The 56716-nt window shown below is 42.7% G+C and carries 61 protein-coding genes and 2 pseudogenes (1 of these 63 running past the window's edge); 30 read left to right on the forward strand and 33 right to left on the reverse strand.

Annotation, left to right across the window (positions count from 1 at the left end; all coding sequences use genetic code 11):
- Positions 1 to 371 precede the first annotated feature (371 nt).
- The 4 genes from ACJ9PY_RS24320 to ACJ9PY_RS24335 all read left to right on the forward strand — a co-directional run bounded on the left by ACJ9PY_RS24320 (position 372) and on the right by ACJ9PY_RS24335 (position 4484).
- Complete coding sequence (locus tag ACJ9PY_RS24320; protein WP_057278002.1) at positions 372 to 1262, forward strand: TetR/AcrR family transcriptional regulator; 891 nt, start codon at positions 372 to 374, stop codon at positions 1260 to 1262.
- Between the two features lie 882 nt (positions 1263 to 2144).
- Positions 2145 to 2492 carry a phage holin family protein gene (locus tag ACJ9PY_RS24325; RefSeq protein WP_411739184.1) on the forward strand — a complete coding sequence of 116 codons (348 nt, stop codon included), beginning with the start codon at positions 2145 to 2147 and terminating at the stop codon, positions 2490 to 2492.
- Positions 2493 to 2692: 200 nt separating this feature from the next.
- The gene (locus ACJ9PY_RS24330) at positions 2693 to 2851 is read left to right on the forward strand and encodes a hypothetical protein (protein ID WP_411739185.1); all 159 of its coding nucleotides are present in this window, start codon (positions 2693 to 2695) and stop codon (positions 2849 to 2851) included.
- 265 nt (positions 2852 to 3116) lie between these two features.
- Entirely contained in the window at positions 3117 to 4484 is a 1368-nt protein-coding gene (locus ACJ9PY_RS24335; protein ID WP_057278004.1) for an amino acid permease, read from the forward strand.
- A 46-nt stretch (positions 4485 to 4530) separates the two neighbouring features.
- Here ACJ9PY_RS24335 and ACJ9PY_RS24340 read toward each other — a convergent pair whose 3' ends face one another.
- A complete protein-coding gene (locus ACJ9PY_RS24340) occupies positions 4531 to 5394 on the reverse strand; it encodes a DUF4349 domain-containing protein (protein ID WP_411739186.1) in 864 nt (287 codons plus the stop codon).
- A gap of 110 nt (positions 5395 to 5504) precedes the next feature.
- Between ACJ9PY_RS24340 and ACJ9PY_RS24345 the strand changes: the two genes are divergently transcribed.
- Positions 5505 to 5840 (forward strand): TspO/MBR family protein, encoded by a 336-nt coding sequence (locus ACJ9PY_RS24345; protein ID WP_411739187.1) that lies wholly within the window; start codon positions 5505 to 5507, stop codon positions 5838 to 5840.
- Between the two features lie 149 nt (positions 5841 to 5989).
- Here ACJ9PY_RS24345 and ACJ9PY_RS24350 read toward each other — a convergent pair whose 3' ends face one another.
- The 4 genes from ACJ9PY_RS24350 to ACJ9PY_RS24365 form a co-directional block, all read right to left on the reverse strand.
- Positions 5990 to 9808 (reverse strand): bifunctional 2',3'-cyclic-nucleotide 2'-phosphodiesterase/3'-nucleotidase, encoded by a 3819-nt coding sequence (locus ACJ9PY_RS24350; protein WP_411739188.1) that lies wholly within the window; start codon positions 9806 to 9808, stop codon positions 5990 to 5992.
- A gap of 315 nt (positions 9809 to 10123) precedes the next feature.
- Positions 10124 to 10582, reverse strand: a complete 459-nt coding sequence (locus ACJ9PY_RS24355; protein ID WP_268936148.1) for a DinB family protein — start codon at positions 10580 to 10582, stop codon at positions 10124 to 10126.
- Positions 10583 to 10623: 41 nt separating this feature from the next.
- Complete coding sequence (locus tag ACJ9PY_RS24360) at positions 10624 to 11442, reverse strand: GNAT family N-acetyltransferase (RefSeq protein WP_106027099.1); 819 nt, start codon at positions 11440 to 11442, stop codon at positions 10624 to 10626.
- A gap of 410 nt (positions 11443 to 11852) precedes the next feature.
- Positions 11853 to 12017: a YvrJ family protein gene (locus ACJ9PY_RS24365; RefSeq protein WP_081088496.1), complete on the reverse strand. Its 165-nt coding sequence runs from the start codon at positions 12015 to 12017 to the stop codon at positions 11853 to 11855.
- Positions 12018 to 12173: 156 nt separating this feature from the next.
- Here ACJ9PY_RS24365 and ACJ9PY_RS24370 point away from each other — a divergent pair, with 156 nt between their 5' ends.
- Entirely contained in the window at positions 12174 to 12797 is a 624-nt protein-coding gene (locus ACJ9PY_RS24370; RefSeq protein WP_048678006.1) for a sigma-70 family RNA polymerase sigma factor, read from the forward strand.
- Entirely contained in the window at positions 12790 to 13005 is a 216-nt protein-coding gene (locus tag ACJ9PY_RS24375) for a hypothetical protein (RefSeq protein WP_082196631.1), read from the forward strand. The genes ACJ9PY_RS24370 and ACJ9PY_RS24375 overlap by 8 nt, the downstream gene beginning before the upstream one ends.
- Before the next feature lie 55 nt (positions 13006 to 13060).
- Here ACJ9PY_RS24375 and ACJ9PY_RS24380 read toward each other — a convergent pair whose 3' ends face one another.
- The 3 genes from ACJ9PY_RS24380 to ACJ9PY_RS24390 form a co-directional block, all read right to left on the reverse strand.
- Positions 13061 to 15427, reverse strand: coding sequence for a penicillin acylase family protein (locus tag ACJ9PY_RS24380; protein WP_411739189.1), 2367 nt, complete (start codon positions 15425 to 15427; stop codon positions 13061 to 13063).
- A gap of 263 nt (positions 15428 to 15690) precedes the next feature.
- Complete coding sequence (locus ACJ9PY_RS24385; RefSeq protein ID WP_411739190.1) at positions 15691 to 16128, reverse strand: hypothetical protein; 438 nt, start codon at positions 16126 to 16128, stop codon at positions 15691 to 15693.
- A gap of 179 nt (positions 16129 to 16307) precedes the next feature.
- Positions 16308 to 17171, reverse strand: a complete 864-nt coding sequence (locus tag ACJ9PY_RS24390) for an STAS domain-containing protein (RefSeq protein ID WP_127777743.1) — start codon at positions 17169 to 17171, stop codon at positions 16308 to 16310.
- A 145-nt stretch (positions 17172 to 17316) separates the two neighbouring features.
- Between ACJ9PY_RS24390 and ACJ9PY_RS24395 the strand changes: the two genes are divergently transcribed.
- Positions 17317 to 17460, forward strand: coding sequence for a hypothetical protein (locus ACJ9PY_RS24395; RefSeq protein WP_153246076.1), 144 nt, complete (start codon positions 17317 to 17319; stop codon positions 17458 to 17460).
- 107 nt (positions 17461 to 17567) lie between these two features.
- Here the strand turns inward: ACJ9PY_RS24395 and ACJ9PY_RS24400 are convergent, their stop codons facing one another.
- The 4 genes from ACJ9PY_RS24400 to ACJ9PY_RS24415 form a co-directional block, all read right to left on the reverse strand.
- Positions 17568 to 17897 carry a hypothetical protein gene (locus ACJ9PY_RS24400; RefSeq protein ID WP_034310337.1) on the reverse strand — a complete coding sequence of 110 codons (330 nt, stop codon included), beginning with the start codon at positions 17895 to 17897 and terminating at the stop codon, positions 17568 to 17570.
- Between the two features lie 99 nt (positions 17898 to 17996).
- Positions 17997 to 19190, reverse strand: coding sequence for an MFS transporter (locus ACJ9PY_RS24405; RefSeq protein WP_411739191.1), 1194 nt, complete (start codon positions 19188 to 19190; stop codon positions 17997 to 17999).
- Between the two features lie 144 nt (positions 19191 to 19334).
- Complete coding sequence (locus tag ACJ9PY_RS24410; protein ID WP_411739192.1) at positions 19335 to 20657, reverse strand: APC family permease; 1323 nt, start codon at positions 20655 to 20657, stop codon at positions 19335 to 19337.
- Between the two features lie 374 nt (positions 20658 to 21031).
- Positions 21032 to 21859 (reverse strand): undecaprenyl-diphosphate phosphatase, encoded by an 828-nt coding sequence (locus tag ACJ9PY_RS24415; protein ID WP_057278017.1) that lies wholly within the window; start codon positions 21857 to 21859, stop codon positions 21032 to 21034.
- A 153-nt stretch (positions 21860 to 22012) separates the two neighbouring features.
- Here ACJ9PY_RS24415 and ACJ9PY_RS24420 point away from each other — a divergent pair, with 153 nt between their 5' ends.
- Entirely contained in the window at positions 22013 to 22756 is a 744-nt protein-coding gene (locus ACJ9PY_RS24420) for a glycerophosphodiester phosphodiesterase (RefSeq protein WP_411739193.1), read from the forward strand.
- 60 nt (positions 22757 to 22816) lie between these two features.
- On the opposite strand, the gene ACJ9PY_RS24425 is transcribed toward ACJ9PY_RS24420, so the two are convergent.
- Complete coding sequence (locus ACJ9PY_RS24425; protein WP_034310322.1) at positions 22817 to 23026, reverse strand: alpha/beta-type small acid-soluble spore protein; 210 nt, start codon at positions 23024 to 23026, stop codon at positions 22817 to 22819.
- Positions 23027 to 23192: 166 nt separating this feature from the next.
- Between ACJ9PY_RS24425 and ACJ9PY_RS24430 the strand changes: the two genes are divergently transcribed.
- Together ACJ9PY_RS24430 and ACJ9PY_RS24435 are read left to right on the forward strand one after the other, a co-directional pair.
- Positions 23193 to 24479: a glycosyl hydrolase family 18 protein gene (locus tag ACJ9PY_RS24430; RefSeq protein WP_230135028.1), complete on the forward strand. Its 1287-nt coding sequence runs from the start codon at positions 23193 to 23195 to the stop codon at positions 24477 to 24479.
- Between the two features lie 245 nt (positions 24480 to 24724).
- Positions 24725 to 25717: a potassium channel family protein gene (locus ACJ9PY_RS24435; protein WP_176548590.1), complete on the forward strand. Its 993-nt coding sequence runs from the start codon at positions 24725 to 24727 to the stop codon at positions 25715 to 25717.
- Here ACJ9PY_RS24435 and ACJ9PY_RS24440 read toward each other — a convergent pair.
- A complete protein-coding gene (locus tag ACJ9PY_RS24440; RefSeq protein WP_098185576.1) occupies positions 25714 to 26118 on the reverse strand; it encodes a YugN-like family protein in 405 nt (134 codons plus the stop codon). The genes ACJ9PY_RS24435 and ACJ9PY_RS24440 overlap by 4 nt on opposite strands.
- Before the next feature lie 416 nt (positions 26119 to 26534).
- Here ACJ9PY_RS24440 and ACJ9PY_RS24445 point away from each other — a divergent pair, with 416 nt between their 5' ends.
- Positions 26535 to 27815 (forward strand): M20 family metallopeptidase, encoded by a 1281-nt coding sequence (locus ACJ9PY_RS24445; protein ID WP_411739194.1) that lies wholly within the window; start codon positions 26535 to 26537, stop codon positions 27813 to 27815.
- Between the two features lie 366 nt (positions 27816 to 28181).
- Here ACJ9PY_RS24445 and ACJ9PY_RS24450 read toward each other — a convergent pair.
- The 3 genes and pseudogenes from ACJ9PY_RS24450 to ACJ9PY_RS24460 all read right to left on the reverse strand — a co-directional run.
- A pseudogene (locus ACJ9PY_RS24450) lies at positions 28182 to 28531 on the reverse strand (cytochrome c biogenesis CcdA family protein); the annotation flags it as partial.
- Positions 28532 to 28765: 234 nt separating this feature from the next.
- Positions 28766 to 30112 carry a glucose-6-phosphate isomerase gene (locus ACJ9PY_RS24455; protein ID WP_411739195.1) on the reverse strand — a complete coding sequence of 449 codons (1347 nt, stop codon included), beginning with the start codon at positions 30110 to 30112 and terminating at the stop codon, positions 28766 to 28768.
- Between the two features lie 147 nt (positions 30113 to 30259).
- Positions 30260 to 31423, reverse strand: a complete 1164-nt coding sequence (locus ACJ9PY_RS24460; protein ID WP_057278024.1) for an iron-containing alcohol dehydrogenase — start codon at positions 31421 to 31423, stop codon at positions 30260 to 30262.
- A gap of 203 nt (positions 31424 to 31626) precedes the next feature.
- Between ACJ9PY_RS24460 and ACJ9PY_RS24465 the strand changes: the two genes are divergently transcribed.
- A complete protein-coding gene (locus ACJ9PY_RS24465; RefSeq protein ID WP_034310308.1) occupies positions 31627 to 31860 on the forward strand; it encodes a DUF378 domain-containing protein in 234 nt (77 codons plus the stop codon).
- A gap of 136 nt (positions 31861 to 31996) precedes the next feature.
- On the opposite strand, the gene yugI is transcribed toward ACJ9PY_RS24465, so the two are convergent.
- Positions 31997 to 32401: a S1 domain-containing post-transcriptional regulator GSP13 gene (yugI, locus tag ACJ9PY_RS24470; protein ID WP_034310304.1), complete on the reverse strand. Its 405-nt coding sequence runs from the start codon at positions 32399 to 32401 to the stop codon at positions 31997 to 31999.
- A gap of 343 nt (positions 32402 to 32744) precedes the next feature.
- Here yugI and ACJ9PY_RS24475 point away from each other — a divergent pair, with 343 nt between their 5' ends.
- Complete coding sequence (locus tag ACJ9PY_RS24475) at positions 32745 to 34088, forward strand: sodium-dependent transporter (RefSeq protein WP_411739196.1); 1344 nt, start codon at positions 32745 to 32747, stop codon at positions 34086 to 34088.
- Positions 34089 to 34228: 140 nt separating this feature from the next.
- A complete protein-coding gene (locus ACJ9PY_RS24480) occupies positions 34229 to 34582 on the forward strand; it encodes a helix-turn-helix domain-containing protein (RefSeq protein WP_057278025.1) in 354 nt (117 codons plus the stop codon).
- 158 nt (positions 34583 to 34740) lie between these two features.
- Here the strand turns inward: ACJ9PY_RS24480 and ACJ9PY_RS24485 are convergent, their stop codons facing one another.
- Together ACJ9PY_RS24485 and ACJ9PY_RS24490 are read right to left on the reverse strand one after the other, a co-directional pair.
- Positions 34741 to 35910 (reverse strand): aminotransferase, encoded by a 1170-nt coding sequence (locus ACJ9PY_RS24485; protein WP_063574780.1) that lies wholly within the window; start codon positions 35908 to 35910, stop codon positions 34741 to 34743.
- Positions 35907 to 36407, reverse strand: a complete 501-nt coding sequence (locus tag ACJ9PY_RS24490) for an Lrp/AsnC family transcriptional regulator (RefSeq protein WP_034310292.1) — start codon at positions 36405 to 36407, stop codon at positions 35907 to 35909. Before ACJ9PY_RS24490 ends, ACJ9PY_RS24485 begins: the two co-directional genes overlap by 4 nt.
- Before the next feature lie 304 nt (positions 36408 to 36711).
- Between ACJ9PY_RS24490 and ACJ9PY_RS24495 the strand changes: the two genes are divergently transcribed.
- A complete protein-coding gene (locus ACJ9PY_RS24495) occupies positions 36712 to 37554 on the forward strand; it encodes an alpha/beta fold hydrolase (protein WP_411739197.1) in 843 nt (280 codons plus the stop codon).
- Here ACJ9PY_RS24495 and ACJ9PY_RS24500 read toward each other — a convergent pair.
- Both ACJ9PY_RS24500 and ACJ9PY_RS24505 read right to left on the reverse strand, forming a co-directional pair.
- Positions 37529 to 37810, reverse strand: a complete 282-nt coding sequence (locus tag ACJ9PY_RS24500) for a hypothetical protein (RefSeq protein ID WP_411739198.1) — start codon at positions 37808 to 37810, stop codon at positions 37529 to 37531. The genes ACJ9PY_RS24495 and ACJ9PY_RS24500 overlap by 26 nt on opposite strands.
- Before the next feature lie 106 nt (positions 37811 to 37916).
- The gene (locus ACJ9PY_RS24505) at positions 37917 to 38177 is read right to left on the reverse strand and encodes a DUF1871 family protein (RefSeq protein ID WP_411739199.1); all 261 of its coding nucleotides are present in this window, start codon (positions 38175 to 38177) and stop codon (positions 37917 to 37919) included.
- Positions 38178 to 38271: 94 nt separating this feature from the next.
- On the opposite strand from ACJ9PY_RS24505, the gene ACJ9PY_RS24510 reads away from it, so the two are divergent.
- Positions 38272 to 39456 (forward strand): MalY/PatB family protein, encoded by a 1185-nt coding sequence (locus tag ACJ9PY_RS24510; protein WP_411740329.1) that lies wholly within the window; start codon positions 38272 to 38274, stop codon positions 39454 to 39456.
- Between the two features lie 34 nt (positions 39457 to 39490).
- On the opposite strand, the gene ACJ9PY_RS24515 is transcribed toward ACJ9PY_RS24510, so the two are convergent.
- Positions 39491 to 40246, reverse strand: coding sequence for a TraR/DksA C4-type zinc finger protein (locus ACJ9PY_RS24515; RefSeq protein WP_095679249.1), 756 nt, complete (start codon positions 40244 to 40246; stop codon positions 39491 to 39493).
- Between the two features lie 142 nt (positions 40247 to 40388).
- On the opposite strand from ACJ9PY_RS24515, the gene ACJ9PY_RS24520 reads away from it, so the two are divergent.
- Positions 40389 to 41246, forward strand: a complete 858-nt coding sequence (locus ACJ9PY_RS24520) for a manganese catalase family protein (protein WP_411739200.1) — start codon at positions 40389 to 40391, stop codon at positions 41244 to 41246.
- 40 nt (positions 41247 to 41286) lie between these two features.
- Here ACJ9PY_RS24520 and ACJ9PY_RS24525 read toward each other — a convergent pair whose 3' ends face one another.
- The 4 genes from ACJ9PY_RS24525 to ACJ9PY_RS24540 form a co-directional block, all read right to left on the reverse strand.
- Complete coding sequence (locus tag ACJ9PY_RS24525; RefSeq protein ID WP_034310278.1) at positions 41287 to 41901, reverse strand: PH domain-containing protein; 615 nt, start codon at positions 41899 to 41901, stop codon at positions 41287 to 41289.
- 40 nt (positions 41902 to 41941) lie between these two features.
- Entirely contained in the window at positions 41942 to 42418 is a 477-nt protein-coding gene (locus tag ACJ9PY_RS24530; protein WP_034310275.1) for a GNAT family N-acetyltransferase, read from the reverse strand.
- Between the two features lie 168 nt (positions 42419 to 42586).
- Positions 42587 to 42811, reverse strand: a complete 225-nt coding sequence (locus tag ACJ9PY_RS24535; RefSeq protein WP_034310272.1) for a hypothetical protein — start codon at positions 42809 to 42811, stop codon at positions 42587 to 42589.
- Between the two features lie 360 nt (positions 42812 to 43171).
- The gene (locus ACJ9PY_RS24540) at positions 43172 to 43762 is read right to left on the reverse strand and encodes a peptidylprolyl isomerase (protein WP_034310270.1); all 591 of its coding nucleotides are present in this window, start codon (positions 43760 to 43762) and stop codon (positions 43172 to 43174) included.
- Positions 43763 to 43940: 178 nt separating this feature from the next.
- On the opposite strand from ACJ9PY_RS24540, the gene ACJ9PY_RS24545 reads away from it, so the two are divergent.
- Complete coding sequence (locus tag ACJ9PY_RS24545) at positions 43941 to 44327, forward strand: kinase-associated lipoprotein B (RefSeq protein WP_057278031.1); 387 nt, start codon at positions 43941 to 43943, stop codon at positions 44325 to 44327.
- A gap of 37 nt (positions 44328 to 44364) precedes the next feature.
- Here ACJ9PY_RS24545 and kapD read toward each other — a convergent pair whose 3' ends face one another.
- Positions 44365 to 44988 (reverse strand): 3'-5' exonuclease KapD, encoded by a 624-nt coding sequence (gene kapD, locus ACJ9PY_RS24550; protein ID WP_034310264.1) that lies wholly within the window; start codon positions 44986 to 44988, stop codon positions 44365 to 44367.
- A 502-nt stretch (positions 44989 to 45490) separates the two neighbouring features.
- On the opposite strand from kapD, the gene ACJ9PY_RS24555 reads away from it, so the two are divergent.
- The 4 genes and pseudogenes from ACJ9PY_RS24555 to ACJ9PY_RS24570 form a co-directional block, all read left to right on the forward strand.
- Positions 45491 to 45802 (forward strand): transglycosylase domain-containing protein, encoded by a 312-nt coding sequence (locus ACJ9PY_RS24555; RefSeq protein WP_255294629.1) that lies wholly within the window; start codon positions 45491 to 45493, stop codon positions 45800 to 45802.
- Positions 45803 to 45848: 46 nt separating this feature from the next.
- On the forward strand, positions 45849 to 45980 hold the full coding sequence (locus ACJ9PY_RS24560) for a hypothetical protein (protein ID WP_411740330.1): 132 nt from the start codon (positions 45849 to 45851) through the stop codon (positions 45978 to 45980).
- Positions 45964 to 46329: a hypothetical protein gene (locus tag ACJ9PY_RS24565; protein ID WP_411739201.1), complete on the forward strand. Its 366-nt coding sequence runs from the start codon at positions 45964 to 45966 to the stop codon at positions 46327 to 46329. The genes ACJ9PY_RS24560 and ACJ9PY_RS24565 overlap by 17 nt, the downstream gene beginning before the upstream one ends.
- A 27-nt stretch (positions 46330 to 46356) precedes the next feature.
- Positions 46357 to 47088 (forward strand): annotated as a pseudogene (locus ACJ9PY_RS24570) (penicillin-binding transpeptidase domain-containing protein); the annotation flags it as partial.
- A 35-nt stretch (positions 47089 to 47123) separates the two neighbouring features.
- Here the strand turns inward: ACJ9PY_RS24570 and ACJ9PY_RS24575 are convergent.
- The gene (locus ACJ9PY_RS24575) at positions 47124 to 47543 is read right to left on the reverse strand and encodes a DUF5366 family protein (RefSeq protein WP_411739202.1); all 420 of its coding nucleotides are present in this window, start codon (positions 47541 to 47543) and stop codon (positions 47124 to 47126) included.
- 418 nt (positions 47544 to 47961) lie between these two features.
- On the opposite strand from ACJ9PY_RS24575, the gene ACJ9PY_RS24580 reads away from it, so the two are divergent.
- The 7 genes from ACJ9PY_RS24580 to mnhG are packed head-to-tail and all read left to right on the forward strand — an operon-like array spanning position 47962 to position 53690.
- Positions 47962 to 50367 (forward strand): Na+/H+ antiporter subunit A, encoded by a 2406-nt coding sequence (locus ACJ9PY_RS24580; protein ID WP_411739203.1) that lies wholly within the window; start codon positions 47962 to 47964, stop codon positions 50365 to 50367.
- Positions 50364 to 50786 (forward strand): Na(+)/H(+) antiporter subunit B, encoded by a 423-nt coding sequence (locus ACJ9PY_RS24585; protein ID WP_034310256.1) that lies wholly within the window; start codon positions 50364 to 50366, stop codon positions 50784 to 50786. The genes ACJ9PY_RS24580 and ACJ9PY_RS24585 overlap by 4 nt, the downstream gene beginning before the upstream one ends.
- Complete coding sequence (locus ACJ9PY_RS24590; RefSeq protein ID WP_054398868.1) at positions 50786 to 51127, forward strand: Na(+)/H(+) antiporter subunit C; 342 nt, start codon at positions 50786 to 50788, stop codon at positions 51125 to 51127. The genes ACJ9PY_RS24585 and ACJ9PY_RS24590 overlap by 1 nt, the downstream gene beginning before the upstream one ends.
- The gene (locus tag ACJ9PY_RS24595) at positions 51120 to 52601 is read left to right on the forward strand and encodes a Na+/H+ antiporter subunit D (protein ID WP_057278035.1); all 1482 of its coding nucleotides are present in this window, start codon (positions 51120 to 51122) and stop codon (positions 52599 to 52601) included. The genes ACJ9PY_RS24590 and ACJ9PY_RS24595 overlap by 8 nt, the downstream gene beginning before the upstream one ends.
- A 6-nt stretch (positions 52602 to 52607) precedes the next feature.
- Positions 52608 to 53084 (forward strand): Na+/H+ antiporter subunit E, encoded by a 477-nt coding sequence (locus tag ACJ9PY_RS24600; protein WP_057278036.1) that lies wholly within the window; start codon positions 52608 to 52610, stop codon positions 53082 to 53084.
- A gap of 11 nt (positions 53085 to 53095) precedes the next feature.
- Positions 53096 to 53368 carry a Na(+)/H(+) antiporter subunit F1 gene (locus tag ACJ9PY_RS24605; RefSeq protein WP_370023645.1) on the forward strand — a complete coding sequence of 91 codons (273 nt, stop codon included), beginning with the start codon at positions 53096 to 53098 and terminating at the stop codon, positions 53366 to 53368.
- Positions 53352 to 53690, forward strand: coding sequence for a monovalent cation/H(+) antiporter subunit G (gene mnhG, locus ACJ9PY_RS24610; protein ID WP_057278037.1), 339 nt, complete (start codon positions 53352 to 53354; stop codon positions 53688 to 53690). The genes ACJ9PY_RS24605 and mnhG overlap by 17 nt, the downstream gene beginning before the upstream one ends.
- A 53-nt stretch (positions 53691 to 53743) precedes the next feature.
- Here mnhG and ACJ9PY_RS24615 read toward each other — a convergent pair whose 3' ends face one another.
- The 4 genes from ACJ9PY_RS24615 to ACJ9PY_RS24630 form a co-directional block, all read right to left on the reverse strand.
- The gene (locus ACJ9PY_RS24615) at positions 53744 to 54463 is read right to left on the reverse strand and encodes an MOSC domain-containing protein (RefSeq protein ID WP_411739204.1); all 720 of its coding nucleotides are present in this window, start codon (positions 54461 to 54463) and stop codon (positions 53744 to 53746) included.
- Between the two features lie 90 nt (positions 54464 to 54553).
- Positions 54554 to 54952, reverse strand: coding sequence for a hotdog fold thioesterase (locus tag ACJ9PY_RS24620; RefSeq protein WP_034310237.1), 399 nt, complete (start codon positions 54950 to 54952; stop codon positions 54554 to 54556).
- 117 nt (positions 54953 to 55069) lie between these two features.
- Positions 55070 to 55633: a 5' nucleotidase, NT5C type gene (locus ACJ9PY_RS24625; RefSeq protein ID WP_034310235.1), complete on the reverse strand. Its 564-nt coding sequence runs from the start codon at positions 55631 to 55633 to the stop codon at positions 55070 to 55072.
- A gap of 15 nt (positions 55634 to 55648) precedes the next feature.
- Positions 55649 to 56716, reverse strand: the 3' portion of a protein-coding gene (locus ACJ9PY_RS24630) for an FAD-dependent monooxygenase (RefSeq protein WP_411739205.1). 30 nt of this gene lie beyond the right edge of the window; 1068 of the gene's 1098 nt are visible here — the last part of the coding sequence; the start codon falls outside the window, past its right edge; the stop codon is at positions 55649 to 55651.

Below are 56716 nucleotides of genomic sequence, written 5' to 3' on the forward strand. Positions count from 1 at the left end.
GTGATTTTATCATTTCCCCTACCAATGGGATAGCAATCGAGAATGGTTGACGAATAATCATAGATACTTTGAACTACTTTACCTCTTTCCTTCTATTCATCTTATAACAAACCGAATTGTTCTCCTGTGACTTTGTTCACTTCGTCAGACTTTATTTACAGAATGACGAATAGCCGGATGCATAGAAACTGAATTTTTCATTGTTTTTGTGAATCCTATCTTTCAACAGAGCCCTTCCTGAATCAGCTGAAACAAAAGGCCATCCCCCTTATTTTGCTAGGGAATTTGTAAACATACTGGTTTGTGTTCATATAGAAAATAAGATACTATTACGTTAAAATGACCGTCCAATAAGAGTAAGGGTGATATATATGAATGAGCGCAAACAAATGGTAGTTAAATATGCGCACCAATTATTTATTGAAAAGGGTTACCAAGCAACTTCCATTCAGGATATTTTAGATTATAGCGGCATTTCAAAAGGAACATTTTACAACTATTTTTCTTCTAAAAGCGAATTGCTTAAGGCAGTCTTCCTAACTTCGCAAGAAAAATTCGAAAAAGAGCGGAATGAATTGCTGATTGGGCAAAACCTTGCAGATATTGAAATATTCATCAAACAATCAGAATTACAAATGCACTCAAACAAAAACAACAAAATCTTTTTCTTATATGAAGAAGTAATGATTTCAAATGATAACGAACTTAAGAACTTCATAACTCATGCTAAATTCCAGCATATCCATTGGTTATCAAAACGGTTTCTGGATATTTTCGGTGCTGATAAAAAACCTTATATTTTGGACTGTGCCATTCTTTACTCGGGAATGATGCATCAAACGATTCATTTTAATGCCTTGGCTAAAGAGCCCGAGTTCAACCCTACTGAAATTATCCGTTATTGTGTCGATAGGATTAAATCAATTTTCGAAGATGTCAGCAAGTCAAATGCACAGCTTTTGGAACCCGATCTCATCAAGCAATGGCTGCCTGAGTGCTTCCATAACCAGCAGGATTTTCATACAGCACTCCTGCACTCTGCAAATGACCTAAAAAAGATGATCTTGAGGCTTTGCCAAGATGATGAAGCGGAACGGGTTAAAAACTTAAAATTGATTCACTTTATCCAAGAGGAATTATTACAAAACGTTGAACCGCGAACCTTTCTTATTGAAAGTGCCCTTCTTTCCTTAAACACCAATCCCAAATTAAAAAACACTTTGGAATTAAGTGAATTCGAAAAGATCATTGCCAACAACTAAAGAGAACCTAATGAATCCCATTTTGTAGACAAATAGGGTTCGGAATGGCCTTATCACCAACCATAATTTTTTCAAAAAACAAGTTATCCTTCATGGTTTTTTACTGTTTTATAAAATCCGCAACGGATTGAAGAAAACTAGCTGAAACGTCCTTTTTGAGGGTTTGTAAAAGGAAACGTTGATTTCCACTACAGGCACTCGCTTTCCGCGGGCGGTCCGGGAGCCTCCTCGGCGTCGCCTGCGGGGTCTCCCTTGGCCACGCTTTTCCCGCAGGAGTCTCGTACCTTCCGTTCCAATCAACTTTGTTTATTTAGATAGAACCCTTATGATTCAAGCTAGATAATATTTGTTTGCCGGCAGTCTTTTTTTTGTGGGTTTGTAAATGGGAACGTTAGTTGATTTCCACTACAGGCACTCGCTTTCCGCGGGCGGGCGGGAGCCTCCTCGGCGTCGCCTGCGGGGTCTCCCTTGGCCACGCTTTTCCCGCAGGAGTCTCGTACCTTCCGTTCCAATCAACCGAAATGTTTTTTAAAATAAAAACTGCAGGCAGATATCTATTCGGAACCAAGTTTAAAACTAGTTTATCCTTTAAGTTTTTTTCACCTGTAATCCTCATTGGATGGAAGAAAATTGCGACACTCCTGCCGAAATACTGGCTAGCCGAGACGCCACAGGCGCTTAGCCGAGGAGGCTTGGCAGACGGTCGGCGGAAAGGGAGCGGATTTCTGAAATCGACGGACCTTTTAAATAAAAAGCGTCTATTCCATTCTGGGAATGCTTATCGTATCCTCTTTTTTTGTGACAATTCTGCAAACATATAACTGAAATTCATTAAATTTTAGTATAATGACTTGTAGAAAGTGTCTTCAGGAGGAGTTTTTCATGAACATAATCATGCGTTTTCTTATCAACGGGCTGGTATTGCTCGTTATTGACTGGCTTCTCGACTCCATCACGATCAAATCTTACGGAACTGCCTTGCTGGCGGTTTTTATATTATCGATCATGAACTTGCTGGTTAGACCCATCCTCCAACTTATCACATTGCCGATCACCATCCTGACGTTCGGGTTGTTTTCTTTCATTATCAATGCCTTCACATTCCAAATCACTTCCTATATTGTCAGTGGCTTTGTAATAGATTCTTTTTGGGGGGCTTTAATCGGATCATTTTTATTGAGTTTCATTCAAAGTCTTCTTATAAAACAGAGTAAAAAAAACCGTCAGTAGCATGCTGACGGTTTTTCGTGTCATTTCCATGACAGCCTTCGATATTTCCCGGGCTATTTCACTAAATTCCGCTAAGCATCACTAGCTGTTTTCTCTCATTTTTGACAATCCAGAAGGAAAAAGCGGCTAATATCCATAACTTTACATATACATGCCAATTTCTCTGGAAATGGGTATGAATAGAATTATGGAGGAATCACATGTTCACAAAACATGAATCAAGATTTGCCCAGTCCATATTACTCGCGCCCGCTTTCTTTATTCCCTCTCTTTTCATTACTCCATCACTAGCAACGGCTGGCAATGATGAAACTAAACCAAGCTGTTCCTTATCTTTGGGACAGCTTTTTCACTTTTAAATGTCTAAATTTTTCGAAAAATCACATAATTATATTTTGTTTGTATAGCATTATAAATAGTTTCGAATCATTATTATACGAGAAAAAACATGGGATCACTCCTGTGGTAAGCGTTTTCATTTTTTACTTTACATTCATCCTATTAAAATATATTATTTAGTTGTAATATTATGTGAAAAATCAATAAATAATATGTATTCTCCTCTACTAGTGATAAAATGCTAGATAGAGAAAATTAAACTCCAACATAGAAAAGGGGAAAATTATGCAAAACTCCAAAGAATCTCAACTACATAGAGGTTTGGAAGAAAGACATATCGCATTAATGTCTCTTGGCGCAGCCATTGGAGTCGGTTTATTTCTCGGCTCGGCATCTGCGATTAAATTAGCCGGTCCAGCAATCATCATTTCTTATGCCATTGGCGGACTTATGATCTATCTTATCATGCGTGCACTAGGTGAAATGGCAATAAAAAATCCAGTCGCAGGCTCCTTCAGCCGCTACGCAAGCGAATTTGTCGGTCCTCTTGCCGGATATATTACCGGATGGAATTACTGGTTCGTTTGGATCGCCACCTGTATGGCTGAAATTACGGCAGTCGGAATCTACATGCAATTTTGGTTCCCTGATACTCCGCAATGGGCTTGGGCGTTAGCCGCACTTGCCATCATGACAACGATTAACTTTCTTGCTGTAAAAGCTTACGGTGAATTGGAGTTTTGGTTCGCCCTCATTAAAATCGTAACGATCATCCTGATGATTGTCCTTGGCTTCGGAATGATCATCTTTGGTTTGGGGAACGGCGGAATCGCGGTCGGTTTCGGCAACCTTGTTGAAAATGGCGGATTTTTCCCTAATGGGATTTCTGGAGTCATCCTCTCGTTCCAAATGGTCATGTTCGCCTATTTGGGAATTGAAATGCTCGGTGTAACCGCAGGTGAAGTTAAAAACCCTGAAAAATCTTTAAAAAGAGCCATCGATACCGTTTTTTATCGGATTTTACTTTTTTACGTTTTAGCTCTGACGGTCATTTTATCAATCACTCCATGGGATGAAATGAATGGAGAAAACAGTCCATTCGTTATGATGTTTGATAAAATCGGTATACCAGGCGCAGCAGGAATCATTCAGTTTGTCGTACTGACAGCAGCCCTTTCATCTTGTAACAGCGGGATCTTCAGTACAGGAAGAATGTTATTCAACCTGGCACAGCAAGGTGAATCACCAAAAAGTTTCGAACGTACAACAAAGTCAGGCGTTCCTGGCGTTGCCATTATCGTTTCGGCTATCGTACTTCTTTTCGGCGTTTACCTTAACTACATGGAAGCCGATAAAGTTTTCACTTACGTCACAAGTGTCGCTACATTCGGCGCCCTCTGGACATGGGGAACGATACTTGTCACACAGATTATGTCTAGACGAAAAATGAGTCAGGGAGAAAAACAAGGCTTATCTTACAAGATGCCTCTTTTCCCATTGACTTCTTATTTCACTTTAGCCTTTTTAGTATTCGTAATGATCGTACTCGGTTTTTCAGCAGATACAAGAATCGCTCTAATCGTTGGTCCGATTTGGATCTTACTGTTGGTAGTCCTGTATTATGTGACCGGCTTGCATAAACGGAAAAGATAAATGCCAGAGGGTGCCCAATCTAATTGGCACCCTCTATTTCATTCCTTCACCTTTTACCCCTTCTTTTGATCACCCAATGGACCACCGCACCAGCTCCGCCTAAAATAATGAGGATCGGCAAGTTTCCGATTATAAAAACAATGATTCCTGAACCCGCTTTAAGTAATAGATTCGCACTCGTTGCAAGTTGTTTCTTTGTCCTCTCCCATGTATTCAATTCCTTATTATCAATGCCCGGCACAACTATCCTGTCCTGTGATAACGTGATGGTGACCGTCGAATATGAGGTCTGGTTTTCAAGATACTTCATTTGCCCGGTCAGCTGCTCTATTTCTTCTTGCACCACGGCAAGATCGGATGATATTTTCAGCAAATCTTCCGTCTTCTCAGCATCCTTCATGAATGCAAGTAACCTTTCCTCCACTGCCCTCTTTGACTTCAATCTTGCTTTTAAATCCACATATTGCTCCGTTACATCCTGTCCTGTCACATTCCTTCCGACCACTTCTGAAGCCTCGCCCTCGCTATCGGTTAGAAAATCCTGAAAATGGGCTTCAGGGACCCGAACAGTGATCGTTCCTTCCACCAGTTCTTCATCTTCCCTGTATACATTGGACTCAACAACATATCCGCCATATCCTGCCGCCTTATTCTCAATCTTCATTTGTGCCTTTTCAAGGTTCTTCACCTTCAACTCAAGCTGGGCCTGATGGATGACCTTTCTTTCATCCGTCATCCCTTCCTTTTCCGCTGCTTCTTCCTGCACCTTATTCCCGTAAATGGAAGCGTCCATTTTACTTTCCGCCTTTTCATCCTGTGATTCCGATGCTGAATCATCTTTTTCGTTACTGCTGCATCCAGCAAGTAAAAGGAACAAACTGAACATTAGCATCATTGTTTTACGGTTCATCGGTATTCCCCCCTTTTCTTAATAGTACCGACGTAAAATTTGGAAGAAAGTTACACTTCTTGATTAAAGGGGATGTTTTATTTTCAGGTGTGAAAATAAAGGTATAAGAAATGAAGAAAGAAATGGATTGCATTATGAACTACGGAATATTGGCTAAAAGTGTATTGGTACCTGTCGTCGAAAGATCACTTGTAGGGATATTCGCCACAAGGAATTCAAAAGAAATTTATGACAAACTCAAGAAACCTGCTTTTGCTCCTCCTTCCTGGACTTTCCCCATTGCTTGGACCAGCCTTTATACGATTATGGGACTGCTGACCTTGATAACATTGACGGCATTCGAGTTTTATAAAATAGACCGTATATCAGGTTTAGCAATGATTCCCTATATAGCATGGGTCACCTTGCTATTTAGATTGAACTTTTCCATTTTCAGAAACTATTAATCACAAAAAAGAGCGCCCCTTCTATTAAGGAGCGCTCCCTTTAGAGTTTCACGAGTAAAAGTTGAAAACTCACGAGTAATTGCTCAATTTTCACGAGTAAACCCGCTAAACTCACAAGTAAATGTGCTATTTTTACGAGTAAACCACAACTAATTATTGATATTCGTAATTCTGCCTTCAATTCCTGCCGTGATCTTTCCGCCTTTAAAGGTCTCTTTCACATAGTTAACGAATGCTTCCAGGTCTGCATGTCCAAACACACGCTCTTTTCCTTTCAGGACGGTATAGTTATCACCGCCGCTTGCCATGAAATCATTGACGGCCACCGTGTATGTTTCAGTATCCTTGATCGGTGTTCCGTCCGCTTTCTTCAATAAGGTGACACGCTCCGTGACAGGTTTACTGAAGTCGGCTGTATAGCTCAGTCCAGAAATTTGCAAAGTTTTCGGAGATCCTTCCACGATCCATTGCTGTTGAAGCAACGTTTTCACTTCCGCTCCAGTCAGTTCCAGCTTAACCAATACGTTTCCGAACGGCTGGATTTTCGCTAAATCGGAAAAAGTGACTTCCCCCTTTGGAATATCTGCACGGATTCCGCCTGGATTCATGAAGGCAAAATCGGAGTTCAAATCGGCCTTCATTGAATCGGCAATTAAATTTCCAAGGCCCGTTTCCTGCGTATAGGCATTGGTTCTTAAAATTTTCTCGTCCGTTGTCCCAAGCGGAGCTTTCAGCTCGGGGAACATGTCCAGGTAGTCGTTGATGAATTTCGTCGTCCCGGCATCCGGTGTGATGCCATCTTGTGTAACCGTAACAATCTCCGCTGACTTTTTGACAATATCCTTTGTGCTTGGATCGATTTCCAAATCCACATCTTCAAAAGCCGTTCCATAAGAGTAAGCTTGTACGATCAATTTATTATCGACATAGTTATTGACCTTTGCATGATTATCTCCGGCTAAGATCACATCCACTTCATCATCCACGGCATTGGCAAGATCAGCCACTTCGCCTGTGATGACCCCTTCCTTTTCCGTGCCTGGGTCATGTGAGATGATCACGATCGATTTGACGCCTTTACCTTTTAACTCACTAACCGCCTTATTTACGGCAGATGCCTGTTCTATGAATTCCACATTCTTAATGCCATCCGGACTTACTTTTTGAGGTGTTGCATTCGTGACTACACCTATGAACCCAATATCAACCCCGCCGACCTTTTTTATGACGTAAGGGTCCAAAATCGGTTTTTTCGTGTCTTTATATACGACATTGGCCACTACATATGGAAAGTTCAATTTATCGAATACCACATCGGATGTTGGCGACTTTCCGCCATTGATCTGAGCCATCAAGGTTTCTACCCCTTTGTCGAACTCATGGTTCCCAACAGTTCCGACATCGAATTTCATATCATTCAAAAACTGAAGCGTCGGTTTATCCTGGATCAAAGAAGAAACGGGTGCACTTGCCCCAACGGCATCCCCTGCCGAAAGTAAAAGTGTATTTTCAGGGTTTTCAGCCTTACGCTGCTTCAAGTGAGCGGCTAAATAATCGGCACGCCCTTGTTTGATGCCGCCAAAATCGGAGGTCGTATCAAGCTGGCCGTGAAGATCATTGATCCCGAGCAGTTGCACCTTAACGTTTTCTTTCCCCAAATTGTATTTGTAAATGCCAAAGCCTTTATCATCCTTTTTGCCTGTATAGGAAATCGGGCTGTCTTCCTTTAAATATTCCGCACCTTTTGGCGATGAGGTGAAAGTAACGTTCACCTTGCCTGAAATCGGGGCTATCGACCAGTTATTATCAGCGGTTGGATTGATCTCACCCTCTTGTGTGATGTAATCCATCAAGATTTGGCGATTTTCATCCGCAGAGTCAACCACATATTCGCTGCCCTTGACTCCCGGGAAGTTCCCCCCGCCCGAAGCACGGTAATTATTCGTCACGACGATGAAATCTTGATTCGGGTCCACTGGTTCACCATTATATTTCAAATCTGCAATCCTGCTTGAATCCGACACTTTTATCCCTTTTTCATCATAGCGCGGAGCCTTGGTGACATCGATTTGGTACGTGACACCGTCAATCACATCAAAATTATAAACGGCGAACTTTCCATTAAGCAGCTCCTGTTCCTCAGACTTGGCAGGATCGATCGTATTATATTTCCCGGCAGACATCTCAAGCCACTCTTTAACCACTGACCCTTTGATCTTGATTGCCTTTAAGGTATTATCGTATAAATATAAATCACCGGCGCTGCGGATGGTCAGTCCGCCTTCCTTGATTTCCGTGAATTCCTCTACGCCATTGCGACCCGCTTTGAATGGTGCTCCTACAGAGAGGATGGGCAGGTCTTTGTATTCAGGGCGGTTGCTTTGAATGTATTTTTCTACATACCATTTCTGTGCGCTCGTCACGACCTGTACGGAAGGATCGTCTTGCACAAGGGCGAAATAACTATGAATTGGAGCTGTAGTCGTTCCGATTGGCGTGTTAACATACTTGATCGTTCCTTCGTGATCCTTCTTCACGGCTTTGACGACAGATGCATCTTCAGCCGCTTTTTTTCCTGTTATTTTGTCGTTGATTGCCCGTGTTGATGAATCGGAATTGACGACTTTCCATTTTCCCTTGATATTTTGGATATCAAGATCGATGATCCCGAGATGACTGCCGCCATATCCTGCTTGAACGGCTGGTACACCATTGATGGTACCCTTTTTATTATCCACGCCTTCAAGAACCTTTCCTTGGCTATCTTTGAATAGGCTGTCTAAAGAAGCCTCATCTTGTGCCGGGAAGACTTTATGCGTGTGGGAGAACGTGATGGCATCGATGCCGGAAACCTTGCTTAATGAATAGATGACATCCTCGGTATTCTTGGTATCGCCATTAAACCCGGAATGTGTGAGGGCCACGATGACATCCGCGCCTTTTTTCTTCATTTCAGGTACATATTTTTTTGCGGTGGTGACGATTTCCTTTGTCATGACCTTCCCGTCTAGATTCGCTTTATCCCAATCCATGATTTGCGGAGGGGCAAATCCAATGCATCCTATTTTTACTGATTTTTCCTTTCCATTGATGTCCTTCACTTTCTTCGTGACGATTTTATAAGGAGCATATTTATTTTTATCATTCTTTGGATTGTTGTCTTTATCCTTTTTATAAACATTGGCATTGACGTAAGGGAAGTTCGCATCGTTGATGGCCTCGTCCAAATAAGATAAACCATAATTGAATTCATGATTGCCAAATGTGGCCACATCATAATCAAGCAAGTTCATCGCTTTATAAACGGGATGAACTTCACCCTTTTTCAGAGGCGCTATTTTCGCTTTGTACGTACCAAGGGGAGTCCCTTGAATAAGGTCGCCGTTATCCACTAAAACGCTATTTTTCACTTCTTTTCGAGCCTGTTTGATTAAAGATGCCGTGCGGGAAAAGCCGACGGAGTCCGATATGGCATCCTTATAATAATCATAGCTCACCAGATTGGTGTGTATATCAGTCGTTTCCATGACCCTTAGTTCAAATGGTGCATCTGAAACGGAGGCTGCCAGGCTTTTGCCGAAGTCACTCGTCTGGCCGTTATAATTGGAGACAACCGATACGTTAACCCAATAACCCGATTTGTACGAGTTGAAGTACGCCGAAAACTTTTGGGCCGATTTAATATCCGCCTCAACGGCTGATTGTGAAATGACCTTCGTCCCATTCATTAGTTGAAAGACAACGGTTTCATTTCCTTTGTTCCCCTTTTTCGGTGTGACCGTTACAGTCGCTTTGGTGCCTTTTGAGTAATGAACAGTAGGAGCTGAAATGATAAATGGTTCAGTCGTGGCCGGTTTCTTATTAGACTCTTTGGCGGATGCCTCCCCCGGTACGGTAAATGGCGCTGCAATCAAACTCACAGCAAGAATCGGTGCGAGCATCTTCTTAACATGCAACTTGTACGACATACTTCACAACCCTTCTAGTTTTGTAAAATGCTAGAATAATATATCATGATTTTGTCGAATTATCGCCAAAATTTACCTTAATATTATGAATTTTGAATAAATGGTATTTTTTACCCATTTTCATCCAGAGCGCCTAGCTCGATATACCTTCAATCATGTATATAAATCATCATAGAAACCCTTTGTATCCTTAGGGAGAATCTCCCCTGATAGAGAAAGCTGGCCCATGAAAATGAACCAGCCTGCTAACATCGTATGGTTTTCAAATATGTTCCTTACGCTCTTTTTTCAGGGAAACCCTTTGAAACGGCAAACCTATAAATCCCGATCTATTAAACTGGCGGATACCGGTTCGATGCCCATCTCCCTCGACCAGATGGACAGCTGGCCTATATGGTGAATTTCGTGCGCTATGAGATGGCGCAATATCCTGCCTTTTTCATATGTCCCCTCCATCCAGGATGGCTGAACCATTCCATGCCCTTCTTCAATTGCATCCGAGTTCAAATAGTCCATGATCTCTGAGTGATATTGGTTAGATAAATCCTCCACTTTTCCGATCGTATCATAAGCGTCCAAATCGATCGCGACATCAGGCCTCCCTTGTATGGCCCTGATCCAGCTGCATTCGACATCGATAATATGGGCAAGTGTCCGCAATATATTGCCCATCCCTCCCGTACGCTGCCGTTTCAGCTCCTCATTCGGCAAGGATCGGCACCACTTGAACCATTCCCTTCTCACCTGCCAGTTATAATTGAATAATGTCAACATCCTTCCCATCCCCCCTAACACTCTTTGTCGTCAAATTCCCTTCAACCTTTGTATTGATAATAATCCTGTCTTTGAATCGTTTTGAAGCCACAAGATTCATAGAGTCTTAACGCATGCTCATTAGTCGCCTCGACCTCGAGAAAAATATCATATCCCAGCTGGCATTGTTCGGCTACAACCTTTTTCAATGCTTTTCTTCCAAGTCCTTTTCCCTGGTATTTTGGCAAAATGGAAAATCCATAAATCCACGCTTCCCCGCCTGAGTGATCAACACGGATCTTACCGACTGCGCGGCCGCCCTTTTCAATCATCATGGTTTTCAGAGTATCCTCATATAAGATGCGCCGATAATAATCCTTCGCCTCTCGTTCCGTAAATCGGAAACATTGAATATCCAGCTGAATTTCCGTTTCCTCATCATCTCTCCGTGAAGGGCGAACGACTGCATCATCATAATCATCAAGCTCCGTTTCGGACCACTTCATTTGAAACTCTGAAAAAGCAAACTCACATGGGAGCTGTTTCAAAAATTCTGTCCCAGAATGTGATTGAGCAGGTGAGTTCAAGAGAATCACCTTATAGTTGCGCTCCACGGCACTCCTTATCGCCTCTTCCAGCAGCTTAGTAAAAATGCCTTGCCTCCGGTAGTCGGGGTGCACCATCCCGCACATCTCCGCTTTGTTTCCAAAATCGTAAAGACCAAGAAAACCAACAAGCTTCAATCCATCATAGTGGAGAAAATCATTCTTATGAACACCATTTCGACTGCGAAGCGTTTCCCAATTCAGTTTTAACGTAAAACCTTCCCGTTCACATTCTTGCTGCAGGATCCGAATATCTTCCAGCTGTTCACTTTTCAAATTTGCCACCCCTTTTCCATATTATCAGTTTATTACCAAAAAATAAGAAAAGCAGCACCCTTTTACTTGGGTGCCGCAAACTATTCAGAAGTTTATTGATGAATGTTGTTTTTTTAAAAGTATTTTCACTTTAATCCATAAAACTAAAATCCTACGAGGGGAGGATTTCCTATCTAATTCCATTGACGGATGAATTATAGCAGTAAAATGATTCCAAATGACGATTATTTTTTACCTATTTTGTGCTATATTCCAAATAATGGTTTATCATTATTTTATTTTAGGTTAAGGGAGGGATTTAACAAAAGCTCGAATCAGTTAGTACCCATTTCTTTATACCCGAATTCCGGACCCTTTTTAGTATAGAATCCGAAATTCGGTGTTTACCATCCGGCACTTACGTCCTGAGGTTATCGTTTTTTCGTTTTATGAGCGGACTTTTTTAAGTTCTCTACGTCCGTTGTCAGTTCTTTTAATTGTTTACCGAAGCGGAAGAGCAAAAACATAGAAACGACGAATGGATAGCCAAATTCGCTAACTAATGAAACCCACATAGTAGCATCCTCAATCATCATCCTCTTCACCCCTTTTCTTGTATCTGATATCTAAAGTGAAACTTGTCAAAAAAAATCAATCTAGCACTATTGATTTATGGAAAAAAGAACGAATGTTCCTATATAATTGATTTATTCCCCTTGCCTATCACTTTATTAATAAAAGGAGGGATAACAATGAACCAATTAACTTCTCATTTTTTTTCTCATTCATTGGAGTTTCTGCAGCAACAGTACTCATCTTTCTTTGCACAACCGATCATTCAATTATTCTTACAGAACCCAGAGCATTTAAAGATTTTCACTGAAACTCTTGATTCCCCTTCTTCCCACAACATTGATCATCTCAACGAGACTTTCAAAATTTTCTATTACCGGGCTAAAGTATACAAATACATGTGCTCCTTAATTTACTTCTTCTCTGTTGATTTTGATAAAAGGGCACGGAAGCAGCGGGAACGTTATCGAATGGTACTTGATGCGACACCAAGGGATACTGGCGGATTGATCGATCGAATCGGCACCTTGGATGTTCAACTTGAAAAGATGGGGGAATCGAATGAACTCGCTTCACACATAAGTGATGAAGAGATGATAAAAGCCTTGAAGAAGTTAACAGCCAAACAAAGCCTGGTGCTGACCATGATCTTTTCCTACGGCCTATCCAACAAGGAAATCGCTGCCTATTTCCAGGAGTCGCCACAGAATATCTCAAGCATCCGTAAACAAGCTCTTAAAAAACTTCGAAAGCACTATATGGATGAGGTATATGTTAGAAAGGAGAAAAGCCATTGTGGATAAAAAACTGTCAAAAGAAGAATTGTTGGACCTGATCGACTCTTTGAATCCTAAAATAAAAAAATCATTAAAAAATACGAACTATCAAGATCGGAATGATCTGGAGCAAGAAATTAAACTCAAGATCATTGAATCATATGAAAAAATCGCAGCAATCGAAGCCCCTAATTTTGAGGAGTTCCTTGCAGAATTCCTGACTAAGCAAAGATAATGAAAAAGTACCAAGTCCAGAGAAAGCTGCTGGACTTGGTACTTTTTTTTGAATCTCAGTTTGATGGTTTCAATATCAGCTTATCCCCTTTTGGATCGTCCATCGTGGTTTTGTGATAAGTACCCTCTGCCCAATCATCAAGCTGATCGTGATACCACTCACTTTTAACGTTACCTGATTGACCCGGTCCAACAAGGTGATATCCTTGTTTCATGTCGGCTAGGTCGATGACGAATCGCCAGGAGCCACCGTGATTAACGGTTCCATCATCTAAAAATGCCGCGGCCTGTACGGTGACACTGCTGCCGCCTACCGGAATGCCGCCGCCGTTAAATAAATAATGTAACGGAGCGACACTTGATAGCGGGTGGTTAAACCTGACCTGATGATAGTCTCCCCATTCCCAATCAGCTATATCGTCACCTTGTGATTCTGCCAGTTCCGTTAACGTCACCTGTAACGACTTGGCAAGCACCTGCTCAAGTCCGCCTGCATCTTCAATCCAAGGGCCCGGCTTACCGTCCAGTGCCCGCCTTAGCAGTTCATCAATGGCCGAACGCCTTCCATTAAAAAGGTTGAGGGTTTCTTCCGGTATTTCTTCTTTAAGCAGGACATCCCCTATATTTCGCATCCAGACATTAAAAATCATAGGTGCCGCTTCATCAGCGGAATCGATATGATTCCATTTCTTCAGAATCGTCAGTGCCTGGGCTTCCTGTTTCCCAGATGGACCCTTCAATACCTCCACGAATCGAGGAACAAACTCCTTAGCTTGCAAATTCACTTTATCCATCTGCAGGCTTTGCATATCCTCGGTCGTAAGCTTTTTATTCGCCTTTAAAAACTCCTGTATCCTCATCTGGCGGTATGGCTGTGCCCAGTTATTGCTGATATGATAAGGGTAATCATCCGAGATGACTTTATTATTCGCTGTCGAAATGAATCCCTCTTTTGGATTCACCGTTTTTGGAAGTTGATCAAAGGGAATATAGCCTTTCCACTCAAATTCATCCGTCCAGCCAGGTACAGGCAGCATACTATCACCTTTTTTCCGGATTGGGATTTTCCCATTCGCCTTATAGGCAATGGTCCCATCGGCTGAGGCAAAGACGAAATTCTGTGCCGGCGTTTCGAATTTCAAAAGGGCCTTTTCGAATTCTTTCCAGCTTCCCGCCTTATTCATATTCAGTACCGCTTCAAGCTCGGCAGATGGATCAAGTGCCGTCCACCTTAAGGCAAGCACGGTATCTTTTCCGCTTTTCCCGGCAAACTCGGAGACAACGGGTCCGTGGCGGGTAACCGTCACTTGATAGTCAAGTGTTTCCCCATCCTTCACCTTGATGGGTTCGTCCAAGATTTCAGCTTTTTCCCATTTACCTTTGTAGGAGAATTCTTTCTCGTTTTCCGGGTTTCTCCTCTCAATATACAGATCCTGAACATCCGGACCGGTATTGGTCACACCCCAAGCGACCTCTTCGTTATGGCCTAATATGATTCCCGGAATCCCGGCAAAAATGACACCGCTCACATTGACTGACGGGGCCTCCAAATGCATTTGATACCAAACCGACGGTGTAGCCAATCCCAGGTGGGGATCATCCGCCAATAACGGCTGACCGGATTTCGTTTTCTTGCCTGAAACGACCCAGTTATTGCTGCCGTTGAATTCATAAGGAATAACGGCCCCTGCAAAACTTTTTTCAATATCCAGTTCTTCCTTGCTGATGATATATGGGGCGTTCTTTGGATAATCAGGAAATAAATCATATGCCTTTTCCTTGGGGAACGTTTGCAGCAAATACTGCCTAAACGCCTGATCTTCCCAGTTCCCGCCTAAATCAAAGGCCATATATTTACCGATGGTCAGCGAATCGACGGGTGTCCAAGGCTCCGGTTCGTATCCAAGCAGAGTGAACTCCGCCGGCCATTTCCCATTCTCCCTCAATTCATCGATATAAAGATTTACCCCCTCGGCAAACATATCCAATGCTTCTTTTCCGTCACTTGAATATGCAGCATAAGAAGCTTCGGCCGCCCGCCTCAAACCAAGTGTGCGGAAATACTTATCATTTTTGACGGTTTTCTCACCAATCACTTCACTTAATCTACCTGACGCCTGACGCCTGCTTAAATCCATTTGAAATAAACGGTCCTGGGCTTGGATATATCCTTGTGCTAAATACAAATCATGTTCATTCGCTGCGTTGATATGCGGGACCCCACTTGAATCCCTCACCACCGTAACCGGTTTCAAAAGACCTGGAAGTGATATTTCCCCCTTCGTTTCCGGCAAGGACCTTGAAAGGAATACATTTGCGGCAATCAAGACAGACAGCAAAAGTATGATCAGGATTCCAAAACTCCATAGCGCCCGCTTTCTCCACTTCCGTTTTGGCTTTTGCTGATGTACGGCAACTTCCATCGATTCATCTTCCTCTCCCCTTAAAACTCTCTTTCTTTCTATTTAAGATATTCCGCGTTTAACTCCATCTTTCCTACCACCCTCCCCACATTCTCTCTTTTTATTTCAAGGTGCAAGTACGGATTATTCCGAGCAACGTCGAATTATTACACACAAGGTCGAATCAACTCGCTCAAGGTCGAATTTTCACCGTGAAATTGCTCCGATAAACAGTAAATCAAATGCAAAAACACCGATACAATGTATCGATGTGGCAGGGAATGCTAGCTATTTGCAATAATGTATTCAATCACTTTATCTGCATCGTCTGTATAAAAGAGAGCTTTATCAAAGTCATGGGCCGCCTTCGTCTCGGCTTCCATATATTCAATCGGGGAAAGGAGACCAAAGATCCTCTTCCATTTATGAGTTTTCTCCAGAAGTTTTCTTTCCTTTTTTATATCCTCTCGTATGAATTCATTAATGATAAACCATGGGTCGGAAAGTGAGGGGTCCCCAAAACGTTCATTCAAGGCTTGCAATTTGTCCCGATCCCATTCCATCCTTACCAAGTCCGATATGACGGAGACATTTTGAACCGAGTCGAGGATGCGTTTGGACAAAACATCATATTCTTCATCCTCCAGCCCATTATCCGTCATGATTCCTACACAATACCATTTTTCGTAATGTTCAGGTTCTTCATTTTTCTTGAAAAACACTATTCAACCACCTTCCTTACACGCTTTACATGTCCTATTTAATTTAAATCAAAAACAACATGTCCGTCCACGTCACTTCACTATAACATGGAGAAATATCGATGGGCGATTAAATACGGGAGCAGCAGGAATGTTAGCCTGACATAGAAAAAAAGATACCCTAAAAAAGGATACCTCCATCATACTGGCTGAAGAGCCAGCCCTCTTTGGTTAAACAGATATTCCAGGGCCTGCCTGAACGATAGAAAGGCTTTTACCTGATTTGCAAAATCAAGTTTGACGATCTCTTTCACGACATCAGGGGTAAAACCGACAAACATCGTTTCCGTTCCCATCAAGGCCAATGCCCCCACTAATTGATCCAGCAGGGAGAGCATATCGCTTTCCTTCGTAAAGGTAATTCCCGAGAAATCCATGATCAATACTTCCGCATGCAGATCTGCACATTTTTGCAGCACCGTCGATTGCATCGACTCCATTCTCCAATCGTCAATGCGTCCGATCAACGGTAAGAGCAGCACATCCTTTAATACGGTCTGAACAATCGGGGTGGACAATTCTTCCATGACTTCTTGGTTTTCCTTTATCTTCTGCAAAGAATCGTTTGCCATTTTCGCCATTTCTTTATAATGATTCACGTAACTGATACTCACACAGTGTATGAACTGGTCCAGGATTGCATCAATTATCGAGCTTGCCTTTAACAGAATTTCAATGGAGTAATATCGGTTGCTCACCTCTTCTTCAATGAAACTCCAGAAAAGGTTACGCACAAGCTGAGCTTCCTCAATATTCTTATCTAAAGGAATGCCCATATCCACGACGCGCTTACCTATTTCCATACCCGTTATTTTCATGCTTTCCATCGCTTGTGCCTTTCCATGAATCAAGGCATCTGCATGAATTTGAATAAGTTTTGACCGAACCTCTTTACTGGTTTCTAAATCATAGAGCGGTTCCTCTTCTTCAAACAACTCGATATGCTCCACTAAGATATATTTAAATTTTTCAATTTTTTCGCCGATCATTCTTAATTCTTCCATATGGACCTCCCATACAGGGCTTTTATCATATTTTAGCAAATAAACGAGGGGTAAGGATATAAAATCCTTCTATTACCAATATGCTAATAGACGTTTACCCTTTTCTTGATAAGGGTATTATGATATATGACTTGGAGGGATGAACATGAAAAAAGATCAACAAGACTTCGAATCTGAAAACATGAGCGATTTAGTCGAGCTCATAAACAGTAAAAATAACAGCCGCAGAATCTTGAATGTACTCCGGCGTAATAAAAAGGATAAAAGTAAAGGCAAAGATAAAAAATGAAAAAGCCCAGTCCAAAATGGCCTGGGTTTTTGAATGGGATCAAATAAAAGAGCTGAGCTGTTCATTAAGCAAACCCAGCTCCTTTGTCATTAAAAATCGATAAGCCACTACCTTTTTCTCCGGATCTCTTCCACATGGTTCCCTTCAGTAGTAATATAGACTGTTTCATCAATTTTGTATGTTAAATAACGGTCACAATCAATTTCAAAGGTTTTCCCATTGTCGAATTTCATTGCGCAATTGGATCCCTCTTCGGTTTCCGTCACATCAATGACTTCGTTCGTCTTAAAACCGACTGCCTTGCCATCGGAGAAATGCGGATAGTATTTTTCAACAATCTGCACCTTATGCAATCTGCCCGGACTTGTTAAGTATACAACGAATAATATAATTAAAACGGCTATTAACCCAATGAGAATTACTGCTTTTCGTTTCACTCTATCTAATACCCTCTTCTCTTATCAATCTATTATTCAATATCCATTTTCACTAGATTATATTCAGGATTCCGGAAAAACATGATAGAAAAGATCATTTTATTTAACGATTTTCACTTTTTCAACCATCATCGCACAAGCGGCAGCAAGGAGGATCAGAATGGATACAGCCGAGATGACCCCTCCCCAGCCGAACTTCATCAGGAATAAACCGCCTGATGCCCCCACTATACTTGACCCTGCATAATAAAACAGGAGATATAATGCAGATGCTTGTGCCTTTTCACTCTTATCTGCCAAACTGCCGACCCAGCTGCTCGCAATGGAATGAGCTCCAAAAAAGCCAAATGTAAACAGGGCAAGCCCCATTATTTTCAGCAAAAGCGGGGCCAATAAAGTTAACAGGGCGCCCATCAGCATGATTGCGATTCCGATAAGAAGTACAACACTCCGACCATATTGATCGGCAAGCTTCCCCATCCATGTTGAACTAAACGTCCCCACAAGATAGATTATGAATATGAAGCCAATCAATGTCTGTGATAAATGATATGGCGGTCCCATTAAAGGTATACCCACAAAGTTATAAACGGTAACGAACGAGCCCATTAATAGGAAGGCCATGCCGAATAAGAGTACTAGTCTGTTATTCCTTAAGTTATTGATAAGGGAGGTTTTGATTCTCGATAATGAGACCCGTACGCGGACAGCATGCTGCGAAGACGGTAGCATCCACCAAAAAGCCAGACTGATGATCAAACTTAAAGCACCAAGGCTTCCAATCGCTATGTTCCATGAGAAATGGTCGGTCAGCACCCCGACAATCAGCCTGCCAGCCAATCCGCCGATACTCGAGCCGCTCACATAGATCCCCATCACATAGCCAAGGCTTTTCGGATGAAATTCTTCATTGATATAGGCCATCGCAATGGCCGGGAAACCTGCAAGCACCGCTCCTTGAATCGCCCGAATTGCGATCAGGATGTATAGATCATCCTGGATGAAGCTGACACATATGGATAACAATGCAGACAGAGTGAGCGCCGTCCCCATTATTTTTTTCCTATCGATATTTTCTGAGAAAAAAGAAACAAGCAATAAACAGAGTGCAAGCGTTCCAGTCGCGAAAGATAATGTAAGGCTTGCCATTGCAGGAGAGACTCCAAATTGCTTTGCGAATACCGGAATGACCGGTTGGGTACTATACAGATCCGCAAACGTTACAAAGCTACCGAGAAATAAAGCCAAGATCGTTTTCCTGAATGATTTACCAGCAGGCTCGATATAATTCACTTTTGTTCAGACCCTTCACTATTTAACTTTCCCCCTATGTTAATACGAACTTCCCGAGTTGTCTATTTCACTACTTCTATCCAACGGGAAAATTTCATTCCAGCAACAAAAAAACCTTCACTGCATGCAGTGAAGGTTTTTTCATTAATTTGAACGTTTACCATCCCGCTCGCTTTTCTTAAGGAGCCAGTACACTGGCATACCGATAATGAGGATGATCACTGAGTACAGGGCATTTAAAGGTGTTTGGATTAACGTGCTTAAAACAATGTATATTGCACCAGCAATCGCCACGATGGGGATGAATGGGTAAAACGGCACTTTATACGTTTTTGCATCCGGATCTTTTCTGCGTAAGATGAAGACCGCAAAGAAGGCTAATCCATAAAAACAGAAGACAGAGAAAACAGCCATATTGGTAAGTTTGTCAGGGTCTGTTGCTACCATCATGATGATTGCAATAAACACTTGCAATACCGTGGCATTTATAGGCGTTTTGAACTTGGGCGATATTTTTCCGATTTGTTTATGGCCTGGCATCATTTTATCAGTCGCCATCGCCAAGGTAATGCGAGGGAAGGTCAAAAGCTTTCCGTTCAAGCAACCGAAGATTGAAATCGCAATTCCAATCGATATCAATTTCCCGCCCAATTCACCGAATAGAAGCGTTGCTGCAACATTCGCTGCATTCGTACCATGGGCTATGACTCCCTCCGCCCCCAATACATGAAGCATGGCAAGATTCACACCCAAGTAAGCGACCATGACCACGACCAATCCCGTTATGATTGCCCGCGGCAACGTTTTCTGCGGATTTTTCATTTCCCCTGCCATGAAGCCGACATTCATCCAGCCATCATACGCCCAGAGCGTTGCCAAAATGGCACCGGCCATACTGATTTTCATTGAACTTTCGCTATCGATATTGAATACAGGCATATCACCTTGTGCGATACCGAATACCGCTATGAAAATGATCGGGATCAATTTAGCAACGGTCGATAAGGTTTGGATGATACCGCCGTATTTTGTCCCCAGCAAGTTCATGCCTGCTATGAATACAATCGTAAGAATCCCTATCGCCAAAGAGTAGCTTGAAGCGACCTTAAATATTCCTGCAACTAATAACCCGAAGTATAAACTGAGTGCGCCCATGACTGCAGGTCCGTATACCAATGTCTGAACCCAGCCGCATAGGAATCCCCATGCTTTACCGTACACTTCTTCCATATAGACATATAAGCCGCCCGTTTTAGGAATCCGTGTACTCACTTCCGCAATCGTCAACCCGCTTGCAAGGGTAATCAGACCGCCTATCAGCCAAGCTAACAAGGCCATGGTTGAATTACCGCTCAATTCAAGCACGTCACCAGGTCTCATGAAAATACCAGAACCGATAACTGTACCAACTACAATAGATGTTCCAACCCAAAAGCCAATCGTTTTCTTCAATTGGTCATTTCTCATGTTGTCCTCCCCAGGTGTACACATGTACTTTATTTATACTAAAATTATATCATATAAATTATATGGAAATAGTTTATGTAATCATTTGAATATTCCGGAAAATACTCAAACACGTTGGTATCATTACGCTCAGGCAGTTTTATTTTATTTATATTTTTTTTACTAATTATGACTGAAACTGCACTGAAAACCGAATATTTTTTTATTATAAAAAGATTTATTGAGTTTTTACTCAATAATGACGAATTAAAAACTTAAAAACTAAATTATCATTCGTTATTAATTTCATAGGAATCCTGCTCATTTTCGGACGCACAAAAAACCACCCCGAATCAACGGGGTGGTTCCTCTCCTCTTTCAAGCTTCATTTCGTATTACCAAATAATGAATAGAAGCACAACCGCCAAGACGATCCGGTAAATGGCAAAAGGAGTCAATTTAACTTTATTGATTAAAATCAAGAAAAAGCGGATACAGAATAATGCAAAGATAAATGCACTGATGAAACCTGCAATAAAGAATGGCAGAACTTCAGGCGTGAAGCTATCCCAGTATTTCACGATTTTCAAGAGACTGGCACCAGCCATGATCGGCACTGCCATGATGAACGTGAAATCGGAAGCAGCCCGATAGCTCATCCCTAATAGCACACCGCCTGATATCGTTGAACCTGAACGGGAAAATCCCGGCCATAGTGACAAACATTGAATTAATCCTACACCAAAGGCTTGTTTATAAGTGATTTGGTCAACCGTCTCTGCAGTCAGCTTTGGACGGAATTTATCCGCAGCAATCATCAAAAACGCGCCAAGGAACAATCCGACGATAACCGTCTTCATCGTAAATAAATGATCATCAATGTAATCTTCGAATAATAGACCTAAAACGCCCGCCGGCAACAATCCGACAATGATCTGCAATAGGTTAAGCTTTTGGCCGTTCCCAGCGGATGTGCCTTTCAGCTTCCTTAAACCAAGCAAGTCCATGAATCGCCCCCAGAAGAGCACCACAACGGCGAGTATCGAGCCAAGCTGGATGACCACCTTAAAGGCATTAGCCACTTCACTCCCGAAAAGCTCTTTCGAATTCAGCCATAAATCATCGACGATAATCATATGCCCTGTTGACGATACAGGAGCAAACTCAGTTAATCCTTCTACAAGACCAAGGATAACTGCAACAAAAATTTCCCACATATTCATTTTATTCACCTCATGTTTCGAACACCTATTTATGGAAATATCATATGTATTTTACTCGTTGTTTAAAATATTGTCTATTAAACATTGCTGAAACAATTCAAGCGTACATGTATGATAGGGTTCAAGATAAAGTTTAAAGGGGAAGTGATGATTTTGCAAAACATACTGATTTTCGCCCATAGAGGGTCCAAGGGGACGCATCCTGAAAATACCATGGCAGCCTTTCAAAAGGCGGCAGAAATCGGGGCCGAGGGGATCGAGTTCGATGTCCACCTCAGTTCTGACGGGGAATTGGTCATCATCCATGACGAAACACTTAATCGAACGACCACCCTTGCTGGTCATGTAAAAGATCATTCAGCACAAAAACTGAAAACGGCTGATGCCGGGAGCAAATTTTCCAATGAATTCCTTGGGGAGCGGATTCCTTTTTTAAAGGACGTTTTCGACTGGGCTAAGGGAAATGCTTTATTGATGAATGTCGAAATCAAGACGGATAAATTCGCTTATGAAGGAATCGAACAGAAGATCATTGATTCAATTCGTCAATATGGAATGGAAAACCGGGTGATTCTCTCTTCCTTCAACCATCAATCCATTGAAAAAGTGAAGATGCTTGCCCCAGATCTTGAACGGGCATTATTGTTCGAGGGACTTCCTGAAAACTTCGAAGAAATCTTACGTGATAAAAAGGAATCGGGTTTTCATCCAGATAAAAACAGCCTGACTCCAGCGGTTAAAGAAAAAGCGAAAAAACTTGGATATAAAATCCGGCCTTGGGTCGCCAATGATGAAGCCGACATCGTCAGGCTGGCAGAGTTGGGAGTCGACGTCATCATGACCGATTTCCCTGAAAGGGCAATCAAGATTTTAAAAGCTTGGCAGTCACATGGCTGAACCATGCGAAAGAGAAGGAGCGATGCTCCTTCTCTTTCAAATCCATATTTATTCAATTAATTAACGTGAGAAGTTTGAACCGCCTAGTTGTTGTTCAGCCATTTGAACCAAACGTTTTGTGATTTCCCCACCAACAGATCCGTTAGCGCGAGAAGTAGTGTCAGCACCTAGGTTTACACCAAATTCACTAGCGATTTCATTCTTCATTTGTTGTAGAGCTTGTTCTGCACCAGATACTAAAAGTTGATTGCTGTTATTGTTGTTTGCCATGTGTTTTTCACCTCCTACTAATATTAATTAGCATTTTAAGCTTAAATTATTATTGCCAATTTATTGAATTTTTTTGTTTACGTTTCTCCCAATCCTGAGCTCTTTATCATGAATTTCTTTTTATGCTCATAAACTGTTAGGAAACTTTCAGTAGGAGGGAAAAGAATTGCAAATACATGTGGTTAGGCCAGGCCAGACGTTATATGGCATCGCCCAGACGTACAGCGTAACCGTTGACAGGCTCGTTGAATCAAATAAGATCCCTAACCCAAATAATCTTGTTTCGGGGCAGGCCCTTGTCATTCCAATCGTCGGCAGTTATTATTTCGTTCAACCGGGTGATAGTCTTTATTCCATTTCCCAAAGGGTTGATGTCCCTGTTCAAGAATTGGCAAATATAAATGGCATTTCCGAAAATCAAATCCTATCCGTTGGATACCGGCTTTATATTCCGGCACGGAGGAAAAGGACCGCCGAATTCAACGGCTATGTCGAGCCGAGGGGTACGACGGTTGCACCGGCCCTTGTGACGGCCGCCAGGGAAGCTGCGCCCTATTTAACCTACTTAGCCCCTTTCAGCTTCCAGGCGCTGCGAGATGGCTCCTTAAAAGAGCCATTACTCGATGACTTCCCTGCCATCGCCAGGGAAAATAAAAATGTCCTGATGATGGTGATCACAAATCAGGAGAATGACCAATTCAGCGATGAGCTCGGGCGGATCATCTTAACGAATACTTCCGTTCAGAATAAGTTCCTGAACAATATCGTTACAACGGCAAAGAAATATGGTTTCCGGGATATCCACTTTGACTTTGAGTATTTACGGCCGGCCGACAGAGAAGCCTATAATCAATTTCTCCGAAAAGCCAGGGATCGCTTCAAGAAGGAAGGATGGTTCATTTCCACGGCACTGGCCCCTAAAACAAGTGCTGAGCAAAAAGGCCGATGGTATGAGGCGCATGACTATAAAGCACATGGTGAAATCGTCGACTTCGTCATCATCATGACATATGAATGGGGGTATAGCGGCGGACCGCCAATGGCAGTGTCACCTATCGGACCTGTTCGGGATGTCCTCGAATATGCCGTCACCGATATTCCTTCCAACAAGATCCTGATGGGGCAAAACCTATATGGCTATGATTGGACCCTGCCTTTTGTACAGGGATCCATTGCCAAGGCCGTGAGTCCGCAGCAGGCCATCCAAATTGCGGCGGACAATGATGTTTCAATCGAGTATGATGAAACCGCACAGGCCCCTCACTTCAATTATACCGATATTGAGGATAGGCAGCATGAGGTGTGGTTTGAAGATGCCAGATCGATTCAGGCAAAATTCGATTTACTCAAAGAATTGAACTTAAGGGGAATGAGTTATTGGAAGCTCGGCTTAGCCTTCCCCCAAAACTGGCTGCTCATCAGTGATAATTTCAACGTACGGAGAAGGGTTTAACAAAAGATATAGGAATACCGAAGCTGAAATGGGCATATAATCAACCATCGAGCATGAAGTCCATTCAGGATACGTGACTCAGCACTAAAAGCCTTCCGACATCTTCCGGAGGGCTTTTATCATTTACCGTAATTCGATCAGGCAATATGCCGATATTCATCATTCAAAGTTTGTCTGTCCGGACCCTTATGAGGCATGCCTTTTTTGACCATACTATAAGGATCAGCTCAAAGGGTGTGAAAATAATGATTCGAATCGGTCCATACATGAGTACCGTTCCCAGATTTCCGCGTTTCATCAGATTGCTTTCCATCATCGCATTATTTTTACTTTCATTCGGGGTCTTGATCCACATTGTGGAGCCGAAGAGATTCCCCACCTTACTTGATGGCATCTGGTGGGCAATCGTGACGATGTCAACGGTCGGCTATGGAGACTTCACTCCCGTGACCAATCTTGGCAAAATCATTGGGATGGTCCTCATTTTGTCAGGGGCCGGCCTGATTACTTCTTATTTTGCGTACATCGCTAAAATTTCCATATCCAATGAACAGCAATTTCTAACAGGAAAGAAAGTATTCGGCGGCGGCGGACATATTATCATTGTGGGCTGGAATGGCCGTTCCAAGAGAATCATCCAAAACATCCATGATCGCAAGCACCATCAATCCATTGTCCTTATCGATGATACACTGCAAAAGCACCCGCTTCCACGAACGAATATCCACTTTATCCAAGGAAAAGCTACATTGGATTCCGTTTTGCAGAAAGCCAATATTAAACAAGCCATTCGCGTCCTTATTACGGCTGACCTTAAGCAGGACGAGCTGCAAACGGATATGTTCTCGATTTTAACCTTACTGGCCGTCAAAGGGCTGAATCCGCATGTGTATTGTCTTGTGGAAATATTGACGCATGAACAAAAGGAAAATGCTTTACGGGCTGGGGCGGACGGTATAGTCGAAACGAATAAATTCGCGAGTGAATATATGCAGGATTGCTTATCGAAGGGGATCATAACGGAAGCCAGAGAACAAAATGAGCTGGATGGATTGAGCCTCAAACAGCTGCCCATCCAGGACGACTGGGCGGAATTGACGTTCAAACAGCTGAACGTTAAGCTATTCGATCAAAACATTTTATTGGTCGGCATCATTTCAGGAGGCAAGACCTTAATCAAGCCCCCCGGAGATGTAATCATCCATCGTGATGACACTCTAATCATCATTGATGATTAATGTAATAAAAGCTTTTCCAGATTACGGACAAGCGCTTTTCCTAAAGAGATATAGTTTTCCGGAAATTCGGCATCCGGATTTTCAGGCTCGGCAAACTGATTGAAGGAGGCGGAAAGGTTTCCGATATTTCCTTCATCGTCAATCCCGTCCTCGTACTTATGAGATAACAAGAACGGTTGTAAGAGTTCGACCATTACCCCGTCCTGATCGAGTGAACCATCAACAGCCTTGAAAGGGACCCGCAAGAATTGGTAGCCATCACTGTCATCAATCTTATAATCAAAAGACCCGTGGTCATAATCCCATCCTCCGCCTATCGCATATCCTTCCGGTTTTAACTTTGTCTCCAAATCGAACAACCCGAATGTTTTCCCTTCCAACTGAGAAGAAATTTTAATCATTGTATAAAACCTCTTTCGCTAATTTTTTATTAGCTTAACCAAAGCGCCTAAAAAAAAACCTGGAATGACTCTATTGTCCCCTTGATCAGGCATAAAGGAAGATTGGCTTCCTCACTGATTTCCAAGCTTTCCTTACGCTTTTATTTCAGCTTCGTCGCTCCCTCCCCCTCTTCCATTCGTAATTACTGGATCTTCTGCTGGTAGCGTCAGGAAAATGAGGATTTACAACGTTAAGCACATTTTCCTGACGCTGCCCATATATAACTTTGGCTCTTTGGCTCATTAAGTTTAACTATCGCATTGAACGAGACTTTAAATTCCCCACTTTTAACCTCAGAAATATGAACTAGGAACAGCACATAGAATAGGTATAGAAATATTGCGGCTAATGCTGGACATGGAGGGGATGTATTTATATGAGTACCAGAATGATCCGGCAACTGATAAGGTCAAGGCAACAGGAATTAGTCGAACTTGCTGCTTCATTTATTCGAATTCCATCTGAAAATCCATCGCCCGAGTTTAAGAAGCGGTCAGCAGAAATGGGACGCCATATTAGCCAATACTTAGCAGCAAAAGGGTTCTTGATTACCGAGCACCGCCGTAGCGAAAATGCGCTGGTTACCGTGGTCTGTGATGCTCCCTTAACCAGGGTACCTGGTCCACGGCTCCTATTTTGTGGACATACAGATGTCGTACCTGCAGGCGATTGTTCACATTGGACCTTTGATCCTTTCTCAGGAGAAGTCAGAGCAGGTATGCTTTTGGGTAGGGGAGCCTCCGATATGAAAGGAGGCTTGGCAGCACTGATTTTTGTGGCTGGACTACTTCAGGAGTTCGCCCCCACTCTTAATTTGAAAGGTAGCCTAGGAGTTATTGCCTCTCCGGATGAAGAGACTGGCGGCATTGAGGTGGCCTCGCTCCTGGATCAAGGATTGATTAAGGGTGATGCTTGTCTGATTGGTGAACCAACGGACCGCTACCATCCGAATGCCGGTGAAAAGGGCAAGGCATGGATGCAGGTGATCATACCAGGTCAGACAGATCATGGCAGCCTACAACCGCTTTATGGAATCTCCGCCGTACGAAGAGGGGCAGCCGCGGTCGAAGCACTAACCAAGCTATGGGAGCTCAAGGCAACGCCTCCGCCAGAGCCTTGTCAACTTTTGTACAATACTGAGTGGCTCCTATCTCAGAGTCTAGGAAATCCCTTACTGTCACAGTTACTTTATCGTCCCTCTTACAATCCAGGTGTAATCCAGGGCGGAACAAATGTGAACGTCGTCGCAGACAAGTGTATCATTAAAGTGGATACCCGGGTTCCATTCGGTATGAAGCCCGAGTTTGTACTTGATATCGCTAGGAATCTTGTTAGTGCTGTAGCGCCAGGTGCGGTTGTAGAGCCAATGGTACCCTGTACTAACCCGAACTGGACCTTAGAGGATCGTCCAATTGTGAGGGCCATAGAACTGGGAATCCAGCGTGTCCTTGGAATGGAGGAACCCGTCTTCAGCGTACTTTTGCTTGGTTCAAGTGATGCCAGTCACTTCCGGCGCCATGGCATTGAAACCGTCCTTTACGGTCCTGGGCTGGAACACACTATCCATGGGTACGATGAGCGGGTTTCAGTGGAGAACTTAGTAGAATCTGCCGAGATATATGCCGAGACTGCAGTCAAGTATCTTAGGTCATTTTAAATCTATTTTCACTAAACTTTGCACGCGTTACTGCTAATGTTCTCTTTCAAGGTGTATATGGTGGTGGTCATTGGTGGGAATATTTATATACTCGTTGGTATTAATTCTTTAGTTCAATGCTAAACTAAATATATTTATTGCGTGTTTTGATCAAACTTTGTTTCAAATTTACATGAAGACCAAAAGCTAAAAAAAGAGCCTGGAGCAGAAAAACCGCTTCAGGCTTTTTTCTTAAGTGGGAATTCCCTTTTTCTCTGAATGAACTAGGATTTTTTTAAATAATTCTTTGCCTTCTTTTTTAGTCAGGTTCACTTTTTGTATTATTAACATCTGACCTGTAGACAAACCAAGGGTTACAACGGCCCCTAATACGGGTCCTATGCAAGGAGTCCAACCAGCAGCATATCCTTTCCCAATTAAAATAGAACCTATCTAACGGATGGGCGATTTTTAAAAGTTATTTTCTTATCCATCATTAAGAATTTTGGTTGAAAAACCCCAATAATCATTAAACCAAAAACAAAATAGCACCTACTTGTCTAATTAAATCAATGTATTCATAAAAGAGATCGTAAATAAAATTGGCCTGCTATTTAATTTGTTACTGATAATCCTGTAATATAAGATAAAAAAGCAGGATATAAGGGCAAACAGCAAGGAGAGATAAAGGATAAAACCCCAGCACCAAAAGATATAAAAATATTTAAGTCTCCCAATATGATTCCAGTTTTGATTTTCTCTTGTTTTAACATCTTACATCTTCTTTCCATCCGGCAGGCAGGCTTCTTGCGGACCGGGGAACCGTTCTCAGTTTCTCTAGCTCCTTGATACTAATTCCCCCCCCACTTTCATTTTCGATACCAGTATCGAATATGTTTATTCTTACCCTTTGGCGTTCAACCAAAAAAAGGCAACAAGCCGGATGTTATTCCGGCCTGTTGCCTTTTATATTATAAGCGCTGTTCAAGCTCCGCTTTTTTCCTTTCATAACCCGGCTTGCCTAAAAGAGCAAACATGTTCACCTTATAGGCCTCCACTCCAGGCTGATCAAATGGATTTACACCCAGTAAGTAACCGCTCATTGCACAAGCTTTCTCGAAGAAATATACAAGGTAGCCAAAAGTATAAGCATCGAGCTGAGGAACCGTTACGATCAGGTTGGGAACGCCACCGTCCGTATGAGCTAACAGCGTACCCTCAAATGCTTTATTATTCACGAATTGCACCGTTTCACCTGCTAGGTAATTCAGGCCGTCCAAGTCATTGGCCGCTTCTTCAATCACGATTTCATGACGGGCCTTATCGACTTTGATGACCGTTTCAAAAAGATCACGCCGTCCTTCCTGGACATACTGCCCTAATGAATGCAAATCGGTCGAGAAGTTAGCCGATGAAGGGAATATCCCTTTTTGATCCTTTCCTTCACTTTCTCCAAATAACTGTTTCCACCACTCAGAGAAGTATTGAAGTCCAGGCTCATAGTTTATCAGCATTTCAATCGTTTTCCCTTTATTGTAAAGGATATTCCGAACTGCCGCATATTGGTATGCCTGATTCTCCCCTAGCTCGGAAGAACTGAAGTCGGCCCTGGCACGCTCGGCTCCCTCCATGATTTGATCGATATCCGCCCCGCTGACAGCAATCGGAAGCAGCCCTACAGCCGTTAAGACCGAGTAACGTCCGCCAACATCATCAGGAATGACGAAAGTTTGGAAACCTTCCTCCGTTGCTACCGTTTTTAATGCGCCCTTCTCTTTATCAGTCGTAGCATAAATGCGGCTCTTAGCTTCTTCAACGCCGTATTTTTGTTCAAGCAGTTTCCTGAAAATCCTGAAGGCCAGTGCAGGCTCCGTGGTCGTACCGGATTTAGAGATGACATTGATCGAGAAATCCCTATTTTCCAATAGGTCCATCACGTCCTGCATATATGTAGAGCTTATATTATTACCGACAAATAAAATTTGCGGTGCTTTCCTTTTATCCGAAGGTAGAATGTTATAAAAACTATGTTGAAGCATCTCAACTGCTGCCCGTGCTCCCAGATATGATCCACCGATTCCGATAACCAGTAGCACTTCTGAATCTTCTTTTATTTTCGCGGCCGCTTTTTTGATTCTTGAGAATTCTTCTTTATCATAATTGGCGGGTAAATCAAGCCAGCCAAGATATTCATTGCCTGCCCCTGTCTGCTCATGCAGGGAATGGTGTGCCACTTTTACAGCATCCTGTAGATAGGTAATTTCATGCTCCCCGAAAAACGGCAGGGCTTTTGAATAATCGAAACGAATATGGGCCATTCAAATTCCTCCTTGAATTCTTTAGTTTCCCTTTCACTTTATCTGATGTAATTCTCATAATCAAGAAATCGATCAAGTAAATAACGAATTATGCATATAAAGCAATCTCCCACCTGGCAAGGAGGGAGATCGGATCATATCACTTGTTTATAAGGAAGCCCGTAAAATGGCAAGGACATCTTCACGGTTCAGGACTTTGAATCGTCCAAATTCCCCTCTGCTCATCGCTTTATCAGCCATGACTTCCAATTGTGAGTCATCGATGCCATAATCCGAAAGATTGGTCGGCGCCCCTAAGCTGCTCCAAAATGACCTAAGTCTTTCAATGCCTTCAAGGGCCGCTTCCTCATCCGTTTTACCTTCCGGATCCACATGGAATACACGGACTGCAACTTGTTTAAAGCGTGCGACATTTTCATGGAGCACATGCTTCATCCAATTCGGGAATAAGATGGCCAATCCTCCTGCATGCGGGATGTCATAAACAGCTGAAACGGCATGTTCAATGTTATGCGTTGCCCAATCACCGCTGTAACCAACCCCAAGCGACCCATTCAAGGCTAGGTTTCCGGCATACAGGATAGTGGCCCGATGCTCATAATCCTCCAGGTCTTCCAATAGTTTAGGTGCCGTTTCAATCACCGTCGTTAACAGCGATTCACAAAAACGGTCTTGCAGCGGTGCATGCGTTTCCGGGTGGAAGTACGTTTCGAATACATGTGACATCATATCGACCATTCCGTATACCGTCTGGTCTTTTGGTACTGAAAAAGTATTTTCAGGGTCCAAAATGGAGAATTGCGGAAATACCAATGGACTTCCCCATCCATATTTCTCTTTCGTTTCCCAGTTTGTTATGACAGATCCGGAATTCGCCTCAGAGCCTGTTGCAGCTAAAGTCAGCACCGTTCCGAATGGAAGGGCCTCTTCGACTGGTGCCTTCTTAATGACAAGATCCCATGGATCACCCTCATATTTAGCACCTGCAACGATGGCCTTTGTAGCGTCTATAACGCTTCCCCCTCCAACCGCAAGGACAAAGTCGATCCCATGTTCTTTACAAAGGTCAACACCCTTCCGGACTGTTGAGATGCGTGGATTCGGTTCAACTCCGGAAAGTTCGTGCACCTCTGCATCGATCTCTTTCAAGGCATTGATCACTTTTTCATATAAGCCATTTTTCTTTATGCTTCCCCCGCCATATACAAGTAAAACTCTATCGCCATAGGCGGGAATTTCAGTTTTTAAGCTTTCAAGCTGACCTTTCCCGAAAATTACTTTTGTAGGATTTTTATATGTGAAATTCTCCATTGGTATCTCTCCTTTAATGCCACATTGACTCCGTTTTCGAATGAACGACAGGTCCAAGTGCTAGTTTTTCTTTTATTTATTATGACCAATGTTCCATTTAAATACAAAACATCCGCCCATAACTTTTGAGTGGATGTATATTTACAAGCTGAAAATGCATGATAAGTAAAGAACTGATTTTTTCAAAAAAAGGAGGCTGTACAATGAGTGGAATACAAAGAATTGCACTTGTTCTTACTATAATCGGGGCAATCAACTGGGGATTAATAGGGTTTTTCCAATTTGACTTGGTCGCTTCGATTTTCGGGGGGCAAGATGCTGGAATGGCCCGTATCGTTTATGGATTGGTTGGAATTGCCGGTCTCATTAATCTTGGTCTTCTCTTTAAACCAAGTCCTGAAATTTCCAGGGAGCCTGAAACCAAACCGACTCGCTGAGATCTTGATCATCGACAATGTTATGTTCTATAAAATAAAGCCGGACCATGGATAAACACATGACCCGGCTTTATTTCATTCATGTGCCCCAGGACAAAAAAAACCGGCTGATCGAGGATCTGCCGGTTCTAAAAAATTATTTTTTGATTAAGTCTTCGCGTTGAGATTGTTCAATCCACTCTTGAAGTTTGTCTTTCAATGTGTTGAAACCTTCAGTAGATTCGATGTGAGATGTCGCTTTAACAGATGCTTGGCGTTTTTTCGGAGCTTTTTTCGGAGCTTCAGTACGCTCAGGAGCTTCTTCTGTAGCGCGGATCGATAAGCCGATTTTTCCAGCAGCTGAATCGATGGAAAGAACTTTAACTTTCACTTCATCGCCCACTTTTAAATGTTCGTTAATATCTTTAACGAAGCCGTGAGTGATTTCAGAAATATGAACTAAACCTTGAGTTGATTCATCTAAAGCAACAAATGCACCGTATGGTTGAATACCAGTAACTTTACCAGCAACTACCGCACCAATTTCGAATTTTTCAGACATGGTAACACTCCTATTTTATATATATTTTTTCGTCTTTTCACGCAATAAAAAATTATATCACATAATTGGAAAATAATCAAAGTTAAGTATACCATACTTTTTGGGATTTTACTCATTAAAAATGTTTGTTTTTTGGAAATAATAAATATTATAAGATCTTTGTATATAACTTAACCTAAAAATTTGCAAATAACCCCTATTTCCCTTAAGATATTTACTCATTTTTCTAAAGATTGTAATATTAAACCTATCCAATTGCCCCTAATCATAGTAAGATGAGAAAATGTTTTAAAAAAATAATATACAGCTAGATATTCTTTACATCTAAAGGAGTTTTTCCATCATGTCAAAACAAGATCAATGGACTTCAAAACTTGGGTTCATCCTGGCAGCCGCGGGATCCGCTATTGGATTGGGCGCCATCTGGAAGCTCCCGTATATGACTGGGGAAAATGGCGGTGGGGTCTTTTTCCTGCTCTTCATTATATTCACCCTGCTTATCGGGGCACCGATATTAATAGCGGAATTCACGATTGGCCGCAATGCACAGAAAGATGCCATTAGCGCATATAAACATATCGCCCCTGGAAAGCCTTGGGCATTGATTGGATATGGCGGTGTAGTCGCTTCAATCATCCTTCTTTCCTTCTTCAGTGTTGTTGGAGGCTGGATCATCTCCTATTTAGCAAGGAGCTTTACAGGTTCCCTCTCAAACTTGACGCAAGAGGAATATGGGAACTTCTTCAATACGATAATCAGTAATCCTTATGAAACGGTCATCGCTCAGTTATTATTCATGGTCTTTACCATTTGGGTCGTGCAAGGCGGCGTTTCCAAGGGAATTGAAAAGGCTAATAAATATATGATGCCTTCATTGTTCATTCTTTTCATCATCCTTCTTATCCGATCCTTGACTCTGGATGGGGCAATGGAAGGTGTTAAATTCTTCTTGAAACCGGACTTTTCCGCATTAACAGGGGAAACGATCCTATTGGCACTCGGCCAATCCTTCTTTGCACTAAGTGTCGGTGTTTCCGTGATGGTAACCTACGCATCCTATTTAAGTAAAAAAGAAGATATTACAAAATCGGCCTTTTCGGTAGTTGGACTGAATATCTTCATTTCCTTGCTGGCAGGTTTGGTCATCTTCCCGGCTGTTTTCGCACTGGGTTTCAGTCCTTCAAGCGGGCCTGGACTGGTATTTGTCGTGTTGCCTGCCGTCTTCAATGAAATGGCGCTTGGCGGGATCTTCATGTTCATTTTCTTCATATTATTATTATTTGCCACCCTTACGACGGCATTCTCCATTCTCGAAATCGTCGTTGCAGCCATGATCAAGGGGGATTCCGCAAAACGGAAGAAGGCCTCTTGGATAGCTGGTATCACCGTTTTCCTGATTGGGATTCCTAGCGCATTGTCCTTTGGAGTGCTTTCGGATGTGAAGATTTTCAATTTATCCATATTCGATTTCGCTGATTATCTGACAAGCAATATCGCGCTGCCAGTCGGCGCCTTGTTCATATCCCTTTTCATCGGTTATCAAATGAAAAGGATCGAGGTACAAAAGGAGTTCGAAACTGGCGCTGATTCCGGCCGATCACTTTTTAAACTTTGGTACTTCCTGATTCGCTACATCGTGCCGATCATGATCATACTCGTATTCCTTAAGTCAACTAATCTCATTTAACATTCAACGTGCCGTTTCGATATTTCTCGATGCGGCATTTTTTTCACAAAACCTACATATTCCGTTCCTTCACTTAAGTAATAATATGGTAAAATAATTACATAATAAAAATATATTTCCTGAAAAAGGAGTGTCTGACCATGTCAAATATCGCGAAGAATATCCGTCAATACCGAGAAGATCACAACCTAACTCAACAGGAACTGGCTTTGAAATTACGAATCGGCACGAAGAAAATCGAAAAGTATGAATCGGGTGAATCGGTTCCTGATACGCAAACCATTTTACGTCTTTCCACCGTTCTTGACATTCCGGCTTCAGAATTCCTGAAGGATGCCCAGACCGGTAACGCTGCTGGTATCGACGAGGACTTAAAAAAATTGATTGAAGAAATCGGAACCAAAAAAGCTGAGCTCATTCTAAGGACAGCCAAGGACTTTAGCGAAGAAAAAATTCTGAAAGTTATGCATACTTTATATAAAACACAAGCTTAATTCAAAAAATGGGTCGTAGTATGTGTATTTTTTTTCTGGGTACTGGATATACTATGATTAACACTTTCTATGTTAATCCATTAGATTAACTCTTTTTTCTAATTCCCCCTATGGAAAGGGATCCGGCTGCTAATGGCCGGATCCCTATTTTTTTGCTTTTATTGGCAATGATTCTTCATGAAACGTTCCATTCTTCTGAGCGCCTCCTGAAGCTGTTCCATGGAGGATGCATAAGAACAGCGGATATGACCTTCACCGCTTTCCCCGAACACATCTCCCGGTACAACGGCAACAAGTTCTTCCGTCAGAAGTTTTTCAGCAAATTCCATCGAAGTCATCCCCGTTCTCTCGATTGATGGAAAAGCATAAAAAGCCCCGCCGGGATTATGGCAATCCAGCCCCATATCGTTAAATGATTTCACGATAAAATTTCGTCTTCTCCGATAACTCCGACGCATTTCTTCCACATCCTGCATACCGTTCTTTAAAGCTTCCAATGCAGCATGCTGCGCAACGGTCGGCGCGCACATCATCGCATATTGGTGAAGCTTAAGCATCGCTTCGGAAATTTCCTTAGGTGCACAAACGAACCCAAGACGCCACCCTGTCATCGCAAACCCTTTCGAAAACCCATTGATGACAATCGTCCGCTCAAGCATGCCGTCAACGGCAGCAAAAGAAGTGAATTCCTCATCATAAGCAAGTTCAGCATAGATTTCATCGGAAATCACCAGCAAGTCATGCTTTTTAACGATGTCAGCAAGCATCACTAATTCTTCCTGCCCAAGCTGGGTTCCCGTCGGGTTATTCGGTGAACAGATTAAAACGGCCTTCGTTTTAGGCGTGATCGCCGCTTCGAGTTGTTGGGGAGTCAACTTAAAGTCTTCTTCCTTGGATGTTTGGACCGTGACCGGTATTCCCCCTGCCATGGTCACAAGCGGTGCATAGGCGACGAAACAAGGTTCGACGACAATGACTTCTTCACCTGGATTCAAGATGGTCCTCAGGGCAATATCGAGAGCCTGGCTTGCTCCGACCGTGACAATGATTTGATCATCCGGTCTATACGAAACATGGAATTGCTTCTCCATATACCGGCTGATTTCCGACCTTAATTCAAATAATCCGGCATTGGCCGTATATGAGGTATATCCTTCCTCCAGGGAGTTGATCGCCGCTTCCCTTACCGCCCAAGATGTAACGAAATCCGGTTCACCTACACCAAGCGAGACGACCCCTTCCAAATTGGCTGCCAAGTCGAAAAAGCGGCGGATGCCTGATGGCTTAAGCTCTGCAATCGTTTTTGAAACATAACTCGTTTTTATCATGGTGACACCACTATCCGCTTATCTTCTTCAGTTTGATCAAAAATGGTGCCATCATGCTTGTATTTTTTCATTATGAAGTGAGTCGTCGTAGAAATGACGGAATCCAGTGTCGAAAGTTTTTCCGAAACGAAGCTTGCCACTTCGTTCATCGAACGCCCTTCGACAATGACTGAAAGATCATAAGCCCCTGACATTAAATAAACGGACTCGACTTCCTTGAATTTGTAAATCCTTTTTGCAACATCATCGAAACCGACGCCGCGTTTTGGAGTGACCTTTACATCGATCATCGCTGTGACACCATGGTATTCATCCACTTTAGCCCAGTTAATGACTGTTAAGTAACGTACAATGACCCGCATATCTTCCAATTTCTTCAATGTTATTTCAATGTCCGAATCTGATTGATCGGTCATTTTAGCCAAATCCTTCAGATCAATCCGGCTGTTATTTTCAATGATTCTCAAGACTTCCAATTCCTCTTCATTCAAGTGCATTGGAAAACCCCCCTTTTGGAATTCACTAATTTAGCTGTGATGGTTTGGCTGGCAGATAGTCTCACGAATTACCTTATTAGACTTTTTAAAAAACCTATATGACAATATAATTTAATAAGTCCTATGCTGTCAGGATAAACTTACACTATTATATCAAAATTGGCTGGTGACCTGTTATAGTAATTGTCTTTTTTCATCGTTATTATTACAATTACTGTTATGCAACAGTATTATAGGACCTTTTTTGGAATATTCAGGGTAACATAGGTTTTTATCATGGAACAATAACGGAGGAGGAGTTTATATGGAAAGTCATACAATCAAAGGTCTCGAACGGGTAGGGAATATCGAAATCTATTTTGAATATGACAAAATCGATGATTCTCTCCCCACCCTTGTCCTGCTTCACGGATTTTTGTCATCGAGCTTCAGTTTCCGTAAATTAGTCCCCCATTTAATCAAGGAATACAATGTGATCTCCATAGACCTCCCGCCATTCGGGCAAAGCGGAAAAGATTATCGATATACATATTCATTCCGAAACATCGCTAAATCCGTCGTTATGTTCCTGGAGGGAAAAGGAATCAGGAAATTCAGTATCATCGGCCATTCCATGGGCGGGCAGATTTCCCTGCAGCTCATCAAGTCATATCCTGATCTTGTCGACCATGCCATTCTACTTGCAGGCTCAGGCTATCAGCCCGGCTATTCGGAAAAAATGAAGATGGTCAGTTACCTGCCTTTCTTTTCTTACGGGATAAAACGGTATCTGCAAAAATCAGGTATCGAAAAGAACTTGAAAAATGTCGTCCATGACCCGGCGATGATTGACGATGAAATGCGGCAGGGATATCTAGGGCCATTCATAAAGAAGCATGATATTTTCCGGGCATTGGGAAGGATGCTTCGAGATAAGGAAATCGATTTGCTGAAGGAGGACCTTAGTGATATACATACACCATGCCTGCTTATTTGGGGAAGACATGATCGAGTGGTGCCATTGAGTATCGGCGAAAGGCTCCATGAAGACCTGCCTAATTCCGAGCTTGTTGTCATTGAGGATTCCGGTCACCTTCTTCCAGAGGAGAAACCTGAAGAAGTGTATCAACTAATTAAGGGGTTTATTGGAGTAGCCACCCCAATGTAAATTCACGAGTAAATCGCCGAATCTCACGAGTAAATGGGCGAAACTCACGAGTAAATGCGCGAAATTCACGAGTAAATGCGCGAAACTCACGAGTAAATGGGCGAAATTCACGAGTAAATCGCCGAATCTCACGAGTAAATGGGCGAAATTCACTAGTAAATAGCCAAAACTCACGAGTATACTGCACAAACTCACGACTAAAAGCACAATTCACCAATAAATCGCCGAATCTCACGGGTAAATCACTGAAATTCACGAGTATACTGCACAAACCATCAGTTAACTGAACAAACTATGGGTATAGAGCAAAAAAAACAACGTAAAAAAGGTGCCCCTGATTTCCGGGTACACCTTTTTCACCTTTATATCGAACAGCTGGCATCATTTTTTATGATGAGCAGCTTTCGTGCAACGTCCAGGCACTTTTCCATCTGAATGGATACATCGAATGCGAACTCGTAAATGGATTTTATTTTTTCCGCCAGTTCCTTCGGATCATCTATATCCCGGATCGCTACGACCGTATCTGCAATTTCCGGCTCATATAGATCCCAACCTATCTTGAAAGGGTCCCATTCTTGTAAAACGGCAACCAACGCTAAATTCATTTGCTGTGTATCCATCTAATTTATCACCTGCTCAATATTTTCAAAGAACATGATATCATAGTATCATAACAACAGGCTTTTCGCGAAGACGACAAATTTTTATTCGGTGGTGGATATTTTGAATAAATCAATATTTGAAGAACAAATCAACAGGGAAAATTCAGGGTCAGCAAAATGGGATAAAAACTCCCTCACATCCTTATATGGGCGCGAGGATGTTCTGCCAATGTGGGTTGCCGATATGGACTTCCCATCTCCTGAGGGCATTCAAAAGGCATTGATGGAACGCTTGAATCATCCAATTTTCGGCTATACCGTCCCTTCTGAAACGGTTTTCACTGAAATTCAAAGCTGGCTTAAAGACCGGCACTCCTGGCAAATCGATAAGAAGTGGATTTCATTCAGCTCCGGCGTCGTTTCCGCAATCGGTACAACGATCCAGGCATTCACGAACCCGGGCGATAAAATACTGTTACAATCTCCCGTCTATACCCCATTTTTTGATATGATCAAAAATAATGACCGGGAAGTGGTCAACAGTCCCCTTATCATAGAAAAGGACCGCTTCGAGATTGATTTCAACGATTTAGAGGACAAGCTGAAAAGCGGAGTGAAACTATTCCTTTTTTGCAGTCCCCATAACCCTGGCGGACGCGTTTGGACAAAGGATGAACTCCTGCGGATCGGGGAGCTATGTGAAAAATATGATGTAGTCATCGTCAGTGATGAGATACATGCTGACTTATTCCATACAACATCCAAGCATTATCCGATCGGCTCCCTTTCACGAAAATTAGCGGATAGGACCGTTACATTGATGGCGCCAAGCAAAACATTCAATATTGCCGGCCTTCAGGCTTCATTCCTGATCACCAGTAATGAAAGATTGCAGAAGAAACTGCAAATGGCGCAAACGAAACTAGCCTTCCATGGCCTTAACATCTTTGCCTTAACAGCAATGGAAGCCGCGTATCGGGAGGGCTTGGAATGGCTTGAAGACATGATTGGCTACATTGAGGAGAATATAAAAGTGGCAGAGGAATTCATTGCAGCCGAAATTCCTTCACTGCATGTCATGCATCCGGAAGCCTCTTACCTTTTATGGATTGACTGCCGTGACCTTGGATTGACCGACAAGGAAATAAAGGATCGACTGATCCATCAAGGGAAGCTTGCATTGGAGCCTGGTTCTAAATACGGACCTGGCGGAGAAGGTTTCGTACGAATGAATCTCGGTTGTTCACGCAGCGTCATGATGGATGGGCTAAACCGGTTGAAATTGGCTTTTACTTAAAAAAAGAACCAGGCTTAGTCCTGGTTCTTCTTTTTCAATCTTTTTCTTCATCCACATATGGATCATGCTCATATCGGGGCAAATCCCCAAACGGGGTTTGAATATTTTCTTCAAAAAGTTCTTCCTTCAATTCTTCATATTGGGAGTTCGGATAAACCGTTACCTCTTTACCGTATATATCCACACCAACGAAATTTTCATAATTTTCGACATAGCCGACATTTTCTTCGGACTCGACATACATATCTTCGTAATCGTTTGGCGGATTTACGAAATCGGAAGGCGATTCAGATGTTCCATAACTGGCAACATCCTGCCAAGAATCTTCCGCATCGTACGCAACCGATTCATGCCGGTCATCATAATCAAACCTCCCAAATGGGGGTCCGAGCACTTCCTCTTCCACCGGCCGATTGTCCGAAGTTTCCTGTGAGGGGGTATGCTCAACGCAATAAGTCGTAGTAGGGATCGCTTTCAAACGTTCAAGAGGTATTTCCTTTGAACAAACCTCGCATTTTCCATACCCACCTGCCTCAATGGCAGAAAGCGCTCGTTCAATATCCCTTATTTCATCCCGATCATGCTCGGAAAGGGCTAAATCCTTTTCCCGTTCATATAACTCGGTTCCTTCATCTCCGGGATGATTATCGTAACTCGATAACTCACCAGTCGAATCCTCCATGCTTCTTCTTAAATCGTAGTTGCCTGAATCATTTAATCGCTCTTCCAACTCTTGCTTCGTTTGCTGCAATTGCTGTTGAAATTCTTTTAGCTGCTGATTGGATAGCATGTGCAACATCCTTTCAAAATCGTTCTTCCCTCTAGTATTTCTCTCTTCCCGTCATTCCATAAAGGTACTTTTTACCTTAGGAATAAATTAATTCAGATAACAGAAGCTAACTTAGAAATATTAATTTAAGGAGGGCTTCCATTTGTATTTCTATAAGGAAGACTTAATCAATATGATCGTTCCCGATAAGCCTGATCCAAATGCTGCAAAAGTGCTCCAGGAAACGCTTGGAGGGCAATTCGGTGAAATGCGGACAATGATGCAATATTCATTCCAAAGCGCCAACTTCCGCGGCAAGGCTAAACAATATCGTGATTTAATTCGTGGAGTTTTCTTGGAGGAACTGAGCCATGTTGAACTCGTCCAATCTACCATCAATCAGCTGCTGAATGATGCTGGCGGGGATATTCCTGGAGATTCCGGTACCGATGGCGCTCCATTGGATGAAGTCATCAAAGGCGGCGCGAACCCCCACCATTTCATCATCGGTGCGAAAGCATCCCTGCCCGTCGATGCTGGCGGCAATCCATGGAACGGATCATGGGTTTATGATCACGGTAATCTTGTGGCCAACCTATTGAATAATGTCATGCTTGAATCTACGGGAGTTCTGCAAAAGTCCAGGATTTATGAAATGAGTTCCAATAAAACAATGCGCGAAACACTGGCATTTTTAATGGTTCGCGACAATGCCCACCAAAATGCATTTGCCAAGGCATTGGAAACGCTTGGGGTCGACTGGGGAAAAATCTTCCCTGTGCCTAATTATGATTTGAACAAATATCCTGAATGCCGCAAATATGTGGATTTAGGCTACCATAATGCCCAATTCAATTTCAGGATGGACCAAACACGGATCAGCCAGATTTTCCAAGGGGAGACACCTAGCCGAAATGGCGGAAACCTTGCTGTTACCGAGCCGCCAAAAGGATTCCCGGTCCCTGAAATGCCGGATATGCCAAATGAGCATAGCCCGGGATTGAGTGATTTGAATAATTAAAAAAGAAGGCGGACACATCGTTCTGTGTTCGCCTTCTTTTTTAATTATTGATATATTTCTCAAAAACAAAGCCAAAATCTTTCACATGGTACTTTTTCCGGCTGTCCATCAACCATTCGAAAGCGGCCGAATTAATTTCCTTGAAACTTGCTGCCATTTGGCTTCCATCAGTTCGAACCTGGTTCAAAGTGGAAGAAGCAAGGTTTACGCTTTGCTGGGCATATTGAAGGGCAAACTCATTCTCATGGCTAATTTCCGATATTTTCACGAGTGATTTGAACAAGTCCTTTAATTCTTCAATGAATTTCTTATGGACATCAATGGAGAAAGTCTTTGCACCGATCGAAAATTTAATTTCTGCATCCAAATCCACTGTCCCTGCGGTTTCAAGCGTGGCGTTGGAAATCGTATACTGGCTGTAGCTATATCTCGTAAGTGTTCGCTTTTTGCTGATCGCACTTGTGCCGTCCAAATGTATGAACGCTTGATTCGTGAAACAGTACTCATCGGTTTTCGATTTAATCAGGAAATAAATTTTTTCCCCATCTTCATGCATGATATAATCATCTGCATCCACCTTGTCATAATCTGCAGGACTAATCACACTTCCAATATCACTAAGACCAAGGGCATCAGCCGCCATTTTCTTAAACATACCCATTCCCCCTATCAATATCCAGGTGAATTTCACCTTATTATAAGCATTTCTCCAGTATGATCTCGTCTCGGATCGGAATTCCATCAAAACTGTAGAATGGTATTTCCGGCTTGATTTTCCGTGATTCTTCCACGGCATTTTTAACGATTTCCGAAATGACATAACCACGCTTTTGAAAAAACTTCAACGCCTGTAGATTATCGTTCGTTGTAATCGCTTTAATAGTATGGCAATTTTTTTCCTTAGCAATATTTTCCATCACATAAAGCAATGATGAGCCCACACCTTGATTCTCATGCTCACTGTTCAAAGAGATGATCTGACATACATGGTCGGATAATTTGTATGTTCCCAACCCCGTGATTTTCCCATTCTCGTCCATCACCCCAACACCCTCAAGTTCCGCATAATGAAACAAGCCTCTTGAAAAAACAACTTGAGTCGTCTCCCAGTGCTGAATGAAAAAATCCTTGACCGTATCTGCCGCAATCATTCTTTTAGCTACGATTTGCATAACCAATTACGCCCCCAAAATTTCTATCTCTATGCTTATAGTATAAAATGCTTATGCTGAGAAAGGAACATTTAATTCTTTACGACCTTCTAACAAAACATAATACCATTCATATTGAGATAATCAATATCAAAAAAAAGGGGCTCGAGATGCAGGCATCTTCCGGGATCAGGAAATGGTATCATCCTTTATACGCTGGTTCCTTCTGGTGACCTCATCTTCGAATTGCTTCGTTTTCAATTCTTCCTTCTTTGAATATCTTATAATTGCCCTCATCGTAAAAACGGCCGCCACTAAAAAAATGAAGCAAGTTATACCAGCCGAGATATATTCAGTCTTGTCTTCCGGAAAGTAAAGAAACAAACCTAGTAAAGCATGATTGAGAAAGTCCATCCGTTACATCCTTCCTGATAGGGAATTAAACTGCATTCTCTCATTATATCAATTACCAGAACAATCCACTAGTGGGCCCAATCCACTAAAACATAAAAAACGAGAGGCACTGAGCCCCTCGCTTATCTTTTATTTAGACTCTTTTCGTAAAGATTGTTGTTTTTAAAACGAAACTATTTAAGGTTGATTGGAGCGGAAGTGCGAGACTCCTGCGGGAGCAGCGGGATAGGTGAGACCCCACAGGCGTTTACGCCGAGGAGGCTCACCGCCCGCCCCGCGGAAAGCGAGCATCTGGAGGGGAAATCAACCACAACTCACTACCTTGTAAATAGCAACAAAGTATGTGAAAACAGCCTTTATTTATAGAATGGTGATCCCTTTAATGACAACGTCAACTGCTGGCTTGTCTCCCGCAACTGTCTCTACGTTAGCAATCGTATCAACAACGTCCATGCCTTCGACCACTTGTCCAAAAACAGAGTGTTTATGATCCAGCCAAGGTGTGCCTCCTTGTTCCATATAAGCACTGATGATTTCTTCCGGATAACCGGCTTGCTTCATTTGCTCACCCATCCTGCTGTCCACATGCTGGGCTTGTACGACGAAGAATTGGCTGCCGTTTGTTCCCGGGCCTGCATTAGCCATGGAAAGAGCTCCGCGCAAATTGAATAATTGCATGGAAAACTCGTCCTCAAATGGAGCTCCCCAAATACTTTCTCCACCCATTCCAGTCCCTGTCGGATCTCCGCCTTGAAGCATGAAATCCTTGATGACACGGTGGAAGATGATTCCTTCGTAATAACCGTTTTCAGCATGTGTCAAGAAATTCTCCACTGTCTTTGGAGCCAGTTCAGGGAATAGTTTAATTTTAATATCGCCCATCGTCGTTTGCATGATGACCGCTTTTTCATTTTCCAAAACTTCACTTGTTAATTGCGGAAAGTTTGTCATTGTACATAACCTCTTTCTTTTTAAAATAAAATGGCATGAAACACCATTTTTCATCTTCATTTGTACACTTTACACGATTTTCAAAAAAAAAGCATCTTTACGAAATTGAACAAATTCGCTGTGAAAAATCGTTGTTCTTATGTATCATGAAGGAAGTTAAAAGAAAGGTGGTAGGGAAATGTCAGAACAGGATTTTAAAATCGGCGATAAGGTTACCGCCATATATAAAACTGGAAAATACATCGGGGAAGTCACCGATATCAGACCTGCTGCATATCTTGTTAGAGTGTTGGCTGTTTTGAAGCATCCCATGCAGGGAGATCTTCATAACCCGAAGCAAACGGAAGTGTCCATGTTCCATCAGCGGCGTGCTCTTGCATTCCGGGAACAAACCAATGTACCTAAGAATATGGTAAGGACTTTCGATGAGGAGATTCCGGAGTATAAGGAATCCTTAAGAGAAGCTGTTGATAAAATGAAAGGCACTTTAAGCGAAGCCCAAACAGAGTGGAATGATAAAAGCTTACAGTTGCTTGAAGATCTAGCGGCGGATTATTTCAAATAAAGCTTAAAAGCCAAATCAGTAGTATATGATTTGGCTTTTATAACGCTAAATGATTCAATACCTTTGATAAATCAATGCGGTCGCCAATTGTCGTCGGTTCATGATTTTTCATATAACTTTTATCTTTCTCCACTAACTTAAAGATATTATATGTCGTAATCGCATCATCCAGCGCCCTATGATGCTTGCCTGTCCCCTCTTTGCCATAGGCCTGTACAGCTTTCCAAAGTCCGGTTTGATTTTGATCCCCGAAAAAGCGTTTATACTCCAGGCATAGATCATTTTCCTTCCCTGAAAAAGGGAAATCCAATCCTGCCTTCTGACAATTCTGGCGAAGCACCTTCATGTCCATATTTCCCCAAGTAACAATCGTCGTCGGGTGCTGTTCATCTATTTTCTTCAATAACGCAACCAGCTCTTCAAATGAAATCCCCCGGTCCACCTGATCCTGGGTAATGTTCAAGAACTTCTTGCATCTTCCCGTTAAAACTGGAAATTTCAATGGGTTAACAAAAGATGAGAATTGTTCCTCAATGGTCTCATTAATGACGGTGACTAAACCAACCTCAATGATTTCCGGATAAAACCCCGTTGGATTGGCTTTTCCTTCCGGCATCGTAAATTCAAAATCTATGAATACATATTGCTGTTGTTCCTCCATTTTTATGACCCCCTTCATATTCCTGACATCAACATATAAACAAACATGGTTTTTTCTCACGAGATTATTATAACAGAAGATTTAGAAAGTTATTTCTTTGCCATTCGAATACCGCGCTTGCCGTCATTACCTAATTTACCCAAAACCCTTTATTGTCTACCTTTTTTGGTTCACGATGGATGAATGAACCAAAAGTACCATTTTTTCATTCCGTCATTCCAAGGACATACTAAAAATATATTAGTTAGGAAGTTGAACTATGCGCACGTATCTGGCTATATCACGATTTCCCTCTTAGTTCCGGTATTGATCCTTTTCATTTTCCTTTCCCCTCAGGAGTGTCCTTAGCGCAATCTCCCTATCACTCGACGAGCGAATTCCTGTTGAATCGAAAGAAACTGGCTCAGAATAGTTACATGAAGGCCGCAAATGGAAAGGTCATCAGTGAAATTTCCACTGGTGAGAAACGGAAGACATCCCCCTTTTCCTGGAAAATCCGTTCATCGTTACAGAGGACCAGAAATTTCATGATCATGCAGGAGTCGACCTATCCGGCATAAGCAGGGCGCTTCTTATCAATTCACAAAATAAAACAATCGAACAAGGCGGCAGTACCATTACCCAGCAACTGGCCAGGAATGTTTATCTATCACATGATAGGACATATAACCGAAAACTCAGTGAACTCATTTATGCCTATCAGATAGAGCGAAAAAAATCAAAACCGGAAATCATGGAGCTATATTTGAATGCCATCTATTTCAGTAATGGAGCTTATGGAATCGAAGCTGCTTCCCAATATTATTTAAAGTAAACCGACTGGAGAGTTAACCAAGGCGGAACTTTCCTTCCTTGCCGCAATCCCTAATAATCCGGAATACTATAATCCCCTTGAACATTTCGATGCGACGAAAAAGCGTCAGGAGAGAATGCTGGAACAAATGGTTGCCAATGGTGCATTAGAACAGGCCGCGTATGAACGTCTTAATTAAAAGTACGATTAAATTAGACTTGTCCATCCCGGTCGACTTATATCCCGATTACGTGACATATGTTCATCAGGAATTGAAAAACCTGGTGGCATCCTCCGAGGGTCTCGACAAATCTCTGCAAAGCACTGATGTCACTATACGTAAGAACGCGGAAGCCGAGTTGGATAAAAAGGTCAAAAAGCTTTTGAATTCCGGTGTAACCATCCATACCGCACTCGATACTAAACTGCAAACACAATCAAAGACTGCTGTACAATCAAAAATCGGTGTCAATGATATCGAGGGAGCTTTAGTGGTTATACAGCATCATACGCACGAGCTTGTCTCTTTGATTGGGGGAAAAGATTAAAAAAAAAATTCTTTCAATCGGGCATACCAAAGCTATTGGCAGCCAGGGTCTGCGATTAAGCCGCTTCTTGATTATGCTCCCTATTTAGAAGAAACGGATGCTGACATTAATCAGCTCGTTAGCGGAGCAAGCTATTGCAGCAATAGCTATTGTCCAAAAAATTATAGCGGAGACAGCTATGGGATGGTCACACTAAGAACTGCCTTTGCTCAGTCGTATAACACACCCGCCATAAGACTCTTTGAAAAGATGGGGGTGGAAACGAGTTTCAAGTACCTGGATGCTTTTGGCTTTAGAAAAGTCAGCAAAAAAGACCACCATACGTGTTCGGCCATAGGCGGATTCGAATATGGCATGAGTCCCCTTGAACTCACAAATGCTTATACTTCTTTCCATGACGGAAACTATCAGCCAGCACGAGCCATTACAAAAGTCACCGACCAAGAAGGTAAAGTCCTTTATAAATGGAAAGACCGCTCCAAGGAGATATGGAACAAACGCACCGTAGCCAAGATGCGGCAGCTGCTCCATGAAACAACGCTTTCCGGGACAGCCCGAAAAGCCTACTTTCCTACAGATTATGTCGGCGGTAAAACCGGTACGACCAATGATGTCAAAGACATGTGGTTTGTCGGTCTGACAGCAAACTATACAACAGGCGTTTGGATTGGAAGGGACAAGCCATCCAATCTACAATCCATTTATTCACATTCACCCCATCTATTGATTTGGAAAGATATCAGCCAGACTGCCGAGTGAAAAAAGAAGGTGCCGCAATGGCACCTTCTTTTTCGCTATATGGGAAGACTTGCAATGACGCTGTTATAAAGCTTCAATCCCGCATAAGCGACTATTAAATCAATGCCGTCCAAGCGAAGATCGGAAAGAAGACCAATCCCACTAGCCACGACATTCGTCGCGATAAAGATCGACCCAAGCCCGAAGATGAATTGAACGCTGAACAATGAACAGGCACCGCCAATCACATAAATGACAGACCCCTTTCTTACACTGTTCAGGGCTTTACCCTCCGAATCCTTGGAAAAGAATAATAAAGACAGCTCCAATATCGTATCGGAGATCAGCTTCAATGCAGCAAAAACCATGAAGAATAAAAGGAGCAATACGATCAGCAGCGCCAGCTTGATGCCGGCTTCAGAAAAGAATTCCAGCATCCCTTGATAGATTCCCAAATTTCCAAATAACTTGAGCATTTGCATTTCCCCATAAATGGCAAAGAAGAGGCTGAATAACAGGATTGATGATTGGCAAATAGCTAAATAAATAAGTGTTTTACATGATTTCTCTATCAATGGTCTTTTATCCTATATCATGCAAGATAATCCAATATTTCACAATGGATACTCTGCTCATTCACCGTTGAAAAACTTTTTTTAATATATTTTTCAGGACGGTTCCCCCTCCTTTTCTACCTATATATAAAACATCATTCTAGTTGACCTTCACCGTTTTTAAAGCCATGCAAACCCTCATAAATTGCGTTATACTTTTAAGCGAGGCAAGCATTCGATAAAAAAATACATATTCAACGAAGATTTCCTAACGTCTAGGATTGCGTGAAAAAAGCATAATAAGACGACTGACTTCGTTTTTTAAAAAAGGGGGGAGTTTATGTCTTTACTTCATTGGGCGGTATTATCACCGTTTCTATTAGCACTTATTGTACCAATATTGTACAAACTATTTCGACAAATACATACAGGTTGGTTTGTATTGATTTTACCGATTCTCCTTTTCACCTATTTTTCAAGGTTCATTTCCTTGACCAAACAAGGGGATATCGTTATGGAAAGCGCAACATGGATTCCTTCTCTCGGAATAGATGTTGATTTCTATGTCGATGGACTAGGGCTTTTGTTTGCCTTGCTCATTACAGGTATTGGTTCACTCGTCGTTCTTTATTCAATTTTCTATTTATCGAAGGAGAAAGAAAAGCTTAACCAATTTTACGTCTTCCTTTTGCTTTTCATGGGGGCGATGCTTGGTGTCGTCCTTTCCGATAATCTAATAGTCCTTTATTCGTTTTGGGAATTCACGAGTTTATCATCTTTTCTATTGATAGGATATTGGAATGAGAGGGAGCGTTCACGTTACGGGGCGCAGAAATCGCTGCTGATCACTGTGCTTGGAGGCTTAAGCATGCTTGGAGGCATCATTCTCCTTTCCATTATGGGGAACACATTCAGCATACGTGAATTGATTGCCCAAAGCGGGGAACTTATGGACCACTCCCTCTTCGTTCCTGCACTTTTGCTTGTGCTGCTTGGCGCGTTCACTAAATCCGCACAGTTCCCGTTCCATATTTGGCTTCCTGACGCGATGGAAGCCCCTACTCCGGTCAGTGCTTACCTTCATTCCGCCACAATGGTCAAGGCTGGCATTTATTTGGTTGCCCGATTAAGCCCTGTTTTTGCAGAATCAGGATTATGGTTCTGGCTCGTTTCGATCGCCGGATTGATCACCCTGTTCTGGGGCTCATTCTTTGCAATCAAGCAGACTGATTTGAAGGGGATTCTTGCTTTTTCCACCATCAGTCAGCTCGGATTGATCATGTCGCTTTTGGGGCTTGGAGCTGCGGCACTCCACTATGAAACGTTGGGGGAAAATATATACTTGGCAGCCACGGTTGCAGCAGTATTCCACTTGATTAATCATGCGACCTTTAAAGGGAGCCTATTCATGGTTGCAGGCATCATTGATCATGAAACCGGTACGCGTGATATCAGAAAGCTTGGCGGATTGATGCAGTTGATGCCGATCACTTTCACTGTCGCTGTGATAGGTGCTTTTTCAATGGCTGGACTTCCGCCCTTCAATGGTTTTTTGAGCAAGGAAATGTTCCTGGCCAGCATGGTGAATGTATTGCAATTGGATATCTTCAATATGGAGACATGGGGGGTCCTGTTCCCTGTGGTTGCATGGGTAGCCAGTGTATTCACTTTTATTTATAGCATGATTGTCGTGCTCAAACCCTTTACTGGCAAACTTCAGTTACAACTTTTGGAAAGAAAGCCCCACGAGGCACCGGCCGGGATGCTAATATCCCCGATCATCCTTGCTTCGTTGGTCATCATTTTCGGTATTTTTCCAAACTTGCTGTCTTCATCCATCATTAAACCTGCTGTAGCCGGCATACAGCCGAGCTTGGCGGGACCGGATTTCCAAGTCCATATCGCCTTCTGGCATGGATTCGAACCTGAAGTATGGATGACCATCGGCATCATAGCATTTGGAATTCTATTATACAAAACGCTTCCGAAGTGGCAGAAAGTCACTCAGTGGATTCCTGAACGCATCTCCCTGAATGCTTTGTATGATAACGTGGTAAGAGGGCTCGAACGTTCAGCTTCCTTCGTCATGAAAGTATTAATGACAGGTTCGATTCGGACGTATCTGCTTTCAATCTTCCTTTTCTTCATATTTTCCTTGGGCTTTACGCTCTATTGGAAGGATGCATTTAAATTGGATACAGGGAATTTTGCCCCGATCGGCATATATGAATTGGTATTAGCTGGAATCATCGTGATTGGCTCGGTCGCCATTCTGTTTGCAAGATCCCGTTTAACTTCCATTATCATCTTAGGAGCCGTCGGTTATACGATTTCCCTATTTTTCGTTTTGCTGCGGGCACCGGATTTAGCCTTGACTCAACTAGTCATCGAAACGATTTCGGTATCGCTGTTTTTGCTCTGTTTCTTCCACCTCCCGTTAATGGCAAGCAGAAAGGAAGAACGGATGACGTTCAAGTTGAATAATGCCATGATATCCATTGGTGTAGGAGTCATCGTCACATTGATCGCCTTATCGGCACATAGCAATAAACTGTTTGATTCCATATCCAGTTACTATCTTGAAAATGCTTATAAGGAGGCAGGCGGGAAAAACGTCGTAAATGTCATTCTCGTTGACTTCCGCGGACTTGATACGATGTTTGAAATCACTGTCCTTTCCATCGCTGCGCTCGGAATATTCGCGATGATCAAATTGCGTTTGACAGGGGGGAAAGATAAATCATGAAGCAAAATGACCTGATTCTCCAAACGGTTACGAAAGTCGCCGCCTTTGTTATCTTGCTGTTTGCGGTAGCCATCTTTTTAGGCGGGCATTATTCGCCAGGCGGCGGGTTTGTCGGCGGTTTAATGACTTCAGCCGCCATAGTCCTGCTGTTGCTCGCTTTCGACATTAAAACCGTCACCGGCATTTTGCCGATTGACTATAAGTTAATGATCGGTTCCGGCCTGTTCATATCAAGCCTGACCGTGGCCGGCGGGCTGGTGTTCGGGGTGCCCCTAATGACACATGTTTATCAATATGTTGATTTACCGCTTCTTGGGCACATCTCGCTTCATACTGCGGTACTTTTTGATCTGGGTGTTTATCTTGTGGTTGTTGGTGTAACGATGACCATTATTCAAACGATAGGGGAGAGTGAATAATGGAACTTTTAATGGCCATTGTCATTGGAATACTATTTATGTGTGCGACCTATTTAATGCTTTCCAAAAGCATTTTAAGAATCATAATCGGTACCGGGCTGCTCAGTCACGGCGCCCACCTTTTGATTTTAACGATGGGCGGTTTGAAAGGCGGTTCCGTTCCATTGCTGAGTGATGAAGCTGCATCCTATGTCGATCCGCTTCCACAAGCGCTTATCTTGACGGCAATCGTCATCAGTTTCGGAGTCACATCATTTCTGCTGGTACTTGCTTATCGGACCTACCAGGAACTCGGTACGGATGACATGGAAGAAATGAGAGGTACGGAAACGAATGAATAATCTTACTTTCATGCCTGTTTTATGGCCGCTTTTCACAGGCATCCTTCTCATATTCTTTGCCAAAAAAATCAAGCTGCAAAGAGGGATATCGCTTTTTTCCTCTCTTATCGGAATTGTAATTTCCTTTTACCTAGTGATTACGGTCCATAATCAAGGCATCTTGACTTTAGGCGTCGGCAGCTGGGATGCGCCATTCGGGATCGTGATCGTCGCAGATATGCTATCTTCGCTGCTCGTACTGACCACGAATATCATTGGATTGGCCATACTGCTTTACTCGTTTTACTCCATAGGGGAAGAACGGGAAAGACATTATTACTATCCTGTATTTCAATTTTTGCTGATCGGGGTGAACGGTGCCTTCCTTACGGGGGATCTTTTCAATCTATTCGTATTCTTCGAAGTCATGCTGATGGCTTCCTACGTGCTGCTTGTACTCGGAGGGACGAAAATCCAGCTGAGGGAATCATTGAAGTATATCATCGTCAATGTACTATCCTCTTCCTTTTTCGTCATCATGGTGGCTTATCTTTATTCAGTCGTAGGAACATTGAACATGGCGGACATCAGTCAAAGGATAACGGAAGTCAACCAGCCTGGAATCATCTCGGTGATAGCGATTGGCTTTCTGATCGTCTTCGGTTTGAAGGGAGCCATTTTCCCGCTTTTCCAATGGCTGCCTGGTTCTTATTATGCTCCGCCCATTCCAGTGATGGCTCTATTCGGGGCATTGCTGACAAAGGTCGGGATCTATTCCATTTTCCGGACCTATACACTGATGTTTTATCATGACCAGGATTTCACCCATACATTCCTGGCGATACTTGCAATCTTGACCATCATCATCGGTGTCATTGGTGCGATAGCTTATTGGGATGTAAAAAAAATCATCATTTACAATATCATCATCGCCGTCGGGGTTATTCTATTCGGCATCTCCGTCATGAATGAACAGGCCTTATCGGGTTCCATTCTATATATCATTCATGACATGCTGATCAAGGCTGCACTCTTCCTGCTGGTAGGCATCATGATCAAAATCAGCGGATCGGATGATTTACGGGACATGGGCGGCTTGATCAAGCAATACCCGACCGTTGCATGGACCTTCTTCATAGCGGCCATATCATTGGCGGGAATCCCGCCGTTCAGCGGCTTTGCCGGCAAGCTCCTTATTCTTCAGGGAGCTGCAGAAAAAGGGGCCTACTTGGGAATGGCCGTTGTCTTAATTTCAAGCTTGATGGTCCTCTATTCCGTCATGAAAATATTCATGAATGGCTTTTGGGGAACTCCAAAAGCTGATTATGCCTTAACTAATGGAAAGGTCAATAAAATGCTGGTTCCGGCAGTCCTCCTCGTCATCATTTCCATTTTATTCGGAATAGGGACAGAATCGGTTTACCCATACATTACACAAGCTGTTGATTCATTAATGAATCCCGAAATCTATAACAAAGCGGTTTTAAAGGAGTAGTGCCTGATGTCATTCCAAATTTTACTGAATGTGTTCCTTGCGTTTATCTGGATGTTTTTAAAAAATGAGTTTAACGGGAGCACTTTTATCATCGGATATATATTGGGGCTCGGCATCATGTTCGTCTTCCGTCATTTTTTCAATGATCGTTTTTACTTGAAAAGGGTGAATGCCGTCGTTCTATTGCTGCTCATATTCGCAAGGGAACTCATACTTTCCAACATTAGCGTCCTTAAGGCCGTGCTTAAACCGAGCCTGGATATGAAGCCTGGCATATTCGCATTTGAAACCGTGCTGACCAAGGATTGGGAAATTACGATACTATCGAATTTAATTACACTTACACCAGGAACACTTGTCGTTGAAGTATCGGAAGATAATCGGATTCTTTATATCCACGCGATGGATATTGCCGACAAGGAAGAGGCTGTGGACAGCATTAAAAATACATTTGAAAAAGCGATTATGGAGGTGGGCAAATAATGTTCGATCTAATGCTTAAAATCGCGTTGCTCGGTGTTTCGCTTTCCATGATTGGATTCTTATACCGTTTAATCAAAGGGCCTTCCGTACCGGATCGGGTCATCGCACTCGATGCAATGGGAATCAATCTTATTGCAATCGTTGCACTTGCCTCCATCGTCATGGATACAAGCGCATATCTGGAAGCCATTCTTCTGCTCGGAATCCTATCTTTCATCGGAACGGTCGCTTTCGCCAAATTCCTTGAGAAAGGGGAGATAATCGAAGATGACCGCAATCGTTGAAACCCTATCGGCCCTATTCCTATTAATGGGAGTCTTTCTCTTTTTAGTCTCGGCTTTCGGCATCATCCGGCTGCCCGACGTCTATACAAGAAATCACGCTGCCTCAAAAAGCTCGACACTTGGAATCATGTTCATCCTGATCGGCACCTTGTTATATTTTTATTATAAACATAGCCATTTCGATTTCCGGGTCGTGCTCGCAATCATCTTCATCTTCATGACCAGTCCTGTTGCCGGACATTTAATCATGCGCTCGGCTTATCATACGGGTGTAAAAATGTGGGATCGGAGTGTCCAGGATGATTTAAAGAAAACCCGGTGATCCCTGCTATTGAAAAAGAGCTGCCCTGATTACAGGAGCAGCTCTTTTCTGTTTCAATCTTTTAAAAATACCTCATCGCCCACTCTGATTTCACCTGTTTGCATGACCGAGGCATATACGCCAAAATGATTTTCCCTTTCCTTGACGACAGTTTTAAGCAGTGATGGATCTCTATGTGAATCGCTCGGATCGACAGTTATGATCATACAGCGCTCACAATGCCTTTTGATCTCCAATTCCACTTCATTTCCAATAAGAATCCTTTTTCCGAACCATTGCTCTTCTAAAAAGGGCGTTTTGTTCACTAGAGATAGCACTAAATTTTGCCTGAATCTCCTGCCATCCAGTTCTTTTCCCCAAAGCTTTGTCAATTCGCCAATCGAGGCATCACTGACAAGCAGGATGTTTTCTTCTTCAATCGCACCTAACGGAATATGGGAAGGATGATAAACAACTGGTGCTGCCTCCTGTTTCAACAACCTTTCCATTTCCTCCTGAAAGGCTTGCTCTCCCCATGTCAAAACGTTTCCAGAAGGGGTCTTCACTTGGATTTCCGGATATTGGTCAAGTGCTTCCTCACCAGAAAAAGCAGCTTGATATCGGACCATTTCCGGGACTTGAGTTATCGTCAGGAACTTCCCATTTTTTTCTTTAAAGGCATGGCTGCGATCTCCATAAAGTCCATAGTCCATCACCTTCGTTTTCTGTACCTGTTCACCAGTGAATGATTTTACAGGATGACGGGTGATTTCTTGTATATGACCCACCAGCATAGAAAAACCTCTTTTCATACAATAGTCTACTGCCATCTTATACGTAAACCGGATAGAATCATTGCGCCAAATTGCGATTGTTCTTTTGATTTACTTTGACTTCGGTAAGTCGATAACGGCCAATGTACAGCGTGAAATGCAGATAAGATGATCCTCTTCATCACGGATTTTCACGTCCCACACCATCGTCGTCTTCCCGCGATGGATGATGTTCCCCTCTGCGGTAACAACACCTGAACGGACGCCCCTAACATGATTGGCATTGATTTCAAGGCCGACGACAGCTTGTTTTGTACTATCTACCAGCATCATCCCTCCAAAGCTTGCAACGGATTCCGCAAGCGCAACGGACGCTCCCCCATGCAATAAACCATACGGCTGCCTAGTGCGTTCATCCACAGGCATCGTCGCAATGACTTTCCCCTCGCCCACTTCTTTCATTTCAATCCCAAGCGTGCCTATCAATGAATTTTCAATATTTCTCTCCATCCCATTACCCCCGACTCTCTTGTTTTTTTAGCAAAAAAAATGAACCGTTATTCATATTAGTATACAAAAAAAGGATGACTCAAGTCTATCAAGTCATCCTTCAATAATGTAAATGTATTATTTGGAGAGGATTTCTTTTAATTCAAACCAGCTTGTCAGTCTCGGAATATCCAATTCCCTGTTATAGGAGTTATCCATTGCATACACTTTCGTTGGAATATCCAATAACGTTTCCAGCACTGCCGGTTTATCATCAAAATAATAATCCAATTCCAATTTGCGGATCGTATCAATTTTTTCATGATCCTTCATCCCGCAGTAAAAATGGTCATCCTTAACCGGAAAGCCGTTTTCGATCAGCCATTTTTTCGTCCGTTCACCATGCTCCGCTTTTCTGGCGGTGATGTAATAGATTTCGTGGCCATCGCGTTCAAGCTCCTGCAGCGTTTCCACTGCGCCCTCGAAGGCTGGACAGGATGAATAATACACTTCATCGGCCAGGCTGTTCCACATCTTGCCCCCAGCCTCTTTATCAAGCCCGAAAGCTTCATGGATCTCCAACGTCTTTAAAGCCCTGAATTTCGTTAACTCTATGTTCGTATTAAGCTTTTCATTATAAAGATGGAACGCGAACTCCCTCAAGTTAATAAGGGTATCGTCAATATCAAAACCGAATTTCATATCCTTCACTCCTATTCAAACATAAGCGGCAGCAAACTGTGATGCGAAGGACATCTCCTTGTCCACCTGAATGGCCTGTAATCTTTCAATCTCGGCTTTTCTTTTTGGCTCAGCCATTTTAAGTCCAAGGAAGCCAGTATCCCCCTGCAGGATGCATCCAGAAATAAGCTCGGCCAATATATCGGCATCCTTCATGGCACAATTGAGTCCGAACGCACCCGTAGGCGTCATCGTATGGGCTGCATCACCTAATAAAGCTACGCCATCCTTTGTCCACGTCTCACAATAGCTGCTGTAAACATCCAATAAAATGAAGTCCTGCCAAGAGCGGATATTTTCACATACAACCTTTTTTAATTCAGGAAAGGCAAGAAGCAAATCTTCAATGAATGGTTCAAAATGCTGTTTTCGCAAATAGGGAAATGAACCATGCTCTATATTCCATCCAATTTGGATGAAACCTCCGGCCTGGGTGAAGAGGGCAACCTGGGAGCCATTGACCAATGCCATCTTGATCGAAGGCTTCCACCCCTCCGGAGCAGGAATTTTTGCCCACAGTAAATCATAGCCATGACCTTTAATCTCGACTGGTATTCCCGCTTTTTTTCGAACGATGGAAAACCTGCCGTCCGCTCCGATTATCAATGGACTTTGCACTTCAAGGTCATTTCCGTCATTACGGGCCTTGACACCCGTAAAACGGCCCATTTCATTCTGCATCAAGTCGGTAACCCTCGTATTCATCATCAATTGAAAGGAGTCCAGCTTTTCGGCTTCATTCAATATGGCTTTAAGCAGATGGTTTTGAGGGACATGGATCCCAACATGATCGACAGGCCATTCCGGGATAATGCTTTTGAATATTTGGCCGTCATGCCAATATTCAATTTGTTCCATCCTAAGCAAGCCAAGTTTTTCCACACTATTGAATAAACCGTGCTTTTTAAGAATGCCCTCTCCTTCATCGTTCAAGAACTCGCCCCTGAACTCCCTTGAAACTTCAGAATGCCTTTCAAGCAAGACGACTGAAATGTCCTGCTTGGCCAATAGGTAAGCCAGCAGGGCACCTCCAGGACCTGAACC

The sequence above is a fragment of the Peribacillus sp. S4 genome, from assembly GCF_046715815.1.
Taxonomy (GTDB): Bacteria; Bacillota; Bacilli; order Bacillales; family DSM-1321; genus Peribacillus; species Peribacillus frigoritolerans.

Bases quoted from the DNA above. Each gene is read 5' to 3' on its own strand.
- ACJ9PY_RS24585 (WP_034310256.1), top strand. From the start codon at position 50,364: ATGAAGCAAAATGACCTGATTCTCCAAACGGTTACGAAAGTCGCCGCC.
- ACJ9PY_RS24330 (WP_411739185.1), top strand. From the start codon at position 2,693: ATGTTCACAAAACATGAATCAAGATTTGCCCAGTCCATATTACTCGCG.
- ACJ9PY_RS24390 (WP_127777743.1), bottom strand. From the start codon at position 17,171: ATGGAAGAATTAAGAATGATCGGCGAAAAAATTGAAAAATTTAAATAT.
- ACJ9PY_RS24605 (WP_370023645.1), top strand. From the start codon at position 53,096: ATGCTTAAAATCGCGTTGCTCGGTGTTTCGCTTTCCATGATTGGATTC.
- ACJ9PY_RS24410 (WP_411739192.1), bottom strand. From the start codon at position 20,657: ATGAGAAATGACCAATTGAAGAAAACGATTGGCTTTTGGGTTGGAACA.
- ACJ9PY_RS24475 (WP_411739196.1), top strand. From the start codon at position 32,745: ATGTCAAAACAAGATCAATGGACTTCAAAACTTGGGTTCATCCTGGCA.
- ACJ9PY_RS24340 (WP_411739186.1), bottom strand. From the start codon at position 5,394: ATGAACCGTAAAACAATGATGCTAATGTTCAGTTTGTTCCTTTTACTT.
- ACJ9PY_RS24515 (WP_095679249.1), bottom strand. From the start codon at position 40,246: ATGCTATCCAATCAGCAGCTAAAAGAATTTCAACAGCAATTGCAGCAA.
- ACJ9PY_RS24460 (WP_057278024.1), bottom strand. From the start codon at position 31,423: ATGGAGAATTTCACATATAAAAATCCTACAAAAGTAATTTTCGGGAAA.
- ACJ9PY_RS24530 (WP_034310275.1), bottom strand. From the start codon at position 42,418: ATGCAAATCGTAGCTAAAAGAATGATTGCGGCAGATACGGTCAAGGAT.
- ACJ9PY_RS24320 (WP_057278002.1), top strand. From the start codon at position 372: ATGAATGAGCGCAAACAAATGGTAGTTAAATATGCGCACCAATTATTT.
- ACJ9PY_RS24350 (WP_411739188.1), bottom strand. From the start codon at position 9,808: ATGTCGTACAAGTTGCATGTTAAGAAGATGCTCGCACCGATTCTTGCT.
- ACJ9PY_RS24545 (WP_057278031.1), top strand. From the start codon at position 43,941: ATGTCAGAACAGGATTTTAAAATCGGCGATAAGGTTACCGCCATATAT.
- yugI (WP_034310304.1), bottom strand. From the start codon at position 32,401: ATGTCTGAAAAATTCGAAATTGGTGCGGTAGTTGCTGGTAAAGTTACT.
- ACJ9PY_RS24580 (WP_411739203.1), top strand. From the start codon at position 47,962: ATGTCTTTACTTCATTGGGCGGTATTATCACCGTTTCTATTAGCACTT.
- ACJ9PY_RS24565 (WP_411739201.1), top strand. From the start codon at position 45,964: ATGAACGTCTTAATTAAAAGTACGATTAAATTAGACTTGTCCATCCCG.
- ACJ9PY_RS24505 (WP_411739199.1), bottom strand. From the start codon at position 38,177: ATGGATACACAGCAAATGAATTTAGCGTTGGTTGCCGTTTTACAAGAA.
- ACJ9PY_RS24490 (WP_034310292.1), bottom strand. From the start codon at position 36,407: ATGCACTTGAATGAAGAGGAATTGGAAGTCTTGAGAATCATTGAAAAT.
- ACJ9PY_RS24345 (WP_411739187.1), top strand. From the start codon at position 5,505: ATGAAGAAAGAAATGGATTGCATTATGAACTACGGAATATTGGCTAAA.
- mnhG (WP_057278037.1), top strand. From the start codon at position 53,352: ATGACCGCAATCGTTGAAACCCTATCGGCCCTATTCCTATTAATGGGA.
- ACJ9PY_RS24600 (WP_057278036.1), top strand. From the start codon at position 52,608: ATGTCATTCCAAATTTTACTGAATGTGTTCCTTGCGTTTATCTGGATG.
- ACJ9PY_RS24495 (WP_411739197.1), top strand. From the start codon at position 36,712: ATGGAAAGTCATACAATCAAAGGTCTCGAACGGGTAGGGAATATCGAA.
- ACJ9PY_RS24395 (WP_153246076.1), top strand. From the start codon at position 17,317: ATGAAAAAAGATCAACAAGACTTCGAATCTGAAAACATGAGCGATTTA.
- ACJ9PY_RS24465 (WP_034310308.1), top strand. From the start codon at position 31,627: ATGAGTGGAATACAAAGAATTGCACTTGTTCTTACTATAATCGGGGCA.
- ACJ9PY_RS24435 (WP_176548590.1), top strand. From the start codon at position 24,725: ATGATTCGAATCGGTCCATACATGAGTACCGTTCCCAGATTTCCGCGT.
- ACJ9PY_RS24535 (WP_034310272.1), bottom strand. From the start codon at position 42,811: ATGGACTTTCTCAATCATGCTTTACTAGGTTTGTTTCTTTACTTTCCG.
- ACJ9PY_RS24440 (WP_098185576.1), bottom strand. From the start codon at position 26,118: ATGATTAAAATTTCTTCTCAGTTGGAAGGGAAAACATTCGGGTTGTTC.
- kapD (WP_034310264.1), bottom strand. From the start codon at position 44,988: ATGGAGGAACAACAGCAATATGTATTCATAGATTTTGAATTTACGATG.
- ACJ9PY_RS24540 (WP_034310270.1), bottom strand. From the start codon at position 43,762: ATGACAAACTTTCCGCAATTAACAAGTGAAGTTTTGGAAAATGAAAAA.
- ACJ9PY_RS24415 (WP_057278017.1), bottom strand. From the start codon at position 21,859: ATGAATATGTGGGAAATTTTTGTTGCAGTTATCCTTGGTCTTGTAGAA.
- ACJ9PY_RS24625 (WP_034310235.1), bottom strand. From the start codon at position 55,633: ATGAAATTCGGTTTTGATATTGACGATACCCTTATTAACTTGAGGGAG.
- ACJ9PY_RS24370 (WP_048678006.1), top strand. From the start codon at position 12,174: ATGAACCAATTAACTTCTCATTTTTTTTCTCATTCATTGGAGTTTCTG.
- ACJ9PY_RS24575 (WP_411739202.1), bottom strand. From the start codon at position 47,543: ATGCTCAAGTTATTTGGAAATTTGGGAATCTATCAAGGGATGCTGGAA.
- ACJ9PY_RS24485 (WP_063574780.1), bottom strand. From the start codon at position 35,910: ATGATAAAAACGAGTTATGTTTCAAAAACGATTGCAGAGCTTAAGCCA.
- ACJ9PY_RS24380 (WP_411739189.1), bottom strand. From the start codon at position 15,427: ATGGAAGTTGCCGTACATCAGCAAAAGCCAAAACGGAAGTGGAGAAAG.
- ACJ9PY_RS24445 (WP_411739194.1), top strand. From the start codon at position 26,535: ATGAGTACCAGAATGATCCGGCAACTGATAAGGTCAAGGCAACAGGAA.
- ACJ9PY_RS24425 (WP_034310322.1), bottom strand. From the start codon at position 23,026: ATGGCAAACAACAATAACAGCAATCAACTTTTAGTATCTGGTGCAGAA.
- ACJ9PY_RS24620 (WP_034310237.1), bottom strand. From the start codon at position 54,952: ATGGAGAGAAATATTGAAAATTCATTGATAGGCACGCTTGGGATTGAA.
- ACJ9PY_RS24365 (WP_081088496.1), bottom strand. From the start codon at position 12,017: ATGATGATTGAGGATGCTACTATGTGGGTTTCATTAGTTAGCGAATTT.
- ACJ9PY_RS24325 (WP_411739184.1), top strand. From the start codon at position 2,145: ATGAACATAATCATGCGTTTTCTTATCAACGGGCTGGTATTGCTCGTT.
- ACJ9PY_RS24615 (WP_411739204.1), bottom strand. From the start codon at position 54,463: ATGCTGGTGGGTCATATACAAGAAATCACCCGTCATCCTGTAAAATCA.
- ACJ9PY_RS24480 (WP_057278025.1), top strand. From the start codon at position 34,229: ATGTCAAATATCGCGAAGAATATCCGTCAATACCGAGAAGATCACAAC.
- ACJ9PY_RS24335 (WP_057278004.1), top strand. From the start codon at position 3,117: ATGCAAAACTCCAAAGAATCTCAACTACATAGAGGTTTGGAAGAAAGA.
- ACJ9PY_RS24455 (WP_411739195.1), bottom strand. From the start codon at position 30,112: ATGGCCCATATTCGTTTCGATTATTCAAAAGCCCTGCCGTTTTTCGGG.
- ACJ9PY_RS24590 (WP_054398868.1), top strand. From the start codon at position 50,786: ATGGAACTTTTAATGGCCATTGTCATTGGAATACTATTTATGTGTGCG.
- ACJ9PY_RS24595 (WP_057278035.1), top strand. From the start codon at position 51,120: ATGAATAATCTTACTTTCATGCCTGTTTTATGGCCGCTTTTCACAGGC.
- ACJ9PY_RS24355 (WP_268936148.1), bottom strand. From the start codon at position 10,582: ATGTTGACATTATTCAATTATAACTGGCAGGTGAGAAGGGAATGGTTC.
- ACJ9PY_RS24525 (WP_034310278.1), bottom strand. From the start codon at position 41,901: ATGTTTAAGAAAATGGCGGCTGATGCCCTTGGTCTTAGTGATATTGGA.